This is a genomic window from Actinokineospora guangxiensis, assembly GCF_042657845.1.
Classification (GTDB): Bacteria; Actinomycetota; Actinomycetes; order Mycobacteriales; family Pseudonocardiaceae; genus Actinokineospora; species Actinokineospora guangxiensis.
Genome location: NZ_JBHSKF010000008.1, coordinates 1 through 56,175, shown reverse-complemented (window position 1 = coordinate 56,175; position 56,175 = coordinate 1). Strand labels below are relative to the sequence as shown.

Genomic DNA, 56,175 nt, shown 5'->3' with positions numbered 1-56,175 from the left:
CCTCGGGGTTGCGGTGTTGCAGCACCGACCCTCACGGGTCGGTGAGGATCTCAACTCCAGGGTGCCGGTCAGGTCGACCGTGAACCAGGGCAGCACCGACCCTCACGGGTCGGTGAGGATCTCAACACACCTGATCGACTTCGAGCTGGGTGTCATGGAGAAGGCAGCACCGACCCTCACGGGTCGGTGAGGATCTCAACACCACCGTCGGCATGACGCTCGACGTCCTCAATGGAGCTGCACCGACCCTCACGGGTCGGTGAGGATCTCAACCTGCAGGCGCTCGCCGACGCCGTGCGCGCCAACGCCATCACCGACCCTCACGGGTCGGTGAGGATCTCAACCCCTCTCTGGCCTGCGTCACAAGGTCGGCAAGAAGGCAGCACCGGCCCTCGCGGGTCGGTGAGGATTTCAACTGTCCACGGGGCGGCCCCAACAATTAGTGATCTTGCAGCACCGGCCCTCGCGGGTCGGTGAGGATCTCAACAGCACCTTGCGCAGGAACTCCACACCGGAGGCCCGGCAGCACCGGCCCTCGCGGGTCGGTGAGGATCTCAACCACCACAGGCCCATGCCCTTGGTGGCGTGCTCCATCGCAGCACCGGCCCTCGCGGGTCGGTGAGGATCTCAACGTCGTGGACGGCGCATCGACCACGGTCATGCGGCGCGGCAGCACCGGCCCTCGCGGGTCGGTGAGGATCTCAACTTCGGCCGCCCGCCCACCGTGCGCCCATACAGGGCGGTAGCACCGGCCCCCAAGGGTCGTTAAGGACCTCGATCGGACCGGTTAAGTCAGAGTCGCTCCCGCCGTCGGGCAGTATCGCCTTTCGCGGCTTGGTGAGGCCGAGATTGTGGATAACAAGAGTGCGATTCGGCGTGTTTCTGAGGAGCGGTGGCGTGCGTTCTGGCGGTCCGTTGTTCATTCGATGAATGAGTTGAACAGGTTTATGGCGACGAGCGCTGCGAGAAGGGTGGCGGTGGAAGCAGTGTGTGTCGAGTGTCCCGCTCCGGCGATGAGAGAGCCGGTCAGGCCGCCTGTCGACAGGCCAGCCAGTACGACGACCGCGGAGCGCAAGGTGATCAGTTCCGGTCGACGGCGATCGCCACCGTTCAGCGCATGTCTCCCTTCTCGCGCGTGAATGTTGCCTGGGTGGATGGGTGTGATCAAGACGGCTTCAGTGCCTTGCCAATAACTGAACCACCGCCATGGCCGCGAAGTGATAATGTTGTCACCTGTAGGAGTGAACATCCGTTGTGCTTCTCGTTGAGGATCAGGTGGTGTTGGTCTGGCCGCAGCGAGAGTTGCTAGCCTGCGGGGATAACAGGTTCCGGCCTCTTTGTTTGGGTGTTGCCTGGTTGGCGCAGGATAGAGTTACCTGCGGGGATCTCAACGGTTATTGGCATCTCGTGTCGACTGGTTCAGTGATGGTGATACAGCGCTCCGCTGGCGGGCTCGAACGGTTCGCTGGTGGAGCGAAAAATGATGGATGTTCGCGTTGGGGCTGTTCGGGTGAATCGGGTGTCTCGTCGGTGGTTGGGTTTCGGGTTCTGTCGGTCGGGGGGCTTAGGGTTTGCGGTGCTCGTCGGGGGAGACGGCGTTGGAAGGATCTTTCTGTGGAGTTGCGGGCGCATAGCCCTGGGGATGGCTCGGGTCGGTGGCATCCGTTGGGTGAGCATGTGCGTGAGACCGCGCGGTTGGCGGGGTTGTTCGCTGAGCCGTTTGGGGCGGGGGAGTTGGCGCATGCCGCTGGTCTTGTCCATGACGCGGGTAAAGCGACGGAGCGGTGGCAGGAGGGGTTGATTCGTGCTGCGGCGTCGGGGGGTCCTGTCGGGTTGGATCACAAGATGTTGGGGGCGTGGTTGTTGCTGCGGCGGGGGAAGGTGGCGGCGGCGACGGTGATGGGGCACCACGGCGGGCTGCAGTCCGCGGCAGCGCTTGCCGGTGTGGGGCCCGAGGGTGATCCGTGGGTGGAGATCGAGCGGTTCTTCGGTGTGGTGCCGGAGGCCCGAGCGTTGGTGGAGGGGCCGTCGTTGATGCCTGTGGGGTGGGGGGATCGCGCGGTGGCGGAGTTCGGTGTGCGGATGGTGTTCTCGGCGTTGGTGGACGCCGATCATCTGGACACGGCCGCTCATTTCGCTGGGGCGTCGGTGCGGTTGGCGCCCGCTTCTGACATGGAGGCGTTGGCTGCGCGGTTCGAGCGTGAGCGGCTCGCGGTGGTGGCGGGTCGTTCGCCTTCGCCTGTCGACGCGATCCGGGAGGCGGTGTTCGAGGAGGTGATGCGGCATGCGCCGGGGGAGCGTGGCGTGTTTCGGATGCCGGGGCCGACGGGGTCGGGCAAGACGTTGACGTTGGGGGCGTTCGCGTTGCGGCACGCGGCGTGTCACCGGATGTCGCGGGTGGTCGTGGCGGTGCCGTTCACGACGGTGACCGAGCAGACCGCCGCTGTGTATCGGCGGTTGCTCGGTCGTGATGTGGTGTTGGAGCATCATTCCAACACCGAGGTGGAGCATCACCGGCCGCACTGCGTGTTCGGGGGTCGTGATGCGTCGTTGGGGGCGGAGAATTGGGATGCGCCGTTTGTGGTGACCACGACGGTGCAGCTGTTCGATTCGTTGTTCGGGCGGATGCCCGCGCGGTCGCGCAAGCTGCATCGGCTGGCGAACGCTGTGATCGTGTTGGACGAGGTGCACGCGTTGCCTGCGGATCTGTTGGAGCACATTCTGGACGGGTTGCGGCTGCTGACCGAGCACTTCGGCGCCTCGGTGGTGTTGGCCTCGGCCACCCAGCCGGCTTTCGAGCACTTCCCGGCCGGTCGCCGCGCGGGTATCCGATCGCTGGTCGCCGATGCCGGTGTGTTGTACCGGTCGTTGAAGCGGGTGCGCTACGAGTGGCGGGTGCAGCCGCAACCGACGCTGCCGGAGATGGTGGCGGAGGCGGCGGCCGAGCCGCGGGCGTTGGTCGTGGTGAACACGGTGGATCACGCCCGGGTGTTCTTCCGGGACCTGCAGCGCGCGGCCCCGCACGCCGCGGTGTTCCACCTGTCGACCCGGATGGTTCCCGCGCACCGTCGGTGGGTGCTCGCCGAGGTGCAACGTCTTCTCGCTGAGGGTGCTGCGGTGACGGTGGTGTCCACGCAGCTGGTGGAGTGCGGGGTGGACATGGACTTCCCTGTCGTCTTCCGCGCGTTGGCGCCTGCGGAGTCCTTGCAGCAGGCCGCGGGCCGAGCCAACCGCGAGGGTGCACTGCCCGAGCATGGCAGGGTCGTGGTGTTCGACATCGCCGATCTGCCGGTTCCTCGCTTTTACCGGGCGGCGGTGGACAAGACTCGGACGTTCTTCGCCGATCCTCGGATCGACCCCGACGACCCTGTGGTCCTCGACGCCTACTTCCGCGCCCTCTATCAAAGCCAGAACGTGCAGGACGGCGGCCGGGCGTCTGCGATCACAGCTGCCCGACACGACTTGGACTTCGCCGCGGTGGCGGACGGCCCGCTCGTCCAACAAGGCTCTTCCGTCCGTGATCGGCGGCTGGCGTTCCGGATGATCGACGACGACGGGGTGCCGGTGGTCGTCTCCGACTACGGCGACACCGACCGCGTCCTGGACTTGGTGGAGCAGGTCAGGGCAGGGCAGGGGCCGTTGCGGGAGGTGTTCCGGGAGTTGCGTGGCCACATGGTGCGTCTGCCCCGCCACGTGATGGACCGCCCCGACGTGGGGGCGCTGTGCCGGCCGTTGGTCGCAGGCAGCCGCGCGATGTGGGAGTGGGTCGGCGCGTACGACCGGCAGGTCGGCATCGACATCGACGCGATCGACAAGGAGACGATCTTTTGATCCTGAAACTACCGACCTCGGCCGGGGCACCCCCGGTCTCGGTGCAGGTGCGAGGCGACGGCGCGTTGTTCACCCGCCCCGAGTTGAAAGCCGAACGGGTGACCTACCCGATCATGACACCGACCGCCGCGGCAGGGGTGCTCGAGGCCATCTTCTGGAAGCCGGAGTTCACGTGGCAGGTGGTGGCGATCGAGGTGCTCAACCCGATCGACTACTTCACCCAACGCCGCAACGAGACCAACGATCTGCCGTCGCTGGTCGACGCGGCGGCAGGACGACGCCGAGTGGACACGGTCGCCAACAGGGTCCAACGCAACTCGCTGTGCCTGCGCGAGGTCGCCTATCGCATCCACGCCCATGTGCGGCTCAAACCCGACGCGAAGAAGACCGAAGCCGCCTACCGCGATCAGTTCCGCCGCAGGGTCGCCCGCGGCAGCTGCTTCTCCCAGCCGTTCCTCGGCACCCGGGAGTTCACCGCGTACTTCGAGCCGGTCGACGACACTCCGCCGATCTCGCGCAGCGAGGATCTCGGGATCATGCTCCACAGCATCAACTACTCGACAACCCCGGCCACGTTCACCTGGTTCACCGCACGCCTCGACAGCGGTGTCCTGCACGTACCCGCAACCGGTATCCCCGGGAGCGTGACCGGCTGATGCTGCTGCAACGCCTGGCCGAGCACGCCCGCACCCAACCGCATACACGACCGTTCCACCGCGCGCTCGGGTTCCGCTGGGAACTACGCCTCAACCACGACGGAACACCCGCGGCCACATCGCTGGAATCGGTCACCACCACCGACGCCAAAGGCAAAGCGCGGCTGGCCGAACACATCGTCCCCGCCACCGTCCGCACCGTCGGTGTGGCCCCCAACCTGGCCGCCGACGATGTCCAGTACGTGCTCGGCTGGGCGGACCCCACCACCAGAACCGACCGAGTGGCCCGCTGCCACGCCGCTTTCGTCGACCTCACCCGCCGCTGGGCCCAGACACACCCCGACGACCCCGCAGCAGCGGCACTGATCGCCTTCTACGATCGCGGCGGACCCGACCTGATCGAACGCGCCGACGACATCGCCGCAAAGGACCGAGTCCTGGTCACCGTCGGCGGCCGGTTCGCCCACGACGCCACAACAGCGGCATCGTTCTGGTCCCACGAGGTCACGAACCGCAAAGGCAGTGCCAACTCAGGGCTGTGCCTGGTCTGCGGCACAACAGGATCGTTGCTCGACACCATCCCCAGCAAGGTCCCCGCCAAGCTCGTCCCGGGCGCCAGCAACGACACCGCGCTCATCAGCGTCAACGAACGGGCCTTCGGCTACGACCTCACCGAGCAACTGGCCTGCACCCCGATCTGCGTCGGCTGCGGCGAAGCCGTCTCCAACGGCCTGGTGAGCGTGCTGTCCTCACCGCACACCCTCAACTACAGCGGCGAGAACACCCGCCTGGCCTGGTGGACGGTCGACGCCGCCGAGTTCGACCCCGTCAACGTGGTCATCAACGGCACCCCCGCCGAGATCGACCAACTGCTCAACGCATTCCGCAAAGCTGACAAGAACCGCGCAAAGACCATCGGCGACGGGATAGACCCGGCACGGTTCTGCGCGCTGAGCATCGGTGGCAACGTCGCCCGCATCATGGTCCGCGACTGGATCGACATGCCACTCGATGACCTGCGCACCAACATCGGGCGCTGGTTCGCCGACCACGAGATCACCCCACGGTGGCCCGGGGAACCCACCTGCCACACCCTGTCCCGACTCGTCACGTGCACCGGACGATGGCTCCGCCAGGAACGCCGGTACGCCTTCCTCGGCGCCAAAGGCGCCCACCGTCCCGACGGCATCCAGAACGACCTGCTGCGCAGCGCACTGCGCGGCACCCCGGTGCCCCCGTCCGTCCTCACCCACCTGATCAACCGCATACGCACCGACGGCCATCTCGACAACCCCCGAGCAGCGCTCCTACGCCTGAGCCTCACCCGAGCCTGCACAGCCAGCACGGAGAAACCCTTGCCCTCCCTCAACACCACCAGCCGCGACCCCGCCTACGTCTCCGGACGCATCTTCGCCACCCTGGAGAACATCCAGATCACAGCACTCGGACGAGACCTCAACACCACCTACGGCGACCGCTACTTCGCCAGCGCCGCCGACCACCCCCAGATGGTGCTGATCAACGGCCGCAAGGAAGCCAAAGCGTGGCTGGGCAAACTCCGCCGCAACGACAAGACCCGCGGCGCCGCAGTCAAACTGTCCGACACACTCGACGAACTGTTCGACCTGATCGAACACAAGCCGGGCATTCCCCGGCGGACCACCGTCTCCCAGCAGGGCGCGTTCATGCTCGGCTACCACCATCAGCGCGCCTCCGACCAGCGCTCCCGCGCCCACGCCCAGACCAAGGCCAAGGCCAAGAACAACGTCGCCAACGACTCGGAGGACCCGACCCCGTGACCGCCCCGCACCTTGACCCCGCCGTCCGCCACGACATGGTGTTCCTCTTCGACATCACCGACGGCAACCCCAACGGCGACCCTGACGCAGGCAACCGCCCCCGCACCGACATGGAGACCGGCCACGGCCTGGTCACCGACGTCGCCCTCAAGCGCAAGATCCGCGACACCATCGCCCTCGCCGCCGAGGACGACCCCCGCTACAACGTGTTCGTCCAAGCAGGCCACGCCCTCAACACCCGCCTGGCCGAGTCCTACCAGGCCAACGGACTCCAACTCGACGACAAGAAGATCACCGCCGAGCAAGCCGAACCGGCCAAAGCCTGGCTGTGCGACCGCTACGTCGACATCCGCCTCTTCGGCGGCGTCCTCTCCGTCGGCAAGACCCGCGCCCTCGGCCAGATCCGCGGCCCCCTGCAAGTCGGCATCGCCCGCACCATCGACCCGATCTCACCGGCCGACCACGCCATCACCCGCGTCACCCAAACCAAACAGGAAGACATCGACAAGGGCGAGACCACCGAGATGGGCGGCAAATGGACCGTCCCCTACGGCCTCTACAAGACCGAGATCTACTACTCGGCCACCCGCGGCACCAAGACCGGTGTCACCAGCCGCGACCTCGAACTCTTCTACCGCTCTCTGCAGATGATGTTCGACCACGACCGCTCCGCCACCCGAGGTCGTCTCGCCCCCCGCGGCCTCTACATCTTCACCCACCACGACAAGTTCGGCGCCGCCCCCGCCCACACCCTCACCGAACGCATCCACATCCAGAGCCACAGCCACACCCAACCCGACTTCGCGCCACGACACTTCACCGACTACAAGATCACCGTCGACCAGGAGAACCTCCCCGACCAGATCACCCTCACCACCCTCTACACATGACCGCGCCGGATGAGCACGACCTGCCACACCAGGGCGACAGCATCCCGATCTCCGCGATCGAACACCACGCCTACTGCCCCCGGCAGGCCGTGCTCATCCACCGCGAAGGCTACTTCGACGCCAACACCGACACCGTCCGCGGCGACCTGGCACACCAAGCCGTCGACCGACGCGCCACCACGACCATCCGCGGTAACACCGTGTGGACATCGCTGCCGGTGTGGAGCAACTCCCTCGGAGTACACGGAGTATGCGACACCGTCCACCTCCGCGACGGACGACCCATACCCGTGGAACACAAGTCCGGCGGCTACCGGCCAGGCTCCGCGGCCGACCTCCAGGTAGCAGCTCAGGTCGTGTGCCTGCGCGAGATGTTCGCCACCGACATTTCCTACGGTGAGGTGTTCGCGGGGCGAACACGCCGCCGATACACCGTCACCGTCGACGACACCCTCCTGCAGCGCCTCACCGACACCGTCACAGCTCTCCGAGCCGCCCTCGCCGCCATCCGCGCACCCACACCGGTCAACGACCGCCGCTGCACCCGGTGCTCCCTCAAACCCGGCTGCCTTCCAGACATCCCCACCACCCCCACCAACCTATTCACCCCGCAGCCTCCAGCGGACTGGACCGACTGAAACCCCTTATGAACGAACTCCTGCGCACCCTCTACATCACCACCCCAGGCACCAGCCTGCACCTCGACAGCGACACCATCCGCGTCATCCACCCCGACAAGCCCGGACGCCACCTCCTGCCCCTGGTCAGAATCGACGACATCGTCGCCTTCAACGGAGTCACCGTCACCGACGACCTCCTCCACCGCTGCGCCGCCGACGCCCGACCCGTCACCTGGGTCACCCGCAACGGCCGCTTCCTCGCCCGAGCCCACGGACCCCACAACGGCAACGGCCTCCTACGCCTGGCCCAAGCCCGCGCCCACGACAACCCCGACCACCGCAACACCCTCTGCCGCGCATTCATCGCCGCGAAACTCCACAACTACCGACAACTCATCCTGCGCGCCGCCCGCGACGCCACAGGACAACGCCAAACTCACCTCAGAGCGATCGCCGAACGCCACGCCACCGCCATCACCGACCTCCCCGCCGCCGCCTCCACCGAAGCGATCCTGGGAATCGAAGGACGCGCCGCACGCGACTACTTCCAATCCCTACCCCACCTCGTGAAAGGAGCCACACCCGGCAGAACCCGACGACCACCCCAAGACCCCGTGAACTGCCTGCTCTCCTTCGGCTACGCCATGCTGCGCATCGCCGTCCACGGCGCCTGCGAACACGTCGGCCTCGACCCCCACATCGGATACCTCCACGGCATCCGCCCGGCCAAACCCGCCCTCGCCCTCGACCTCATGGAAGAACTCCGCCCACTCCTCGTCGACCGACTCGTCTTCACCCTCCTCAACCGAGGCCAAATCACCACCCGACACACCCAGACCGAACCAGGCGGAGCCGTCACCCTCACCGACGACGGCCGAAAAACCTTCCTCCACCACTGGTCAGAAGCCCGCGAACGCACCTGGCACCACGCCACCCTGAACCGCGACATCCCCGCCGGACTCCTACCACTCCTGCAAGCCAGACTCCTCGCCCGCCACCTCCGAGGAGACACACCCACCTACCACCCCTGGACCCTCACCTAGACATGGAACTCCTCATCACCTACGACATCGACACCACCACCCCCGAAGGAGAACGCCGCCTCCGCCGCGTCGCCACCACCTGCGAAGGACACGGACACCGAGTCCAGAAATCAGTCTTCGAGATCATCTGCACACCGGCCCAACGCCTCACCCTCGAAGACACCCTCACCACACTGATCAACCCACAAACTGACAGCATCCGCATCTACCAACTCGACCGCGGCACCTTCACCAACACCACCCACCTCGGCAACGCCACCACACCACCCCACCACGGCGCACTCATACTCTGAAACACGCCCCCACACCCGAGACCCAGACACGCAGCCAGCACGGACGGCGCCATCCGGAAGGGCACCGTCCCTGGTGAGATCGATGAGATGTGCACTTCACCTGCACTCGTCAAGTAGCGCACCGCCACACCGGGCAGCGAGCCCCGATACCTTCGCCTTCCGTGAGCATTCAGCCTTCTCCAGCTCGCTTCGGAACCCCAAGCGTCCAGCGAAACGCCGAGAGGCTCCGAACCAGAACGACGGCGTGTTGCCCTAATCCTGGCGTTGCCAGCTACATCAGGAAGCGAAACGACCAAGAACTCCCATCTCAAGCGGGGCAGCACCGGCCCCGCCAGGTCGGTGAGGATCTCAACTACCTCGTCGCCGCCGTCGCCCTGGGGGTCAGCGCAGAGCAGCACCGGCCCCGCCAGGTCGGTGAGGATCTCAACCTCTGCGTGGTTGAGGTAGTCGGCGGCGTCGATGAGGCAGCACCGGCCCCGCCAGGTCGGTGAAGATCTCAACTCCTGCTCGTCCTGCTCCACCTTGTCGAGGTGAGCCGCAGCACCGACCCCGCCAGGTCGGTGAGGATCTCAACTGCACGCCCTGCACGCGGCGGCGCACCGGCTCGGCCAGCAGCACCGACCCCGCCAGGTCGGTGAGGATCTCAACCGCCACGGGCAGACCCTTGACGGCTCGGTGGTAGGTGCAGCACCGACCCCGCCAGGTCGGTGAGGATCTCAACAAAGTGGACGATGGCTTTTGGCGACCCCGCAAGGTGGCAGCACCGATCCCACCAGGTCGGTGAGGATCTCAACCCCGCGTGGGCGACGTTGGCCACGCCCTCGTGGTGGCAGCACCGACTTCACTAGGTCTGTGAGGATCCCAACTTCGCCGCAAGCGCCGGCGACATGCAGGTCTGCGACGCAGTACCGACCCCGCCAAGTCGGTGGGGATCTCAAACGTCGCGTACAGCGACGGCAGGTCAACAGCACCGACCTGCCAGGTCGGTGAAGATCTCAACGCCGGCGTGTCTGGCATGCCGATGACGAGTCCGGGCAGCATCGACCCAGGTCGGCGAGGCACTTCTTACTCGTTGGATGGCCTGGCGAGCCTTCGTCACGCTACGGCGACAGCCATGAACACTCGGGTATGGCCGTTGACTTCCCTGCCTGGGTAGCCGTTGCAGCGGCCCTCCTGCCCAGTGTGTGCCCAAGTTGTCTCAGTACACAATGTTTCCGCAGATCAGGCTATATGCGCGCACCGCTCTCCGGAGGCGGGAGCCTCAGCGGGGCCACCTGTCGAACGTTTGAACTCATGGGCACGTCTCAACCGCATCTGTGGCCCAACTGCGGTCTAGGCGGTGGTGGCGTCCGCCGACGTTCCTGATCTTGGTCGAGCGCTACGGGCCGGGCTCGTAACGCCGGCTGAGAGGTCGGCGACGAGCTGTCTCGACGGTCGTGTGACGTACCGAGCGCGGGTGTCGGCAGGGCGTCTGCTGGCCACCCTCGGCTGTCGGGCTCGGGCAAACTCGGGCACGTATAGGGCACAGACACCCGTAGATGGCCGGATGCAGCACAGAACAGCCGGACTTGTCAAGATCAACTTATCGCGAAGTTTTTGCAGGTCAGACCGCGTTTTCGCTGGTGCCCCCGGTGCGATTCGAACGCACACTGGACGGGTTTTGAATCCGTTGCCTCTGCCGATTGGGCTACGGGGGCGTGGTGGGTAACTGTACGGGGTGGGGGTGGTTGGGGTGTTGGCGGGTTCACTCGTTATGTGACGACGGGGCGTAACACGGCGGCGGTAGGCTGCGGGTTCTTGTGGGGTCGAGGCTTGGAGGGTGTCGGTGACCGAGGTGGCTGGTGAGGCGCCTGTGCGGCGGGTGTTGGTTGCCGAGGACGAGGCGTTGATTCGGCTTGATCTCGTCGAGATGCTCCGTGAGGAGGGGTACGAGGTCGCCGGGGAGGCTGCTGATGGGGAGCAGGCCGTGCAGTTGGCGGGGGAGTTGCGGCCTGATCTGGTGATCATGGACGTGAAGATGCCCCGGATGGACGGCATCGATGCTGCCTCGGCGATCGCTCGGGAGCGGATCGCGCCGGTGGTGATGTTGACGGCGTTCAGTCAGCGGGAGTTGGTGGAGCGGGCTCGGGATGCTGGGGCGATGGCTTACCTGGTGAAGCCGTTCGCCAGGCATGACCTGGTGCCTGCGATCGAGTTGGCGGTCAGTCGGTTCGCCGAGTTGCACGCGTTGGAGAACGAGGTCGCGGGGCTTACCGAGCGGTTGGAGACGCGGAAGGTCATCGAGCGGGCCAAGGGGCTGCTGATGTCCAAGCAGGGGCTGAGTGAGCCGGAGGCGTTCCGGTGGATCCAGCGGACGGCGATGGATCGGCGGACGACCATGAAGGCTGTCGCGGAGGCCGTGTTGGAGCACATCACCTGAGGTGGTCGGCGGGCACGTGTGTCGACGGCGGCGAGTACGGGAGGCGGCGTAGGCGAGGGCACCGGGTGCTCGTCGCCTTCTCGGTGGCGCTCGTCCTGGGTGACTCGCGCCCGTGATGCGGTCGTGACGTGTTGGGCGGGTGGGTGATGGCCGTGGACGGGGAGCCGAGGTTGGGGATCGGTCTCGGGCGCTGAATGCCGCTGCCGTAACGGCAGGCGGCTGAGGGACGAAGCAGGGTGGCGGGGCACGGTCGGTGTCCGGCCAAACGTCACCCGGCAGTCCATCGAACGTGTGCAGATCCAAGCCAGGGAGACCGTCGGTGCCCACTGTTTCGCTTGTCTACGTGAAGTGCGTCAGCCCGTCGGGAGGCGTGAGCAACGGCGTGGTGATCGGTGTCGCCGCCGGAGCGGTGGTGCTCACCGCCGCCGCTGGTGTCGCTGCCACCGTGGTCACGGCCGGGGCCGCAGGCCCTGCCGCCGCGGGAGCGGTGGCCGTGGAGCTGACGGAGGCGGGTGCCCTCATCGGGGGAGCCGCCGTTGAGGGATCGGGTATCGCGGCGGCGGGCGGAGCGGGTGTCGCCGCCGCGGCGGGTGGGGCAGCGGCGGGTGGGGCGGCGGTCGGCGTGGTGGCCGGGGCGGCTGGGGCCGCGGCGGGTGTCATCTCGGGGATGACCGCGTCGACGGGGTGTCAGATCGCCGTTGTCGCGACGGCGGCGGTGGTGGAGTCGGCGAAGCTGGCCGACCATGTCGACAAGAGCCTGTTCAGCGCTGATGACTTCTACCTGAAGTACTGGGTGGAGGACTCCCGCGAGACGCGGTGGCCCGCGGACTCCACCAGGACCATGGACGCCGGGCAGACCATCGACATCGACGACGTGCGCATCGAGTTCTCGACCATGGCCGAGCTGAAGCTGTACGACGCGGACGACCTGAGCAGCGACGACGACATGGGCGGCATGAGATTCTACGCCGACGCCACCCCCGGTCGCTACACGGCGACCGTCACCAGCAACATCGGCAGCGTCTACGAACTCATGTACGTCGTGGAGTGAGACCCGGCCCCGCTTGGTGTCAACGGGGGATTGACCGATCGCATGATCGTCGTAAAGTGATCAACTAGGTGGACCGCCGTAACGGCACGACTGCACGGCGGCCAGGACCAGCAACGCCACCAGGCCCGGTCGACAACCCGTCCGCGACTGCTCGCGGCCGTAAGGGACGACCGGTGCCGCGCCGACCGCGGTGGCGTCAGGTTCCAGTCAGGACTGGACGCCGGACTCGTTCCGGCGTCCAGTCCCGCTTTCGTCGCCAAACCTAGGAGACCACGTGTCGCACTCGCCCGGACTGGCTGTTCACGACGATTCCGCGGTGGCGGAGGTGCGGCTGAGTCCGCCGGTCGAACTGCACACCGTGGACATCCCGGCGGGCACCGTCACCGTGGTGCGCGACGACCTGTTACCCGGCGGCACCAAGCAAAGGGCGCTCATCCCCTACCTGCAAGCGCGCCGCGGCCGTGGGACGTCGACATTCGTCTACGCCAGTCCCGCACCGGGTTTCGCCCAGGTGGCCCTCGCCCACGTGTGCGCTCTGCTTGGCACGCGGTGCGTGGTGTTCGCCGAGTTGCTGGACGGCGAACCGCACCCCCACTCGCTGCTGGCGCACGAGTACGGCGCCGAGATCATCGCCTGCCCGTCGTTGGCGGAGGCCACCACCGCGGCCGAGGCGTTCGCCGCCGAGGCGGCTGGCCGCTGGGCAGCGCCCCTGGGCTTCGGCGACGCGCAGTTCGGCAGCTGCCTGCGGGAGCAGATCGCCCGTGAGTGGCACTTCATCGGCGAGCGGGCCAATCCGGTCCCCACGAGGGTCTGGGCGCCGGTCGGCAGTGGAACGCTCGTCACCGCTCTGCGCCGAGCGCTGCCGGGAGAGGTGCACCTCGAATGCCTCGACGTCGGAGTGCTCGATCCCGCCGACCGCCGCCTCCGCGCTCTCGCCGCTCTGCCCGGCGTGTCCGTGCGCCGCTCCTCGCAGCCGTTCCTGCGCCCCTGCGACGACCCGCCGCCGATCCCGTCCAACAGCCATTACGACGCCAAGCTCTGGCCGCTCATCCGTGAGCACGCAGCGCACGGTGACCTGTGGTGGAACGTCGCCAAGTGACGTGCGCGGGGGATCACGTGCCCGCGGTCCGTTCGACCAGCTCGTCGCGGAAGGCCTTGGCGTCCCGCAGTTCCGGTTCGGAGCCGTCGGCCTGGTTGATCGCGCCTTCGAGGATCTTCAGGGCCTGGTGCTCGTCGCCCTTGGCGTCGGCCAGGCGGGCCGCGTTCTCCATGGCTCTGGCGAGCTTGGTGCTGGGCTCGGGCTCCTGGGTGGACTTGTTGACCCGGATCCAGTTGCCGCCGGGATCGATGACGGTGAAGCCGGTGTAGCGGTCGTTGCGCAGGCGGGGCCTGGTCATGCGCGGAATGCCGGAAACGAGCAACTTGCCGTGCACGGCGCGCATTCCCGCCGCGAACGCCTCGAACAGCGGTCCGGTGTCCTGCACGATGATCAGGCAGCTGCTGTGCGAGTGCTCGGGGACATGGCCGTCCATGCCGTAGAAGTGCAGGTTGATGTCCTCGCGCCGCAGGGCGATGTAGGGGTTCGGCCGGGTCTGGCGGTAGGTGGGGGCGAAGCCGAGCATCTCGTAGAAGGTCGCGATCTCGTCGATGTCCCGACAGGGCAGGAGCGGAATCGTCAGTTCGTTGGCCACCGCCCGAAGCTAGGACGGGAACCGCCGAAACGACACGGAGGTGTTTGCTCAAGCGAATGCGGATGCTCTTCAGGTGGTCCCGACGCGTGATCTGCGCTCGGCTGGAGCATCCGGGCAACCGTTGCGCGGCTGGGGCGTCTCTGTCGACATGACGTCGACTCAGGACGGTCTGGAGTTCGCGGATGGCTACGACAGCATCGCCGAGGCGTACTCAGCCGAGAACGAGACCAGTCTTATGAACGCCTACTACGAGCGGCCCGCGATGCTGGACCTCGCCGGAGACGTGGCGGGCCTGCGAATACTCGACGCCGGGTGCGGTTCGGGGCCGTTGTCCGCCGTGCTGCGTGACCGGGGTGCGGTGGTGACCGGGGTGGACGCGAGCGCGGGCATGGTGGAGTTGGCCCGGCGGCGGCTGGGGGCCTGCGCCGATGTGCGGGTCGCGGACCTGGCTGATCCGCTGCCGTTCGCCGACGGCGCGTTCGACGTCGTCGTCGCGTCCCTGGTGCTGCACTACCTGCGGGACTGGGGGCCTGTGCTGGGCGAACTGCGCCGGGTGCTGACGCCTGGCGGGCGGCTGATCGTCTCGGTGGAGCACCCGTTCGTCATCAACTTGATGCGGCGCGAGGCCGGGGAGAAGCCCGACTACTTCCAGACCTGCGAGCGGATAGAGGACTGGGCCCTGGGCGGGCAGAGCGCCCGGCTGAGGTTCTGGGACCGGCCGCTGCACGCCATGACGGACGCCTTCGTCGGGGCGGGCTTCCGCATCGACGTCATCAGCGAGCCCGCACCCGCGCCCGAGGCTCACGAGCTGTTCTCCGAGGAGCTGGAGCGGTACCCGGGGAAGCGTTTCCTGGGCTTCCTCTTCTTCGCCCTGACGGTGGGCTGACCGCCCCGGCGCGGAGGGCGGGCCGAGGGGATCGGCCCGCCCTCCGGGGTCAGGCGCTGTCCATCTGGGTGCGCAGGCTGCGGGGGCGCATGTCGGTCCAGACCTGGTCGACGTGGGCGCTGCACTCCTCGCGGGTGCCGGTGGTGCCCTCGTCGCGCCAGCCCGCGGGGATGTCGAGGTGGGCGGGCCAGAGGGAGTGCTGGTCCTCGTCGTTGACCAGCACGCGGTAGGTGGTGTCGTCGTCCATGGTTCTACTCCTAGTGGGTTGGGGCCGGTTCGGCTTGGTGGGGTGCGGGCAGGGTCCGCAGAGACGGGGCCAGGGTGGCGGCGGTGGCGCAGAGGGCCGTGCCCACCGCGCACAGCAGGATCGCGGTGGCGGGTGGGGTCAGGTCGGCCAGGACGCCGCCGACGGCCGGGCCCGCGACGGCGGCGGTGCCGACCGCGGTGCTGACGGCGGCGGCCATGCGGCCCCGCAGGTGTTCGGGGGTGTGCAGGAGCTGGTAGGTGGTGATGGCGGTGCTGGCCGTGGGGGTGAGGAAGGCGGCGCCGGCGAGCACCCCGCCGATGGCGAACGCGTTGCCCAGGACGGCGGCAAAGGGCATCAGCGCCGCGATCGCCCACATCGCGGCCAGGATCGCGGTGCGGGTCGGCAGCAGGCGGCACAGGCGGGGGGCGGCGAGGGCGCCGAGGATGCCGCCCACGCCGAACATCGATGCCATGAGCCCGACGTGCGCGGCGGGGGCGCCGTTCTGGACGACCACGGCGAGCACGACCAGGTAGAACGCCTGGAAGTGCAGGTTGAGACCCGCCGCGCACGCGGTGACCGCGCGCATCGCCCGGTTGCGCCAGAGCCACCGCAGACCCTCGGTCAGCTCGTGGCGGAAGCCCGCGCGGGCGGTCGGGGCGCGGGCGGGGACGCGCAGGAACAGCAGCAGGACGGTGGACACCGCGTGCGCGGCGGCCTGCATGCCGAAGGGCGCCCAGTGCCGCAGCGAGAACAGGGCCCCGCCGAGGGCGTTGCCGCCGAGAGACCCGATCGAGCCGCGCGCGGCGTTCATCGCGACCGCGGTCGAGACTTGGTCCGGGCGCACCAGGGCGGGCAGCGCCGCCGCCTCGGCGGGCTCGAACAGCGCCCGCGTCGTGCCCAGGACGACCGCCAGCGCCAGCAGCACGGGCAGCGTCGCCACCCCAGCCCACACGGCCGCGGCCACCGCCCCGATCGCGGCGGCCTGCACCGCCTCGCAGCCGATGAGCACCCGGCGCAGGTCCCACCGGTCGACCAGCACCCCGGCGGGGGCGGCGGCGGCGAGCTGGGCGGCGGCGTAGACGCCCAGCACGAGACCGGACGCCGCCGCCGAGCCGGTGACCGCCAGCACCAGCAGCGGCAGCGCCACCGCCGACGCGCCGATGCCCAGCTCCGCGAGCGCCTGCCCGGTCCAGAGCAGCCGGTAGTTCCGGTTGCGGCTGAGCGGGGCGCTGGTCATCGGCTGTCCTCGGCGATGCGGCGCAGACGGGCCAGGAACGCTTCGGCGACGGCGGTCACGGTGGCGGTGCTGATGTCCGCGCCGTGGTACCAGGAGAAGCTCATGACACCGTCCTGGACCGCGCCGACCACCTCCAGCAGGTGCGGCGACGGGGTGCCCGCGTCGGCGTCGGCGCCGAGGGTGCCGAGGGAGGCGCGGATCAGGCCGGTTCGGGGGGCGGCGCCGTCCCACTGACCGAGGTAGTTGAAGGCGATTTCCGGGTGTGCCGGCTCGGCGAGCCGGGATTGGGTTTCGGGGCGGCCGAGGCGGCGCAGGGCACCGAAGCCGAAGCCGTTGGCGGGGATGGCGCGCAGCTGCTTGCGCACCGCCCTGACCAGGTCGCGGCTGGTGTCGGTGGTGGGGACCCGCAGGGCGACCGGATAGGCGGTGGTGAACCAGCCGACCGTGCGGGAGAGGTCGACGTCGTCGAGGACGTCCTCGCGGCCGTGGCCTTCCAGGGTCACCGACACCACGTCGTGGCCGGTCCAGCTGCCGACCGCGGCGGCCAGGGCGGCGAGCAGCACGTCGTTGACGCGGGTGCGGTAGGCCGTTGGCGCGGAGCGCAGCAGCGCTTCGGTGTCGGCCGGGTCGAGGCCGACCACCACCGAGCCGGACGTGCCGCCGGGGTCGCGGGGCAGCGGTGGGGCTGAGGCCACCTCGGTCCAGTGCTCCAGCTCGTGGTCCAGGCCGCCGCCTGCGGCGAACTCGGCCAGGCGCAGCGACCAGTCGCGGAACGAGGTGGTCTTGCCGCCCAGGTCGATGCGGCCGTCGGCCTGCTCGTAGGCGCGTTCGAGGTCGTCGAGCAGAATGCGCCAGGACACGCCGTCCACCACCAGGTGGTGGGCGATGAGCAGCAGCACCGAGCTGTCGGCCAGCTCGAAGAGGACCGCGCGCAGCAGCAGGCCCGACGACAGGTCGAAGCTCGCGTGGGCGGCGTCGGCGATCTCGGTCATGCGCGGCTGGGGGTCGGACTCGTCGGTCAGGTCGTGCACCGAGAGCAGCGGGAAAGCGCTTGGCTCGGCACGGCCTTGCACGACAGGGCCGTAGTCGACCTGCCACGTGTCGCCGTCGCGCTCGAAGCGGGCGCGCAGCGCGTCGTGGTGGGCCACCAGCGCCGAGAGCGCGGCGGCCAGCTTCGCCTGGTCCGGGCGTCCGTCGAGTGCGACCAGCATGGCCTGGTTGAAGTGGTGCGGGTTCGGCGGGGCGGAGCTGAGGAAGTCGGCCTGGATGGGGGTCAGGACGCCCGCGCCGACGACGGCGGCCCGGTCCTCCTCGCCCGCGCCCGCCACCTCGACCACCTCGGCCAGTTCCTCGACGGTCTGGTGCAGGAACAGCTCCTTGGCGCTGATCCGGTAGCCCGCCCGGCGGATCTCGGTGACCAGCTGGATGCTGAGGATCGAGTCACCGCCGATGGCGAAGAAGTTGTCCCGCGCGCCGACCTTTGGCAGGCCGAGAACGCGCGCCCAGATCTCGGCCAGCTCGCGGGCGACCGGGCCGTCCGGCTCGACGTGGCCCGCGGTGCCCGACAGGTCGGGGGCGGGCAGCGCGGCGCGGTCGAGCTTGCCGGTCGGGCCGAGCGGCAGGCGGTCGAGCACGACGACCGCGGCGGGCACCATGTGCTCGGGCAGCCGCTCCCGCGCGGTCTTCACCGCGACCTCGGGATCGCCGTCGCCGACGAGGTAGGCGACCAGCCGCGCGTGCGCGCCCCCGTCGGCGCGGGCGACGACGGCGGCGTCGGTGAAGCCCGCGCAGCCGCGCAGCACCGCCGCCACCTCGCCGGGCTCGATGCGAAACCCGCGGATCTTGACCTGCTCGTCGGCCCGCCCCAGGTAGCGCAGCGCCCCGTCGGCGCTCCAGCCCGCCCGGTCGCCGGTGCGGTACATGCGGGAGCCGGGCGCGCCGAACGGGTCGGCGATGAAGCGCTGCGCGGTCAGGCCCGGCAGCCCGAGGTAGCCGCGCGCCAGCTGCGGACCAGCCAGGTACAGCTCGCCGGGCACTCCCGGCGGGACCGGGGCGAGCCGCGCGTCCAGCAGGTAGGCGCGCGTGTTCGGCAGCGGGAAGCCGATGTCCGGCGTCCCCGGGCCGATGACCCGCGCCGTGGCGTCCACCGTCGTCTCGGTGGGGCCGTAGAGGTTCAGGCCGGTGACGTGCGGGCTCTCGGCGATGGCCCGCCAGAGGTCCGCGGGGACCGCCTCGCCGCCGAGCAGCAGGTGCGCCGGGCGACCCGCCGAGCCGTCGAGCAGGCCGTCGGCGACCAGGTGCGTGGCGAAGCTCGGCGTGCAGTTGACCAGGTCGATGCGGTGCTCTGCGGCGTAGTCCAGCAGCGCTCGCGGGTCGTGGCGCTCGTCCTCGCCCATGAGGTGGGTTTCATGTCCGGCGACGAGCATCAGCAGCAGCTCCCACGAGGCGTCGAAGGAGAAGCTGGCCATCAGCGCGGTGCGCAGCTGCCCGAGCCCGTCCCACCGCTGCCGCTGGGCGGCGGCCAGGGTGGCGAGCGCGCCGTGCTCCACCACGACGCCCTTCGGGGTCCCGGTCGACCCGGAGGTGTGGATGACGTAGGCCGGGTGGGCGGCGTTCGGCGCGTCGGGCAGCGGCGCTGTGTCGAAGCCGCCGTCCGCCACCGGGGAGTCGATGACGACCGCGGGCGCGGTGTCCTCCAGCAGCGCCGTGATCCGTGCGGCGGGCAGCTTCGGGTCGATCCACACGTGCGCCGCGCCCGCCTTCAGCACGGCGAGCAGGGTGATCACGCTTTCCACCGAGCGCGGCAGCAGCACCGCCACCACCCGCTCGGGTCCGGCGCCGCGGGCGCGCAGGGCGCGGGCGAGCCGGTTGGTGCGCGCCTCCAGCTCCGCGAAGGTCATCCGGGTCGAGCCGCTGACCAGTGCTGTCGCCCCGGGGGTCCGGGCGGCCGTGGCGCTGAGCTGCTGGGGCACCAGCACCGGCCCGACGGGCAGGGCGGCGCCCCGACCGGCGTCGAGCAGCGCGCGCTGCTCGCGCTCGGGCACCAGCGCGACCTCGGCCAGCGGGCGGCGGGGGTCGGCCACCACGCCTGCGAGCAGCGTGCGCAGGTGCGCGGCCATCCGCTCGGCGGTCGCCGGGTCGAACAGGTCGGCGGCGTACTCCAGCGCGCAGTGCAGGCCGCCGTCGCGCTCCTGGAACTCGAACACCAGGTCGCACGTGGTCGTGCCCGCGGGCGGGGCGATCTCCGCCACCCGCAGGCCCGGCAGCTCCAGCTCGCCGTCGCCGCCGGTGTTCTGCAGCACCACCATCGCGTCGAAGAGGGCGTTGCGGCTGGGGTCGCGCTCGGCGGCGACCTCGTCCACCACGCGCTCGAACGGCACGTCCTGGTGCTCGAAGGCGGCCAGCACGCCGTCGCGGACCTGCTCCAGCAGCGAGCCGAAGCCCGCAGTGCCGTCCACAGTGGAGCGCAGTACGAGCGTGTTGACGAAGAACCCGACCACGTCCTCCAGGTCGCCGCGGTCGCGGCCGGAGGTGACGGTGCCGACGGCGATGTCGTCGCTGCCCGCGTAGACCGACAGCAGCGCCTGGCACAGCGCGACGAGTCCCGTGAACAAGGTGCCGCCGCGCTCGCCGACCAGCCGTCGCAGCGCGGACACCTGCTCGACGTCCAGCGCGAAGCGGGCCACCCCGCCGCGGGTGGGGCGCACCGCGGGCCTCGGGTGGTCCAGCGGCAGGTCCAGCGGGGTGATGCCGGCGAGCCGCTCGCGCCAGTACGCCAGCTGTCCGGCCAGGTCGCCGGACACGCGGTCGCGCTGCCACGCCGCGAAGTCGACGTAGCGCACCGACGGGGACGACGGGGCCGATCCGGCGTACAGGGCGGCGAGATCGCGCAGCAGCACGCCGTTGGACCAGCCGTCGGTGACGATGTGGTGCAGCACCAGGCTCAGCACATGGTCTTCATCGCCACTGTCTTCGCCGCCGACGCGCAGCAGCGCCGCGCGCAGCAGCGGACCGGTGGCCAGGTCGAACGGCGCGTCGCGCTCGTCGGCCAGGGCGGCGTCGATGCCGTCCTCGGCGACCTCGCGGACCGGCAGGTCCACCTCGGCGGCGGGCAGGATGACCTGGACGCCGCGCCCGTCCACGGTGGGGAACGCGGTCCGCAGCGACTCGTGCCGCTCGGCGAGCCCGGTCAGGGCGTCGCGCAGGGCCTCGACGTCGAGCGGGCCGCGCAGGCGCAGCGCCATCGGCGAGACATGCTCGCCGCCGCCGGGGGTGAACTGGTGCAGGAACCACAGCCGCTGCTGGGCGTAGGACAGCGGCAGCGGCCCGTCCCCGGACACCGCCGGGATCACCTCGACGGCCGTGCCCGCCCCGGCCAGTGCGGCGGCGAGCGCGGCGACGGTGCGGTGGGTGAACACGGTGCGCGGTGAGACGTCCGCGCCGCAGGCCCGGCGCAGCGCGGTGGCGGCGCGGATGCTGAGGATCGAGTCGCCGCCGATGGCGAAGAAGTCGTCCTCGGCGGCCACATCACCGCGACCCAGCACCTCGGCGAACACCGCGGCCACGGTCCGCTCCGCGGCGGTGCGCGGGGCGGTGCGGGTGCCGGTCGTCGTGCTGGGGGCGGGCAGGGCGGCCCGGTCGAGCTTGCCGTTCGCGGTCAGCGGGAGCGCGGCGAGCACGACGAAGGCGTCCGGGACGAGGTAGTCCGGCAGCCGCTCGGCCAGCCACGCCCGCACCGCGGCCGTGTCGACCGGTGCGGCCGAGACCAGGTAGGCCACCAGGCGCGGCCTGCCGTCGTCGGTGCGCACGACGACCGCCGCGTCGGGGATCGCGCCGCCGGTGCGCAGCGGGTGCTCGGCCAGCGCGGCGTCGACCTCGCCGGGCTCGACCCGGAAGCCGCGCAGCTTGACCTGGTCGTCGGCGCGGCCGAGGAACCGCAGCGTGCCGTCGGGGTTCCAGCGCACGATGTCGCCGGTGCGGTACATCCGCGCGCCCGGGTGGAACGGGTCGGCGAGGAAGCGCTGCGCGGTCAGCCCCGGCCTGCCGAGGTAGCCGCGCGCGACGCCCGCGCCCGCGATGTGCAGCTCGCCCGGCGCACCCGGCGGCACCGGCCGCAGGTCCGCGTCCAGGACGTGCACGCGCATGCCGTCCAGCGGCGAGCCGATGGGGACCGAGTCCGGCGCCGCGTCGGTCATCCGGTGCGCGGTGGCGAAGGTGGTGGTCTCGGTCGGGCCGTAGCCGTCGACGACGGCGGTGCCGGGGCAGTGCGCGAGCACGCGACGCACCGCCGCGGCGGGCACGACGTCACCGCCGGTCCACACCTCGCGCAGCCCGCCCAGCGCGGCCGGGTCGTCCTGGGCGATGAGCCGGAACAGCCCGGCCGTCAGCCACACCGACGTCAGCGCGTGCCGCCCGATCATGTCGCGCAGCGCTTCCGGGCCCAGGTCGCCGTCGGGGGCCACGACGACGGTCCCGCCGGAGAGCAGGGGCGCCCACAGCTCGTAGGTCGTGGCGTCGAAGGCGTGCGGGGAGTGCAGCAGCACCCGCTCGTGCCCGGCGAAGCGCCGGTCGGCGGCGAGGGCGACGATGTCGCGGTGGCGCACCGCGACACCCTTGGGGACGCCGGTGGAGCCGGAGGTGTGCATGACGTAGGCCAGCGACTCCGGCCACACGGACACCGCGGGGGCCTCGTCGGACTCGTCGACCGCGTCGCCCACCAGCACGGTATGTCCACTGTGGATCAATCGGGACCCGTCGTCGGTGATGAGCACCGCGACGCCGGTCTCGGTCAGGATGCGGGCAAGGCGCGCGTCCGGGGCGCGGCCGTCGAGCGGGACGTACGCCCCGCCCGCCTTGAGCACCGCCAGTTCGGCGACCACGACCTCGGGGGAGCGGCCCAGCAGCAGCGCGACCGGCTGCTCGGCGCGCACGCCGAGCGCCAGCAGCCGCCGGGCGAGCCGGTTGGCGCGCGCGTCCAGTTCGGCGTAACTCCAGGTGGTCTCGCCCGCGACGACGGCCGGGTGCCCGGGGGTACGGGCGACCTGCGCGGCGAAGCGCTCGGTCACCGTGCCCGCCGGGGCCTCGCCGGTCGCGTTCCAGGCCGCCAGCACGCCCGCGTCCGCCTCGGTGAGCACCGGCAGTGCGGCCAGCGTCGCGTCCAGGCCGTCGGCCAGCGCGGCGAGGGTGGTCCGCAGGTGCTCGGCGAGCCGTTCGGCGCTCGCCCGCTCGAACAGGCGCTCGTCGTAGGCCAGGCGCAGACCGAGGACGTCGCCGAGGAACGCGCTGAGCATCAGCGGGAAGTTGGTCGTGTCGGTCGCCCTGATCTCGCCGATGCGCAGCCCGCTGTCGGCCGCGCCCTCCTCGATCGGGTAGTTCTCGAACACGACCGCGCTGTCGAACAGCGAGGAGGCCCCGGTCCAGGCCTGCAGGTCGGTCAGCGCGACGTGCTCGAAGGCGCGGGACTCGCTCTGCTGGTCCTGCAGTTCGCGCAGCCAGTCGGCCACGACCGCGCCCGCCCGCACCCGCGCCCGGGTCGGGACGGTGTTGATGAACATGCCGACCATCGACTCCACGCCGGGCAGCTCGGCGGGCCTGCCGGAGGCGGTGGTGCCGAACACCACGTCATCGGCGCCGCCGAAGCGGGCCAGCAGCAGCGCCCACGCGCCCTGCACCAGCGTGTTCACCGTCAGCCCGTGCGCCCGCGCCGCGCCGCGCAGCCGGGCGGAGACCTCGGCCTGAAGCTCCACGGCGATGGTGCGGGCGGATTCGGTGCGGTGCGCCTCGGCGGGCGCGCGGTCCAGCGGCAGCGGTGTCGGGGCGGTGACCCCGTCCAGCAGGGCCGTCCAGTGCGCCCGCGCCGCGGCCGGGTCCTGCTCGGCCAGCCACGCGAGGTAATCGCGCATCGGCGCGCGGCGCTGGGCCACCGGCTCCCGGCCCGCCGCCAGGTCGGCGTAGACCGCGCAGGCCTCGGCGAACACCTGGCCAGTGCTCCACCCGTCGAGCAGCACGTGGTGCGAGGTCCACACCAGCAGCACCTCGTCGTCGGCCAGGGTCGCCACCGTCACCCGCATCAGCGGCGCGCGGTCCAGCGCCAGGCCCGCGGCGGCGTCCTCGGCCAGCAGCCGCTCGACCCCGCCGACCTCGCCACGCAGATCCACATAGGACACGGGCAGGGTGACGCGCTCGTGCACCACCTGGAGCGGGCGCTCGACGTCCTCCCACACCACGTGCGAGCGCAGCGCCGGGGTGCGGTCGACGACCTCCTGCCAGGCCCGGCCCAGCGCCTGGGGGTCGCCGACACCGGACAGCGGCACGGCGAGCTGGTTGAAGTAGGCGCCGGAGTCGCTGTCGACCAGGCTGTGGAACACCATGCCCGCCTGCAGCGGGGTCAGCGGCAGCACGTCGGCCACGCCGCGGCCGTCGCCGACGACCCGGTCCAGCCGCGCCTGGTCCAGCCCGGCCAGCGGGAAGTCCGACGGGGTGCGCCCGCCCGCTGCGGGGTCGGCGCAGTGCGCCACGATCTCGCCCAGCGCCCCGGCGACCCGCTCGGCGAGCCCGCGCACGGTCTCCTCCGCGTAGCGCCCCGCCGAGTAGGTCCAGCCCAGCTCCAGGCGGCCGTCCTGCACGATCCCGGTGATGTCCAGCTCGTACTGGCGCTCGGCGTCGGGGTCGACGTCGGAGCCGAGACCGGTGTGCGTGCCGCGCACGAGCCCGTCCCCGGCCGCGGCGGTGTCCCACTGGCCGTGGTAGTTCACGCTGACCCTGGGGTCCGGGCGCGGGGCCAGCCGCTCGCGCAGCACCCCGTAGGACAGGCCGCGGTGGGGGACCGCGCGGACCTGCTCCTTGACCGCCTTGAGCACAGTGCCCCAGCCGCCCTCGGGGATGTCGAGGACCAGCGGGTACTCCGCGGTGAACCAGCCGACCGCCCGGGACAGGTCGAGGCCGTCGGCGATCTCCTCGCGGCCGTGGCCCTCCATGCCGATGGCCACCGCCGGGCGCCCGGTCCAGTCGGCCAGCACCCGGCCCACGGCGCTGAGCAGCACATCGTTGACCTGCGTGCGGTAGACCGCGGGCACGGCGTGCAGCAGGGCGTCGGTGTCCTCGCGGCTCAGCCGCACCGACACCGTCCGCGCGCTCGCCCCGGTGTTGCGGCCATCCCGGTCGACGGGCAGGTCCACCTCGCACGCCGCCGCGTCCCAGTAGGCGGCGTCCGCGGAGAAGTCGGTCTCGGCCAGCAGCACCGCCCAGTCGCGCAGACCGGTGCCGCGCTCGCCGAGCACGACCGGCCCGCCGTCGCGGAGCTGCCGGTAGGCGGTCTCCAGGTCGTCCAGCAGCACCCGCCACGACACGCCGTCGATGACCAGGTGGTGCACGACGAGCAGCAGCTGCCCGCCGCCGATCGCGCTGCCCACCAGCGGACCCCGGGTGACGCTCAGCCGCGCGCGCAGCCCGTCGCCGACCTCGGCGTCCACCCGCTCGACGCGCACGCCGACGCGGTGCGGACCCTCCGCGCTGATGTCCTGGGTGTCACCGCGGAACCGCGTGCGCAGCGCCTCGTGCTGCTCGACCAGCGCGTCCAGCGCGGCCTCCACCAGGTCGGCGTCGGCGTCGGGGGCCAGGTCCAGCAGCATCGACATGGTGAACCGGTCGAGATCCGGGGCGGTGCTGGTGAACCAGCGCTGGATCGGGGTGAGCGGCGCGGGGCCGCTCACCGCCGCCCGCCGCGCCGGGGCCGTGGCCGCGGTGCAGCGGGGCGCCAGCTCGGCGATCGTCTGGTGCAGGAACAGGTCCTTGGCGCTGGTGCGCAGGCCGCGCTCGCGCAGCCGGGAGACCACCTGGATGCTCAGGATGGAGTCGCCGCCGAGGCTGAAGAAGTTGTCCTCGACGCCGACCCGCTCCACACCCAGGACCTGGGCCCACACCTGCGCGAGCGCGCGCTCCTCGGCCGAGCGCGGCGCGACGTAGGCGGTGTCGAGCAGCGCGCCGAAGTCCGGGGCGGGCAGAGCGCGGCGGTCGACCTTGCCCGCGGTCGACATCGGCAGCGCCGCCAGCGGCACGAACACCGACGGCACCATGTAGTCGGGCAGCCGGTCGCGCAGCCACACCCGCAGCGCCGCGGTGTCGCGGGCCGGGGTCACGTAGGCGACCAGGCGGGTGTGCCCGTTGTGCTCGGCGGCCACGACCGCGGCGTCGGCGACGTCCGGGTGCTCGCGCAGCGCGGCCTCGACCTCGCCGGGCTCGATGCGGAACCCGCGCACCTTCACCTGCTCGTCGGCGCGGCCCAGGTACTCGACCTGGCCGCCCGCGGTCCACCGCGCGCGGTCCCCGGTGCGGTAGAGGCGCTCGCCCGGAGCGCCGAAGGGGTCGGCGACGAAGCGCTGCGCGGTCAGGCCCGGCCTGCGCAGGTAGCCGCGGGCCACCTGCCCGCCGCCCAGGTACAGCTCGCCGACCGCGCCGATGGGCACCGGGCGCAGCGACTCGTCCAGCAGGTAGCCGCGCACGCCGCGGGTCGGCCTGCCGATCAGCGGGGCGGGGCCGGTGACCTCGGCGACGAACGCGTCCACCGTGGCCTCGGTGGGCCCGTAGTAGTTGACCGCGCGGGTGTCCGGCGCGGCGGCGAACTGCCGCCACAGCGCCGCGCCCACCGCCTCGCCGCCCAGCATGACCAGCGCGGGCCGGTGCCTGCGGTCGGTGAGCAGCCCGGCGGCGACGATCTGCTGGGCGTAGGTCGGGGTCAGGTCGAGCACCTCGACGCGCTCGCGGGCGATGTAGTCGACCAGCTCGGCGGGGTCCAGGCGCACGTCGTCGTCGAGGACGTGCAGCTCGTGGCCCGCGGCGAGGAACAGTGGGCCCTCCCACGAGGTGTCGAAGGTGAACGCCGCGGTGAGCGCGAAGCGGGTGCGCCCGCCCGCCGCGACCGGGTCGATGAGGTCGAGGCGGTGGTCGGCGTGGAAGCGGGCCAGGTGCCGGTGCTCGACCAGCACGCCCTTGGGCTTGCCGGTCGACCCGGAGGTGTAGATCAGGTAGGCGGCGTGCGCCGGGTCCGGGGCGGGCAGCGGCACGTCCCCAGGGTCCGACTCGGTGGCCGGACGGGTGTCCAGGCCTGCCAGGTCCACCCCGTCGGCTCCGAGCAGCAGCGCGGCGCCGGCGTCGGCGAGCAGGAACCGCAGCCGGTCGGCGGGCAGCGCCGGGTCGACCGGCAGGTACACCGCGCCCGCCTTCAGCACAGCCAGCATGGCGGGCACCATCTCCGCACGGGGCAGCCGCACGGCCACCACCTGCTCGGGGCCCGCGCCCTGCGCGCGCAGCGAGCGGGCCAGGCGGGTGGCCCGCGCGTCCAGCTCGGCGAAGGTCAGCGCCCCGGCCGAGGTGACCAGCGCGGTCGCCCCGGGGGTGCGCGCGGCCTGGGCGGCGAAGGTCTCCGGGAAGGTGGCGTCGGGCTCGGGCAGCTCGCGGCCCTGCCACTGCCGCAGGACCAGGTCCTGCTCGGCGGCGGGCAGCACGGGCAGCGCGTCGACCTCGGTGGCCGGTGCCGCCGCGATCCCGGCGAGCAGCGTCTTGAGGTGCGTGGTGAGCCGCTCGGCGGTGGCCGCGTCGAACAGGTCGGTGTTGTACTCCAGCGACCCCAGCAGCGCGCCGCCGTGCTCGGCGAACTCGAAGGTGAGGTCGCAGGTCGCCGACACCGCGGTCAGGCCGACCTCGCCGACGCGCACGCCGGGCAGCTCGAAGGGCTCGGCGGCGGTGTTCTGCAGCAGCACCATCACGTCGAAGAGCGGGTTGCGGCTGGTGTCGCGCTCCGGGCGCAGCTCGTCGACGATCCGCTCGAACGGGATGTCCTGCTGGGCCATGCCCTCCAGCGCGGCGCGCCGGACGCGGTCGACCAGCGCGGTGAACTCGCCCTCCACAGTGGACCGCAGGACGACGGTGTTGACGAAGAACCCGACCACCCTCGCCAGGTCGGGGTGCTCGCGACCGGCGACGACGGTGCCGACGGCGACGTCGCGCTGTCCGGTCCAGCGGTGCAGCAGCGCCTGCGCGGCGGCCACCAGCACCACGAACAGCGTGGCGTCGCGCTCGGCGGCCAGCCGCCGCAGCCCGTCGGCGACCGGGCGGGGCACCTCGAAGGCGCGCACCGCGCCGTTGGCGGTGCGCACGGCGGGCCGCGGCCGGTCGGTGGGCAGCTCCAGCACGGGCAGCTCGGCCAGCCGGCCGCGCCAGTACTCCAGGCCGCGGGCCATCTCCGCGCCGTCGAGGCGCGCGCGCTGCCAGAGCGCGTAGTCGGCGTACTGCACCGGCAGCGGCGGCAGTTCCTCGCCGCTGTAGAGGGCGCGCAGGTCCTCCAGCAGCACGCCCATGGACCAGCCGTCGGTGACCGCATGGTGCAGCGTCAGCAGCAGCACGTGCTCTTCGGCCGACAGCCGCAGCAGGCGTGCCCGGATCAGCGGGCCCTCGGCCAGGTCGAACGGGGTCGCGCCGTCCTCGGCGAAGACCGTGTCCACCTCGGCGGGGTCGGTGTCGATGACGGGGAGGTCGAACTCCCACGGGTCGGCGATGACCTGCACGCCGCGCCCGTCGACCGAGCGCAGCGTGGTCCGCAGCGCCTCGTGGCGGGCCAGCAGGCCGGTGAACGCCGCGCGCAGGGCGTCGGTGTCGAGGTCGCCGGTCAGCCGGATGGCGAAGCGGGTCAGGTACTCGGTGCTGCCCGGCTCGAACTCGTCCAGGAACCACAGGCGCTGCTGGTTGAACGTCTGCGGCACGGTGTCGCGCGCGGCGACCGGGATCGCGGCCCGAGCGGTGTGCGCTCCGGCCAGCGCGGCGGCCAGGCCGGACACCGTCGGGGTGTCGAACACCGCGCGCGGGGAGACCTCGACGCCGAACTCCGCGCCGAGCAGCGCGGCCACCCGGATGCTGAGGATGGAGTCGCCGCCGAGGTGGAAGAAGTTGTCCTCGGCGCCCACCGGCACGCCGAGCACCCGCGACCACGCGGCCGCGACCGCGCGCTCGGCGTCGGTGGCGGGCTCGGCGCGGTCCCCGGCACTCGCGGCCGGGTCCGCGCCGGGCGCGGGCAGGGTGCGGCGGTCGAGCTTGCCGTTGGGGGTCAGCGGCAGCGCGTCGACGGCGATGAACGCCGAGGGCACCATGTGCGCGGGCAGCGTCGCCGACAGCCGTTCGCGCAGGGCGAGGGTGTCCACCGCGCGCTCGGCGTCGACCAGGTAGGCGACGAGCCTGCGGTGCCCCGGCTCGTCCTCGCGGTCGATGACCGCCGCTTCGCGCACGGCGGCGTCGGCCAGCAGCGCGGCCTCCACCTCGCCCAGCTCGATGCGGAAGCCGCGGATCTTGACCTGCTGGTCGCCACGGCCGCGGTACTCCAGGGTGCCGTCGGAGCGCAGACGGGCGAGGTCGCCGGAGCGGTACATGCGCGTCCCGGCGGCGCCGAACGGGTCGGCGAGGAAGCGCTGCGCGGTCAGCCCGGGGCGGCGCAGGTAGCCGCGCGCCAGGCCGGGGCCCGCCACGTACAGCTCGCCGGTGACCCCCGGTGGGACCGGGCGCAGGTCGGCGTCGAGCAGGTACACCCGCAGGTCCGGAATGGGCACGCCGATGGCGCTGCCGCGGGTGGAGCCGTCGATCGGGGTGTGGGTGACGTGCACGGTGGTCTCGGTGATGCCGTACATGTTCACCAGCTGCGGGGCGTGCGCGCGGTGCCGCCGGTACCAGCCGGCGAGCCGGGCGGGTTCGAGCGCTTCGCCGCCGAAGACCACCTGGCGCAGCGCCAGCCGCGCGCCCGTCTCCGGGTCGGCCTCGTCGGCGGCGATGAGCTGGTAGAACGCCGACGGGGTCTGGTTGAGGACGGTGACGCCCTCGTCGGCGAGCAGCCGCAGGAAGTCCCTGGGCGAGCGCGACACCTCGTGCGGGACGACGACGAGCCTGCCGCCGTGCAGCAGTGGGCCCCACAGCTCCCACACCGAGAAGTCGAAGGCGGAGGAGTGGAACAGCGTCCACACAGCGCGGTCGTCGGTCGGGGCGAAGTCGAACCAGTGCGCCGTGGCGCTCATCAGCCGGGTGACGTTGGCGTGGGAGACCACCACGCCCTTGGGCGTGCCGGTCGAGCCCGAGGTGTAGATGACGTAGGCCGGGTTCTCCGGCCGCAGCGCGGTTTCCGGCGCGGTGGCCGGGTAGCCGCTGAGGTCGGCGGTGTCCAGGCGGATCGAGTCCACAGGGGACTCATAGTCACCCGTGGTGAGCACCAGGACCGGCTGGGCGTCGGCGAGGGTGCCGCTGATGCGCTCGGCGGGGTACGACGGGTCCAGCGGGAGGTAGCCCGCGCCGGACTTGAGCACCGCCAGCACGGCGACGACCAGGTCGGCGGTGCGCGGCAGCAGCAGCCCGACGAGGCGCTCCGGGCCCGCGCCGCGCTCGGTGAGCAGGTGGGCGAGGCGGTTGGCGCGCTCGTCCAGCTCGGCGTAGGTGGTGTGCGCGCCGCGGTCGGTGACCGCGACGGCGTCCGGGGTGGCGGCGGCCCGCGCGGCGAACAGCGCGGTGATGGCGGGCGGCGCCGGGTCGGGGTCGGCCTGGCCGTTCCACTCCACCAGCACGCGCCGCCGGTCGGCGGCCGAGAGCGTGGGCAGCTCGGCCACACGCTGGTCGAGGTCGGTGAAGGCGTCCAGCAGCTGGACGCAGTGCGCGGCGATGCGGCGCACGGTGCTCGCGTCGAAGAGGTCGGGGTCGTAGGCGAGGTCGACGTGCAGCAGTTCGGCGAGGTGGGCGCGGACGCTGATCGGGAAGGTGGTGGTGTCGGTCGCGCGCACCTCGGCGATGCCGATGCCGCCGGTCGCCGACTCGTCGAACGGGTAGTTCTCGAACACCACCGAGCTGTCGAAGAGCCCGCCGGGGACCTCGCTCCACGCGCCCAGCTGGGCCAGCGAGACGGTGTCGTGGCGGCGCGACTCGGCCTGCTGGGCCTGCAGCTCCAGCAGCCACCCGGCGAGGTCGCGCGCGCCGTCGACGCGCGCGCGGGTGGGCACGGTGTTGATGAACAGGCCGACCATGTCCTCGACGCCGCGCAGCTCGTCGGGCCTGCCGGAGACGGTCGTGCCGAACACGACGTCGCGACTGGCGCTGTGGCAGGCCAGCGCCAGTGCCCACGCGCCCTGGACCGCGGTGTTGAGCGTGAGCCCCTTGGCCCGCAGGGCGGCGCGCAGCGCGTCGGTGCGCTCCACGGTCACCGCGACCGAGCGGGAGGACTCGGCGCGGTGCGCCTCGGCGGGCGGGCGGTCGAAGGGCAGCGGGGTGCGCTCGGCGAACCCGGCGAGCACGCCCCGCCAGTGCCGCTCGGCGGCGTCGGTGTCGCGCGCGGCCAGCCAGCGCAGGTAGTCCCGGTAGGGCGGCCGGGCGGGCACCGCGGCCGGGCGGTGCTCGGTGGCGGCGGCGTAGCGCTCGCACACCTCGGTCAGCACCTGCCCGAGGCTCCACCCGTCGAGCAGGATGTGGTGGAACGTCCACACCAGGAACACCTCGTCGCCGGGCAGCGCGACGACGGCCAGCCGCATCAGCGGCGGCGCGGTGAGGTCGATGCCCGCCGCCAGCTCGGCGCGGGCCACGGCGTCGAGGTCGCGGCCGGGGGCGCTCCGCCAGTCGTGGCGGGTGATCGGCAGCTCGACGTCGCGGTGGGCGATCAGCACCGGCTCGGAGAGGCCGCGCCAGGCGACGCTGCCGCGCAACACCGTGTTGTTGGCGACGGTGTCGCGCCAGGCGGCGGCGAGCGCATCGGGGTCGGCGACGCCGGTCAGCCGCAGCCGGGCCTGGTCGTGGTAGGCGCCGGAGGCGGCGTCGACCAGGCTGTGGAAGAGCATGCCCGCCTGCAGCGGGGTCAGCGCGAAGATGTCCTCCACCGCGCGCCCGTCGCCCGCGAGCCGGTCGACCTGCGGCTGGGTGAGGCCGCGGGCGGTGAAGTCCGACGGGGTGCGCCCGCCCGCGCTCGGGTCCGCGCAGTGCGCGACGATCTCCCGCAGCGCGGCGATCATCGCCTCGGCGAGGCCGCGCACGGTCGCCTCGGTGTGCACTCCCGGGGAGTAGAGCCAGGTCAGTTCCAGGTCGCCGCCGTCGACCACGCCCGCGATGTCGATGAGGTGGTCGCGGTGGCGCTGCGGCGCGATGTCGGCGCCGATGGGCGCGCAGCGCCCGCGCACCAGCCCGGAACCGGCGGTGGTGTCCCACTGCCCGTGGTAGTTGAAGCTCACCTGGGGGTGGGTGGCGAGGTCGTCGTGCCCGGCCAGGTAGCGCAGCGCGCCGTAGGACACCCCGCGCCGGGGGATGGCGCGCAGCTGCTCCTTCACCGCCTTGACGACCGCGCCCCAGCCGCCGTCCGGCACGTGCAGGCGCAGCGGGAACTGGCTGGTGAACCAGCCGACGGTCCGGGTGAGGTCCAAGGCGGCGGGCAGCACGTCCTCACGGCCGTGCCCCTCCATCTCCACGACGGTGTCCGCTCGGCCCGTCCACGCGGCCAGGACGCGCCCGAGCGCGCTGAGCAGGATGTCGTTGATCTGCGTGCGGTAGGCGGCGGGCACCTGCCGCAGCAGGGCGGCGGTGTCCTCGCGTCCCAACCGGACGGTGACGGCCCGCGCGTCCACGGGGTCGCCGGGCAGGTCCACCGGGATGGCGGTGTCCCCGGCCTGCGCGCGCCAGTGCGCCACGTCCTCGGCGAACCCGCCGTCGGCGAGGTGGTGGGACAGCCAGTGCGCCCACTCGGCGAACTCCGTGCCCACGGGCTCCAGGGCGATGGGCAGCCCGGCGGCGGCCTGGGCGTAAGCGGTCTCCAGGTCGCCGAGCAGCACCCGCCAGGACACGCCGTCGACCACCAGGTGGTGCGCGGTGAGCAGCAGCCTGGCCGGGGTTCCGGGGAACAGCACGGCGCGCAGCAGCGGCCCGCGCGCCAGGTCGAAGCCGGTCTGCGCGGCGAGGGCCTCCTCGTCCAGGCGGGCGGGATCGCCGACGGTGACGGGGCACCCGCCGTCGGCGGCGGGCTCGTGGGTCCAGGTGTCGCCGTCACGGGTGAAGCGGGTGCGCAGCGCGGCGTGGTGGCGCACGAGCGCGTCGAGCGCGGCGCGCAGCGCGGGCTCGTCCAGGTCCTCGGCCAGCTCCACGAACACCGACATGGCGAAGTGGTGCGCGGCGGCGGGGTCGGGGTCGAGGAACCAGCGCTGGATCGGGGTGAGCGGCGCGGGCCCGGTGGGAGCCACGTCGGCGGGGGCGGATTCGGCGGGCGCGGCGGCCAGGTGCGTGGCCAGACCGGCGATCGTCTGGTGCAGGAACAGGTCCTTGGACGTCACCGCGATCCCGGCCGCCCGCGCGCGGGCCGCCAGCTGGATGCTGAGGATGGAATCCCCGCCCAGCTCGAAGAAGTTGTCCTCCACACCGACCTCGGCCACACCGAGCACGTCGCGCCACAGCGCGGCCAGCGCCTCCTCGGCCGGGGTGCGCGGGGCCACGGCCGCGCGGGCCGGGGCCGGGTCGGGGGCGGGCAGAGCGCGGCGGTCGACCTTGCCGTTGGCGGTGATCGGCAGCGCGTCGAGGCGCACGAACGCCGACGGCACCAGGTAGTCCGGCAGCGTGCGCCGCATCCAGGCGCGCAGCTCGTCGGTCTCCGGCGGCGTGCCGTCGGGAACCAGATAGGCGACCAGGCGGGCGCTGCCGGTGTCGCGGCGGGCCACCACGACCGCCTCGGCGACGGCCGGGTGCGCCGCCAGCGCGGCCTCGGCCTCACCGGGCTCGATGCGGAAGCCGCGGATCTTGACCTGGTCGTCGGCGCGGCCGAGGAACACCAGCGTCCCGTCCGCGCCCCACCGCACGACGTCGCCGGTGCGGTACATGCGCCCGCCGGGCGGGCCAAACGGGTCGGCCGGGAACGCCGCCGCGGTGCGGCCGGGCAGGTCGAGGTAGCCGCGCGCCAGGCCCGCGCCCGCCAGGTACAGCTCGCCCGGCACGCCGGGCGGGACCGGGTCCAGGGAGCCGTCCAGCACGTAGGCGGCCATCCCGTCCAGCGGAGTGCCGATCGGGATCGGGTCGGCGACCGGGGCGGTGACGGTGTGCGTGGTGGCGAACGTGGTGGTCTCGGTCGGGCCGTAGCCGTCGACCACCGCCACCCCGGGGCAGGCGTCCAGGACGCGGCGCACCGCGGCGGGGGGAACGACGTCGCCGCCGGTCAGCACCGCGCGCAGACCGGTGAACGCGGTCGGGTCCTCCTGGGCGAGCACCCGGAACAGGCCCGCGGTGATCCACGCCGAGGTGACCGCGTGCTCGGCGACGACGGCGCGCAGCAGCGCCGCGTCCAGGTCGCCGGGCGGGGCGATGACGCAGGCGCCGCCGGTCAGCAGCGGCACCCACATCTCGTAGGTGCTCGCGTCGAAGGCCTGCGTGGAGTGCACCAGCACCCGGGAGTGCGCGCCGCCGGCGAAGCGGGAGTCCGCGGCGAGGGCGGCGATGTCGCGGTGGCGCACGGCGACCCCCTTGGGGGTGCCGGTGGAGCCGGAGGTGTACATGACGTAGGCGAGGCTGTCCGGCCGCACCCGCCGGGCGGGCGCGGGTCCGTCCACACCGGAGTCGGGCGCGAGGACCAGCCCGGACCACTCCGCGGGCGCGGGCCGGTCGGTGATGAGCAGGCGCGCGCCCGCCGAGTCCAAGACCTGCCGCAGGCGCTGCTCGGGGGCGTGCGCGTCCAGCGGCAGGTAGGCGGCCCCGGCCTTGAGCGCGGCCAGCGGCGCCACGATCGCCTCGACGCCGCGCCGCAGCAGCACCGCGACCCGCTCCTCGGCGCGCACCCCGGCCGCCACCAGCATCCGGGCCAGCCGGTCGGCGCGGGCCTGGAGGTCGGCGTAGGTCAGGACGGTGTCCCCGCTGAGCACAGCGGTCGCCGACGGCGTCGCCGCCACCTGTGCGGCGAACGCCTCCAGCACGGTCGCCGGGGCGCTGGCCGCCGCGGTGCGGTCGCCGAGGCGCAGCACGTCGGCACGCTCGGCCTCCGACAGCATGGCCAGGCGGCCGACGGGCCGCTCGGGGTCGGCCGCCGCCGACTCCAGCAGGGCGACCAGGTGCGCGGCCATGCGCTCGGCGGTGGCCGCGTCGAACAGGTCCGTCGCGTACTCCAGGGAACCGGCGATCAGCCCGTCGGCCTCCTGGAACTCCCAGGTCAGGTCGAAGTTCGCGGTGTGGCGGCCGATGCCGACCGATTCCGCGGCCAGACCGGCGAACCCGCCGCCGGGGGCGGGGGTGTTCTGCAGCAGGACCATCACGTCGAAGAGCGGGTTGCGGCCCGCGTCCCGCGCGCCGCCCGCGGCGACCAGGCGGTCGAAGGGGACCTCGTCGTGGGCGAACGCCTCCAGCGCGGTCGCGCTGACCCGGTCGAGGTAGGCCGACCAGGGCAGCTCGGGGTCCACGTCGCAGCGCAGCACGACGGTGTTGACGAAGAACCCGACGACCCGCTCCAGCTCGGGCCTGCCGCGCCCGGTGGTGACGGTGCCGAGGGCGACGTCGCGCTGGCGGGCGTAGCGCGAGAGCAGCACCTGGCACGCCCCGGTGAGCACCGCGTAGAGGGTGACCTGCCGTTCCCTGGCCATCCGGGTGAGGGCGGCGCTGAGCGTCGGGGAGAGGTGGAACTCGTGCGCCGCGCCCGCGCCGGAGGGGGTGGCGGGCCGGGGCCGGTCGGTGGGCAGCTCCAGCGGGGTCAGCCCGGACAACCGCTCGGACCAGTGCGCGAACTGCGTGGCCAGGCCGTCCCCGGCCAGGCGGTCGCGCTGCCACACGGCGAAGTCGCCGTAGGCCACCGCCGGGGCGGGCAGGTCCTGATCCCCGGCGTACAGCGCGCCGAGTTCGCCGACGAGCACACCCATCGACCAGCCGTCGGTGGCGATGTGGTGGGCGAGCAGCAGCAGCACGTGCGAGGTGGGGCTCTCCACGAGCAGGACCGCCCGGGCCACCGGCCCCTCGCGCAGGTCGAACGGCTCGGCGTACGCGCGCTCCAGCGCACCGTCCACATCGGAGGACTCCAGCACGGAGAGCGGCATCCCCGCGGGCGGGTGCACCAGCTGCGCCGGACCGTCGGGGGTCGTGGTGTAGGTGGTGCGCAGCGACTCGTGGCGGGCGATCAGCCCGTCCAGAGCGCCCGCCAGCCGGGTGCGGTCGAGCTCGCCGGTCAGGCGCAGCGCGACGGCGCTGGTGTAGCCGTTGTGGTCGGGCTGGTGCTCGGCGAGGAACCACAGCCGCCGCTGCGCGCTGGACAGCGGCAGCGGGCCGCCGCGGTCGGCGGCGGGGATCACGTCGGCGCGGGTGGTCCGCCCAGCGAGCCGCTGGGCGAGCTTCTCCCGCAGGTGGGCGGGCAGCTTCGCGGCCCGGTCCTGGCGCGAGGACGTCATCGGTGGCTCCCTCAGGCTTGCTGGTCGGTGGCGGCGGCGAGTTCGAGGTCGGCGAGGACGAGGTCCTCCACGACGTCGGCGAGCGCCGCGATGGTGCGGGCGGTGAGCACGTCCCTGGGGGTCAGGGCCACGTCGAAGGCCTCCCGGGCGCGCGATCCCACCCGCAGGGCGCGGACGGAGTCGCCGCCCAGGTCGACGAAGCTGTCGGTCACCCCGACGTCGGGCAGCTCCAGCACCTCGGCCCAGATCAGCGCCAGCACCTCCTCGGTGTCGGTGCGCGGGGCGACCCGCTCGGCCCCGGTGTCCGGGAGCACGGGCTCGGGCAGGGCGGCGCGGTCGAGCTTGCCGTTGGGGGACAGCGGCAGCGCCGCCAGCGGCACGACGACCGCGGGCACCAGGTAGTCCGGCAGCGTGCGGGCCAGCGCGGCGCGCGCGCCGTCGGGGTCGGGGTCCGGGCCGGTGGCGTAGGCGATGAGGCGCTGGTCGCTGACCACGACCACGGCGTCGTCGATGCCGGGCAGCTCGCGCAGCCTGGCCTCCACCTCGCCGGGCTCCACCCGGAACCCGCGCACCTTCACCTGGTGGTCGGTGCGGCCCAGGAACTCCAGCACCCCGTCGGCCGACCAGCGGACCCGGTCGCCGGTGCGGTACATACGCGACCCGGCCGGTCCGTCCGGGTCGGGCACGAAGCGGTCCGCGGTCAGCCCCGGCCGGTTCAGGTAGCCGCGGGCCAGCCCGATCCCGGCGACGAACAGCTCGCCGGGCACGCCGACGGGCACCGGGCGCAGGGCGGCGTCCAGGACGTGCACCCGCGTCCCGGGCAGCGGCCTGCCGATCGGGGTGCCGCCGTCGAGGCGCAGCGGCGCGCTCCACGAGGTGACCACTGTGGACTCTGTTGGGCCGTAGGCGTTGACCATCCGCCGGTTCGGCGCCCAGCGCCGCACCAGCTCCGGCGTGCACGCCTCACCGCCGGAGACCAGCGTGCGCAGGTCCGGCAGCGCGGTCTCGGCGGGCAGTGTGGCCAGGGCGACCGGGGGGATCAGCGCGTGCGTGACGCGCCAGCGGGTCAGCACCTCGGCCAGGTGCTCACCGAGCAGCGGTCCGGCGGGCGGCACCACCAGCGCGGCGCCGGAGGGCAGCGCCAGGCACAGCTCCAGCACCGAGGCGTCGAAGCTGGGCGAGGAGAACTGCAGCACCCGGTCACCAGGCCCGGCGCGCAGGTGCGCGCGCTCGGCGGCGGCGAACGCGGGCAGACCGCGGTGGGTGACGGTGACGCCCTTGGGCCGCCCGGTCGAGCCGGAGGTGTAGATGACGTAGGCCGGGTCGTCCGGCCGCGGCTCGACCCGCGGCGCGTGGTCGGGCTGCTCGGCCGCGGTGTCCCCGGCGAGGACCAGCACCGGCACACCCGCCTGGGCGGCCACCGGCGCGGTGTCGGCGTCGGTGAGCACGAGCAGGGGCGCGGCGTCGGTGAGCATCGCGGTGATGCGCTCGGCCGGGTAGGCGGGGTCGACGGGCAGGTACGCCGCGCCCGCCTTCCACGCCGCCAGCTGGGCGACGACGATGTCCACCGAGCGCGGCAGGGCGAGGGCGACGATGCGCTCCGGTCCCGCCCCGCGCGCCGCGAGCAGGTGGGCGAGCCGGTTGGCGCGCGTGTCGAGGTCGCGGTAGGTGAGCTCGCCCTGGTCGCCCAGCAGCGCCAGCGCGTCCGGGGTGCGGGCGGCCTGCTCGGCGATCAGCTCGGGCAGCAGCGGTGGGGCCTGCTCGCCCGCCACGGCCGCGCCGCTCCAGTCGGCCAGCCGCGCCCTGTCCCCGCTCGGCCGAAGGTCCAGCGAGCCCAGTGGCGCGTTCGGGTGCGCGGCGATCTCCTCCAGCAGGGTCAGCACGTGCCCGCACAGCCTGCGGGCCGTCCCCTCGGAGACGAGGTCGGGGTCGAACCCGAGTTGTACGCCCAGCCGCTCGCCAGGAGCCGCGACCAGCGTCAGCGGGTAGTTGGTGGTTTCCCTGGCGTCCAGGTCGCGCACGACGGGCCCGGCCTCGGACTCGGCGTCCACCGGGTAGTTCTCGAAGACGACGATGCTGTCGAAGGCGGCCGCCCCGGGAGCGAGGTCGCTGCCAGCCTGGGCGACGGCGAGCGGCACGTGCTGGGCCGAGCGGGCCGCGGCCTGCTCGGTCTGCAACGTCCGCAGCCAGCGCGCCACCGGGACCGCGGCCGGGACGCGCACGCGCACCGGGGTGGTGGTGATGAAGATGCCGGTGATCCGGTCCACCCCGGGCAGCTCCGGGGGCCTGCCCGCGGCCGTCGCGCCGAAGCACACGTCGCTGTGGCCGCTGTGCGCCGAGAGCAGCAGCGCCCACGCGCCCTGGACCAGGGCGTTGAGGGTGAGGCCGTGGTCGCGGGCGAACGCGGTCAGCGCCGCGGTCCGCTCGACGCCCATCTCCTCGGTGGTCCAGGAGCTGGAGCGGGGCGCGTGCCCGGGGCCCGGTCGGCGGTCCAGCGGCAGCGGGGTCGGCTCGGCGAAGCCCGCCATCACCGCCGCCCAGTGCGCGGCGGCGCGCTCGTCGTCCTGCTCGGCCAGCCACCGCACGTGGTCGCGGAACGGCGGGCGCTCCGCGGGGACGGGGGGTGTGCCCGCGCGCAGCGAGCGGTAGGCGTCGAGGACGTCGCCGAGGACGTGGAAGACGCTCCAGCCGTCCAGCAGCACGTGGTGGAAGGTCCACAGCACCCGCACCTCGGTGGCGGACACCCGGGCGAGGGTGACCCGCAGCAGCGGCGGCGCGGTGAGGTCGATGCCCCGGGCCTTGTCCTCGGCGAGCAGCGCCCGCAGGTTCTCCTCCTGCGGTTGCCCGGTCCAGTCCAGGACCGCGACCGGCAGCTCGGCGCGGCGGTGCACGACCTGCACCGGCTCGGGCAGCCCGTGCCAGGCGATCGCGGTGCGCAGCACCGGGGTGTGGGCGACGGTGTGCCGCCACGCGTCGGCCAGCGCGGCCAGGCCCGCCGCGCCGCCGTCGACCCCGTCCAGCACGAACGTGACCTGCTCCAGGTAGACGCCCTGCTCGGCCTGGGAGAGCCCGTGCACGACCATGCCCGCCTGCATCGGGGTCAGCGGGTAGACGTCGAGCACGGCGCGCCCGCGGGTGAGGGCGTCCACCTGGGACTGGTCGAGGCGGGCGAGCGGGAAGTCCGACGGGGTGTGCCCGCCGCCGCCCGCGGCGCAGTGCGCGATGATCCGCCGCAGCGCCTCGGCGAGGCCGCGGGCCAGCCGCCGAACCGTGTCGATGTGGTGGACGTTGTCGGAGTACAGCCAGGTGATGCCCATCCGGTCGCCGTCGACGCGGGCCACGACGTCGAGCAGGTGCGGGCGCTCGGCGTCCGGGCTGACGTCGGACTCCAGCCCGCCGACCCCGGTGATCAGCCCGCCCAGCACGCCCGACCAGTCGAACTGGCCGAGGTAGTTGAACCCGACGGCCTGCTCCGGCACGGCGGCGAGGTCGCCGGTGAGGTGGCGCAGGACCCCGTAGCCGACGCCGTTGCGCGGCATGGCCCGCAGGTCCTCCTTCGTCGTGCGCAGCGCGGTCGCGATGTCCCCGTGGGCGCTCAGCGCGACCGGGAACATGGACGTGAACCAGCCGACGGTGCGGGAGAGGTCGACCGGCGCGGGGACGGCGTCCTCCTCGCGGCCGTGGCCCTCCACCTCCACCAGGACCCGCTCGTGCCCGGACCAGTCGGTGAGCGTCATGCCGAGCGCGGTGAGCAGCACGTCGTTGACCCGCGTGTGGTAGGCGCGCGGGACCTCGCGCAGCAGCGCGCGGGTCTCGTCGGTGTCCAGCCAGACGGTGTGCTCGCGGGTCGAAGCGGAGGTGTTGCGGCCGTCGGCGTCGCGGGGCAGCGCCGGGTCCGCGCCGTCGATGACCGAGCGCCAGTAGGGCAGCTCGGCGGTGAACGCCCGCGCGTGCTCGCTGAGCAGGCGCGCCCAGTCGCGGAAGGAGGTGGTGCGGGGGCCGAGGTCGATCGGCTTGCCCGCGGCGGCCTGCCGGTAGGCGGTGTCGAGGTCCTCCAGCAGCACCCGCCACGAGACGCCGTCGGTGACCAGGTGGTGCACGGCCAACCGCAGCGTGGAGTCCTCTTCGGACAGCTCGGCGGTGAGCAGGGGGCCGTCGGCGAGGTCGACCCCGGTCTCCCCGAGCGCGATGTCCCCGCCGGGGGCGGCGTTGTGCTGACGCCAGCCGTCGGCGGTGCGGGTGTAGCGCATGCGCAGCGCGTCGTGGTGGCAGGCGAGGGCGTTCAGCGCCCGCCGCAGCGCGGCGGTGTCCACGCCGGGGGCGAGGGTGAGCGCCATCGACTGGTCGAAGCGCGTCGGGTCCGGCCCGATGGTGGCGAAGAACCAGCGCTGCACCGGGGTCAGCGGCGCGTCGCCGCTGACCGGCCCGCGCTCGGCCTCGGCGGCCAGCGGCTGCGCGACGGCGGCCAGACCGGCGACGGTCGGGTGGTCGAACACCTGGCGCGGGGTGATCCGCAGGCCCTGCGCGCGTGCTCGGGACACGACCTGGATGCTCAGGATCGAGTCGCCGCCGAGGGCGAAGAAGTCCTCCTCCACCCCGACCTGCTCGACGCCGAGCACCCCGGCCCACACCTGGGCCAGCGTGGTCTCCGCCCGGGTCCGCGGCGCGGTGCGCGCGGCCCTGGCCTCGGCGGCGGGCTCCGGCAGCGCCTTGCGGTCCACCTTGCCGTTGGGCGTCAGCGGGAACTCCGCCAGCGGCACGACGACCGAGGGCACCATGTAGTCCGGCAGCTGCTCGGCCAGGTGCGCCTTCAGCGCGGCACCGTCCACCCCTTCGGCGACGGCGTAGGCGACGAGCCGCTTGCTCCGGCCCTCGGCGCGCACGATGACCACGGCGTGGGTCACCGCGGGGTGCGCGGCCAGCGCGGCTTCCACCTCGCCGGGCTCGATGCGGAACCCGCGGATCTTCACCTGGTCGTCCACCCGGCCCAGGAACCGCAGCTCGCCGGAGCCGGTCCAGGCGACGACGTCGCCGGTGCGGTACAGCCGCTCGCCGGGTGCGCCGGAGGGGTCGGGCACGAACCGCTCGGCGGTCAGCCCCGGCCTGCCCAGGTAGCCGCGCGCCAGCCCGGCCCCGCCCAGGCACAGCTCGCCCGGCGCGCCGACGGGCACCGGCCGCAGCTCGGCGTCGCGGACGCTGGCGCGCACGCCGTCGAGGGGCGAGCCGATCGGGATGGAGTCCGGCACCTCGCGGGGAATCCGGTACGCGGTGGCGAAGGTGGTGGTCTCGGTGGGGCCGTAGCCGTCGACGACGGTGATGCCGGGGCAGGCGTCCAGGACGGCGCGGACGGCGGCGGCGGGGACGACGTCGCCGCCGGTCCACACCTCGCCCAGCCCGGCCAGGCACGCGGGGTCGTCGTCGGCGATCACGCGGAAGAGCCCGGCGGTCAGCCACATCCCGGTGACCCCGTGCGCGGTGATCGCCTGGCGCAGCGCGCTCGGGTCGAGGTCGCCCGCCGGGGCGACGGCGACCCGGCCGCCGCGCAGCAGCGGCGCCCACAGCTCGTAGGTCGTCGCGTCGAAGGCCAAGGGCGAGTGCAGCAGCACGCACTCGTGGGCCGGGCCCGCGAAGCGGCTGTCGTCGGCGAGGGCGGTGATGTCGCGGTGGCGCACGGCCACGCCCTTGGGAACCCCGGTGGAGCCGGAGGTGTACATGACGTACGCCAGGCTGTCCGGGGCCACCCGCACCGGCTCGGCGGGCTCGTCGTCCACGTCGTGGAGGAGCTGGACGTGTCCGCTGTGCACGGCGGCGGAGACACCCGCCCACGTGGTGTCGGTCAGCAGAACCCGGGTCCCGGACTGCTCCAGCACCTCCCGCAACCGTGATCGCGGGGCGCGCAGGTCCAGCGGCAGGTACGCCCCGCCTGCCTTCAGGATGGCCAGCTCGGCCACGACCAGCCACGGCGAGCGCTCGGCCAGCAGCGCGACCGGCTGCTCGGCGCTCACCCCGAGGGCGAGCAGCCTGCTCGCCAGGCGACCGGACAGCTGGTCCAGCTCGGCCCGGGTCCAGGCCACGCCGGCGGCGGTGACCGCGGGAGCGGCCGGGTCGGCGGCGAGCACGGCCGCCCACCGCGCGGTGACGGTGTCCGGCGGCGGCACAGCGTTGTCCAGGCCGCCGAGGGCGCTGAGCATCCGCGCCTGGGCGTCGGTGAACACCGGGAGCGCGCCGACCGGGGTCGTCGGGTCGTCGGTGACGGCGGTGAGCAGCAGTTCCAGGTGCTCGGCCAGCCCGCGGGCGGTGCTCTCGTCGAACAGGTCCGGGTCGTGATCGATGTCGATCACCATGCCGTCGCCGCCGGGGCGCACGACGACGCTGATCGGGTAGTTCGTGGGTTCGGTGTCGGTGCTGCCCACCAGGCGCACGCCGGTCGCGGCGAGGGCTTCGGGGTCGAACGGGTAGTTCTCGAACACCACGATGCTGTCGAAGAGGTTCGCGCCTCCGCCGACGCCGCCCCAGGCGCGCAGCTGGTTGAGCGCGGCGTGGTCGTGGCGGCGGGCCTCGGCCTGGCGGGCCTGCACCTCGGCCAGCCACGCCGCCGTGCCCATCCCGCGGCGCACCCGCAGGCGGGTGGGCACGGTGTTGATGAACAGCCCGACCATCGACTCCACGCCGGGCAGGTCGGCGGGGCGGCCGGAGACGGTGGTGCCGAACACCACGTCCTCGGTGCCCGCGAAGCGGGCCAGCAGCAGACCCCACGCGCCCTGCACCACGGTGCTCGCGGTCAGGCCGTGGCGCTGGGCCTGCGCGCGCAGCCGCTCGGCGGTGGCGGCCGGGAGCACCAGCCTGCACGTGCGGCCGGAGGAGGCGCGGTGGGCCTCGACCGGGCGCCGGTCGTAGGGCAGCGGCGTCGGGCTGAGCCCGGCCAGCTCGGCGCGCCAGAACCGCTCGGCCTGCGCGTGGTCGCGGCCCGCGAGCCAGGACAGGTAGTCGCGGAACGGCCTGCGCGCGGCGACGGCGTGCCCGGCGTAGCGGGCGCACACCTCGGCGAAGACCTCCGCGGCGCTCCAGCCGTCGAGCAGCACGTGGTGGAACGTCCACACCACCGTCGCCCGCCCGCCGTCGCCGGGGGCGATCGCCACGCGCATCAGCGGCGGCGCGGTCAGGTCCACGCCGAGCGCGCGGTCCTCGGCGAGGTGGCGCTCCAGCGCGGCGGCGTGGTCCTGGCCGGAGAAGTCGAGCAGCGCCACCGGGAGCACGGCGTCGCCGCGCACCACCTGCACCGGCTCGGCGACCCCCTCCCACACCATCCTGCTGCGCAGCACCGGGTTCGCCGCGACGACCGCCCGCCACGCCTCGGCGAGGGCCTCGGGGTCCCCGATGCCGTCGAGGGTGAGCACGACCTGGTTGAAGTAGGCCTCGCCCGCGCCGTCCACCAGGCTGTGGAAGACCATGCCCGCCTGCATGGGGGTGAGCGGGTAGACGTCCTCGACCGCGCCCGCCCCGCCGACCAGGCCATCCACTTCGGACTGGGTCAGGCGGGCCAGCGGGAAGTCCGACGGGGTGCGCCCGCCCGCGCCCGGCTCGGCGCAGTGCGCCACGATCCCGCGCAGCGCCGCCAGCACCGCCTCCGCCAGCCCGCCCACCGTCTCCGCGCGGTGGATGCCGCGGTCGTGGTACCAGGTGAACTCCAGTTCCCCGTCGAGCACGTGGCAGACGAGGTCGAGCTGGTGGGCGCGGGGCATCCCGGGGTGGGCGTGCCCGCCGATGCCGCCGCGCACCCCGGTGATGAGCCCGGCGCCCGACCAGTCGAACTGGCCGAGGTAGTTGAAGCTGATCCGCGGCGCGGGCTCGGGCAGCGCGCCCGCGAGGTGGCGCAGCGCGCCGTGGCCGACGCCGCGGCGCGGGATCGCGCGCAGCGCCTCCTTGGTGGACTTGAGCGCGCTCGCCCAGTCGGCGTGGGCGTGCAGCGCGACCGGGTAGATCGAGGTGAACCAGCCGACGGTGCGCGAGAGGTCGACGGCGCCGGGGACGGCGTCCTCCTCCCGGCCGTGGCCCTCGACGTCGATGAGCACGCGGTCGCGGCCGGACCAGTCGGTCAGCGCCCGGCCGAGCGCGGCGAGCAGGACCTCGTCCACCCTGGTGCGGTAGGCGGCGGGGACGGCGCTCAGCAGCGCGGCGGTGTGCTCGGCGTCCAAGCGGACCGTGACCTGGCCCATCGCCTCGACCGTGCCCGCGCCGGGCCCGTCGGCGGGCAGGGCGGGGTCGGTGTCGAGACCGCGCCAGCGGGGGAGTTCGTCGGCGAAGCCGCCCGCGCGGGCGTGGCCCTCCAGCGCGCGGGCCCAGTCGCGGAACGAGGTCGTCTTGGCGGGCAGGGTCTCCTGCCGGTAGGCGGTGGCGAGGTCTTCGAGCAGGACGCGCCAGGACACCCCGTCGACCACGAGGTGGTGGACGACCAGCACGAGCACCGGGCCGGGCAGCAGCGCGGCCAGGACGAGCGGGCCGCTGGCCAGGTCCAGGCGTTCGGCGAGGCGCACGGCCACCTCGTCGGGAGTGCCGTCGGCGGTCTCCAGGACGATCTCGGCGGCGGCGGTCCCGGTCTGCCGCCAGCGGTCGCCGTCGCGGGTGAAGCGGGTCCGCAGGGCGTCGTGGTGCCCGATGAGGACGGTCAGGGCGCGGCCGAGGGCGACGGGGTCGACGTCGGCGGCGAGGTCGAGCGCCACCGACTGGGTGAACACGGCGTGGTCGGGGTTGTCGGCGTCGAGGAACCAGTGCTGGATGGGGGTCAGCGGCGCCGGGCCGCTCACCCTGCCCTGCTCGGCGCGCGGCCCGTCGTGGCCGACGGGGGTCGCGGCGGCGGCCAGGTCGGCCAGCGCGGGGTGGGCGAACACGTCGCGGGCGGTCAGCGCCCAGCCCGCGGCGCGGGCCCGGGACACCATCTGGATGCCCAGGATGGAGTCGCCGCCGATCTCGAAGAAGTTGTCCAGCGCCCCGATCCGCTCCAGGCCGAGCAGCCCGGCCCAGATGCCCGCCAGCACGCGTTCGGCGTCGCTGCTGGGCGCCACGTGCGCCGCCGTCGCCGTCGCCGTCCAGTCCGGCTCCGGCAGGGCACGCCGGTCGACCTTGGCGTTGGCGGTCAGCGGCAGGGCCGCCAGCGGGACGATCGCGGCGGGGACGAGGTAGTCCGGCAGCGCCGCGGTGAGGAACCCGCGCAGCGCGGCCGGGTCGGCGGTGGCGGGCACGACGTACCCGGCCAGGCGGGTGCGGCCGTCGCGGCGGTGCGCCACGACGACGGCCTGGGTCACCTCGGGGTGGCGCAGCAGCGCCGCCTCCACCTCGCCGGGCTCGATGCGGAACCCGCGGACCTTCACCTGGTCGTCGGCGCGGCCGAGGAACCGCAGGACGCCGTCCTCGCCCCAGCGGACCACGTCGCCGGTGCGGTAGGCCCGCTCGCCCGGGGTGAACGGGTCGGGCGTGAACCGCTCGGCGGTGAGACCGGGCTGGCCCAGGTATCCCCGGGCCAGCCCGGTTCCGGCGAGGTAGAGCTCCCCGGGCGCGCCGATCGGCGCCAGACGCCGGTCGGCGTCGAGCACGTAGGCGCGCATGCCGTTCAGCGGTCGGCCGATCGGCACGTTCTCGGGGACCTCGCCCGTCATGGGGTGGCAGGTGGCGAAGGTGGTGGTCTCGGTGGGGCCGTAGCCGTCGACGACGGTGATGCCGGGGCAGGCGTCCAGGACGGCGCGGACGGCGGCGGCGGGGACGACGTCGCCGCCGGTCCACACCTCGCCCAGCCCGGCCAGGCACCCGGGGTCGTCCTCGGCGACGACCCGGAACAGCCCGGCGGTCAGCCACAGGGCGGTGACGCCCAGCGCCGGGATCACCGAGCGCAGCAGCGCGGGCTCCACATCGCCCGGCGGGGCGACGGCGATCCGGCCGCCGCGCAGCAGCGGCACCCACGCCTCGTAGGTGGTGGCGTCGAAGGCGAGCGCGGAGTGCAGCAGCGTGCACTGGTGGGCGTCCCCGGCGAACCTGTCGTCGCGGGCCAGGGCGACGATGTCGCGGTGGCGCACGGCGACACCCTTGGGGGTGCCGGTGGAGCCGGAGGTGTACATGACGTAGGCGAGGCTGTCCGGCGTGATCGGCACGTCGGGGGCGCCGGCGGGCTCCTCGGCCAGCGTCGGGTCGTCCACGAGCACGATTGGTCCGGTGTGGACACGGCGCGCGGTGTCGGCGCCCTCGGCGTCGGTGATGACGACGCGCACGCCCGCGGCCCGCGCCAGGTCGCGGGTGCGGGGGACGGGGGCCGTCGCGTCCAGCGGCAGGTAGGCCCCGCCCGCGGTGAGCACGGCCAGCTCGGCGAGCACCACGGCGGGCGAGCGGCGCAGCAGCAGCGCGACCCGGTCCTCCGGCCGCACACCCAGCGCGAGGAGGCGGTGCGCGAGCCGGTTGGCGTCCTCGGCGAGCGCCGCGGAGCTGATCACCACGCCGTCGGCGACGACCGCGGCGGCGTCCGGGGCGCGGCGCACCCGCTCGGCGAACGCCCCCGTGACCGTCTCGGCGGGAGTGCCGGTCTCCTCGCCGTGCCAGCGGGCGAGGGTCGCGGCCTCGGCGTCGTCCAGGACGGGGATGTCCAGGGCGGCGCGGTCGGGGCCGGCGGCGATGCCGCGCAGCAGCGCCAGCATCCGCCCGGCCAGCCGGGCGATGGTGGCCGCGTCGAAGAGCGCCGGGTCGTAGCCGAAGGACAGGCCCAGCTCGGCGTCGGGGTAGGCGACCAGGGCCAGCGGGAAGTTGGTGCTCTCCACCCCGGTCAGCTCGCGCAGGTCGTGGTCGGTGACCGGGTAGTTCTCGACCACCAGGATGCTGTGGAACAGCGGGTCCGGCAGGTCCGTGCCCGCCCGCACGCGGGCCAGCGGGAGGTGCTCGTGGGGCTGGGCCTCGTTCTGCTCGTGCTGTAGCGCGCGCAGCCACGGCAGCAGCGGCTCGTCGGGGGAGATCCGCACGCGGGTGGGGACGGTGGTGATGAACATGCCCGCCATCGACTCCACGCCGGGCAGCTCGGCGGGCCGCCCGGACACCGTCGTGCCGAACACGACGTCGCGGTCGCGGCCGGGGCGCGGGCCCTCGTGGTGGGCCAGCAGCAGCGCCCACGCGCCGCGCAGCACCGTGCCCAGGGTCAGGCCGCCGCGCTGCGCGAGCCCGGTGAGCGCGGCGGTGGTGTCGCGGTCCAGGCGCACGTCGGCGCGGGCGCTGGACTGCGCGGGGTGGTCGGGGGCGGGCGGGCGGTCGAAGGGCAGCGCGGTCGGCTCGGCGATCCCGGCCAGCGCGGCGCGCCAGTGCGCCTCGGCCGCGGCGATGTCCTGCCGGGCCAGCCAGGCGATGTGGTCGCCGAACGGCGGGCGCGGCGGCGGTGTGCCGCCGCGCAGCGCGGTGAGCAGGTCGGACAGGACGAGGAACAGGCTCCAGCCGTCCAGCACCACGTGGTGGAAGGTCCACAGCACCCGCGTCCGCTCCGGGGACAGCCGGGCGAGGACCACCCGCGACAGCGGACCGGCGGCCAGATCGATGCCCGTCGCGCGGTCCTCGGCGCGCAGCGCGGCCCGTTCGGCCTCGACGTCTGCGTCGGTGGCGCCGGTCCAGTCGAGGACGCGCACGGGCAGCCGCGCGTCGCGGCGCACGAGCTGAAGCGGTTCGGCGACGCCGTCCCACACCAGTTCGGTGCGCAGAGCCGGGGTGGCGCGGGCGACCGCGCGCCACGCCTCGGCGAGCCGCTCGGCGTCGGCGTCCACGACGAACTCGATCTGCTGCAGGTAGGCGTCCGCGTCGGCGCTGCCCCGGTGGAAGACCATGCCCGCCTGGGTGGGCGAGAGCGGGAAGAGGTCCTCGACGTCGCGGCCGTCGCCGACCAGCGAGTCCACTTGGGACTGGCTGAGGCGGGCGAGCGGGAAGTCCGACGGGGTGCGCCCGCCCGCGGTGGCGCAGTGCGCCACGATCTCGGCGAGCGCGGCCACGAGGCCGCGGGCGAGCCCGGCGACGGTCGACTCGTCGTGCACGCCGGGGGAGTAGAACCAGGTGGCCTCCAGCTCACCGGCGTCCACCCTGGCGACGACGTCGATCAGGTGCGGGCGCACGGCGTCGGGGTGCGTGCGCAGCTCCAGCGGGCTGAGCACCCCGGTGACGAGGCCGCCGGTGTCGGGCAGGTCGGCGTCGCCGAGGTAGTTGAAGCTGATCCGCGGCGCGGCGCCGCAGGGGACCTCGGCGATGTGGCGCAGCGCCGCGTGCCCGATGCCGTGGCGGGGCACAGCCCGCAGGGCCTCCTTGGTGCTCGTGATCGCCTCGGCCCAGTTCTCGTGCCCGCGCACCACGAACGGGTGCATGGCGGTGAACCAGCCGACGGTGCGCGAGAGGTCGACGCCGGGCAGCAGGTCGTCCTCGCGGCCGTGGCCCTCCAGCATGACCGGGACGCCGTCGCGGCCGGTCCAGTCGGCGAGGACCCGGCCGAGCCCGGCCAGCAGCACGTCGTTGACGCGGGTGCGGTAGGCCTCGGGGACGCGCTGGAGCAGCGCGGTCGTCTCCTCCCGGCCCAGGCGGGCGGTGACCGAGGCCTGCCCGAGCGCCGCGCCGGGCCGGTCCACGGGCAGGGCCGGGTCGGCGGTGCGCGCCCAGTGCGCCTGCTCGCCCGCGAACCCGCCGGAGCGGGTGAAGGCGTCCAGGGCCCGCGCCCAGTCGCGGAACGGGGTGGTCTTGGCGGGCAGGCGGACCGGCTCACCGCGGTGAATCTGCGCGTAGGCGGTGCCGAGGTCCTCCAGCAGCAGCCGCCAGGAGACGGTGTCCACCACGAGGTGGTGCACGGCGAGGGTGAGCCGCTCGCCGTCGAGGACCGCGCGCACCAGCGGGCCGTCCTCGATGTCGAACGCCGCGCCCGCGTCGTCGGTGCCGTCGGAGGGGGCGGGGGTCTCCCGCGGATCGGCGGTGCGCTGGCTCCAGCGGCCGTCCGCGCGGGTGAACCGGGTGCGCAGGGCGTCGTGGTGCTCCAGCAGCGCCGCCAGCGCGCCGCGCAGCGCGTCCGGGTCGGTGCCGGGGGCGACGGCGAGGTCGATGGACTGCGCGAAGTGGCCGGGGTGCTCGCCGGTGGTCGCGAACATCCAGTGCTGCACCGGGGTCAGCGGCGCGTCGCCGGTGACCGGGCCCTGCTCGGCGCGCACCTCGTCGGCGGAGGCGGTGTGCGGGGCCAGCGCGGCGATGGTCTGGTGCAGGAACAGGTCGCGGGCGATCACCCGCAGTCCGGCCTCGCGGGCGCGGGCCGCGACCCGCAGGCCGAGGATGGAGTCGCCGCCGAGCAGGAAGAAGTTGTCGTGCACCCCGACGCGGGGCAGGCCCAGCACCTCGGCCCACACGCGGGCCAACACGCGCTCGGTCTCGGTGCGCGGCGCGACGTGGTCGTCGCCGCCGGTGAAGTCCGGGGCGGGCAGGGCGCGGCGGTCGAGCTTGCCGTTCGGGTTCAGCGGCAGCGCGTCCAGGCCCACGATGGCGGCCGGGACCATGTACTCCGGCAGCCGCCGCGCCAGGTGCGCGCGCAGCTCGTCGGCGTCGGCCGAGCCGACCACATAGGACACCAGGCGGCGGTGCCCGCCGTCCTCGCGGGCGACGGTGGCCGCCTCGGTCACCGCGTCGTGGGCGACCAGGGCGGCGTCGATCTCGCCCAGCTCCACCCGGAAGCCGCGGATCTTGACCTGGTGGTCGGCGCGCCCGAGGTAGCGCAGGTCGCCGTCGGCGGTCCAGCGCACGACGTCGCCGGTGCGGTACATCCGGTCGCCGGGCTCGCCGTGCGGGTCGGCGATGAACCGCTCGGCCGTGAGCCCGGCCTGGTCCAGGTACCCGCGGGCCAGGCCGCGGCCACCGAGGTGCAGCTCGCCCGGTACCCCGACCGGCACGGGGCGCAGGTCGGCGTCGAGGACGTAGGCGCGGGTCCCGGTGATCGGCTTGCCAATGGGCACCGCGTCGGGCGTCGGGCCGTCGGGGGCGTACCAGGCGGTGGCGTAGACGGTGGCCTCGGTGGGGCCGTAGATGTTGGCGACCCGGGTGCCGGGGAGGCTGTCGGCGACCTGGCGGGCGACGTGCGGCGGCAGGGCTTCGCCCGCGAGCACGGTGACGGCGGGCCGGGCGGCGAGGCCGTCGCCTGCCAGCATCTGGGTGAACGCCGAGGGCACGCCGCTGACCAGGGTCGCCTCGGCCGCGGCGCCCTCGCCGAGGGCGAGCACGTCGCGCACCAGCTCGATGCGCCCGCCTGCCAGCAGCGGGGTGAAGACCTCGAACACCGAGACGTCGAAGTTCAGCGACGTGGACGCCGCCACCCTGGCCAGCGCGGGGCCGAGGTCGGCGGCGGCCCACCTGGCCAGGTCGGCGACCGAGGCGTGGGTGACGACGACGCCCTTCGGGCGGCCGGTGGAGCCGGAGGTGTGGATGACGTAGGCGGGGTGCGCGGGCAGCAGCCGCGCCCGGCGCTCGACGTCGGTCAGCGGGGCGGGGGAGTAGCCGGGGGCGTGCGGGCCGAGCGTGTCGCCGGGCAGCCGCTCGGCGGTGATGGTCAGCAGCGGCCGGGTGTCCGCCAGCAGGGCGGCGACGCGCTCCGGCGGATGGGACAGGTCGATCGGCTGGTAGGCGGCACCTGCCTTGAGCACGGCGAACAGGGCAACGATCAGCTCCGGCGTGCGGGGCAGCGCCACGGCGACGAACCGCTCCGGTCCCGCGCCGCGCTCGATGAGCAGGCGGGCCAGCTGGTTGGACCGCTCGTCCAGCTCGCGGTAGGTCAGGACGGTCCCGTCGCAGCCGACGGCGGGCGCCTCCGGCGTCGCGGCGGCCTGGGCGGCGAACAGCTCGGGGATGGTCGCCTCGGCCACCGGCACCGGCGGGTTCCAGCCGGTGACGATCCGGTCGCGCTCGTCGTCGGCGAGCAGTGACAGCTCGCCGAGCCGGTGCCTCGGGGCGGCGGCGAACGCGGCGAGCAGGCGGGTCAGGTGCTCGGCGACGCGCTCGGCGGTGGCGGGCTCGAACAGCGCGGTGTCGTACTCGAGCACCAGCTCCAGCGCCTCGGCGCTCGGGGTGAACTCGAAGACCACGTCGAAGCGCGACGCGGGGCGCGGCAGCGGGTGCGGGCGCACCCGCAGCCCGGCGACCTCGTGCGGGGCGGGCTCGGGCTGCTGGAGCAGGACCAGCGCCTGGACCAGCGGGGTGCGGCCGGGGTCGCGCTCCGGGCGCAGCTCGTCCACCAGCCGGTCGAAGGGGACCTCGGCGTGCTCGAACACGCCGAGGACGGCCTCGCGCACCTGGGCGAGGAAGTCCGCGACGGTCAGGTCGTTGTCCACATCGGAGCGCAGGACGGCGGTGTTGACGAAGAAGCCCAGCAGGTCCTGCACCTCGGGGCGGTCGCGGCCCGCGGTGATCGTGCCGACGGCCACGTCGCGCTGTCCGCTGTAGCGGGCCAGCAGCACCTGCACGGCCGCGGCGAGCACCGTGAACAGCGAGGCGTCGTGGTTCCTGGCCAGGCGGGCGAGCGCGTCGGTCAGGGCGGCGCCGACCGTCGTGCGGTGGGCCGCGCCCGCCTTGGAGCGCACGCGGGGGCGGGGGCGGTCGGTGGGCAGGTCCAGGACAGGAAGGCCGGCGAGGGTGCCGCGCAGGCGGTCCAGGTGCGGGCGCAGCGCCTCGTCGGTCAGGCGGGCGCGCTGCCACTGGCTGAAGTCGCGGTAGGACACCGGGAGCGCGGGGACCTCGGGGCGCTCGCCCGAGAGGAGGGCGCGGTAGTGCTCCAGCACCTCGGCGATGAGCAGCCGCACCGACCAGCCGTCGGTGACGATGTGGTGCTGGGCGATCAGGAGGACGTGCTCGCCTTCGTGGTCGAGCAGGACGGCGCGGGTCAGCGGACCCCGGCTGAGGTCGAACGGCACGCGCAGTTCCTCGGCGAGGTCCCGGTCCAGGTCGGTGGAAGCGGCGGTGCGCAGCGGGATCTCGGCGGCGTCGGCGACGACCTGCGCGCCGTCGCCGAAGGTGGTGCGCAGCGCGTCGTGCCGCGCGGCGACGGCGTTGAGCGCCCGCTGGAGGACCTGGGTGTCGAGCGGGCCTGCCAGGCCGACGGCGATGCCGGTGTTGTACTCCGGGTCGCCGGGGTCGGCCTGGTCGAGCAGCCACAGCCTGCGCTGCGAGGCCGACAGCGCGACGGTGCCTTCCCCGGCACCCGGGGTGATCGCGGCGCCCGCGTCCTGGTCGTCGATCAGCGCGGCCAGCGCGGCCGGGGTCCTGGCGGTGAAGACCGAGCGCAGGTCGAGGTCGACACCGAGGTCGGCGGTGAGCCGGGCGAGCAGGCGGGTGGCCAGGATGGAGTCGCCGCCGAGGGCGAGGAAGTCCTCGTCCACCCCCACGGCCGCGACACCGAGGACCTCCGACCAGGCCCGCAGCACGGCGGCCTCGGTGGCCGTCCGCGCGGCGTCGTGCCCCCCGCCGCCCCAGACGGGGGCGGGCAGCGCGTCGCGGTTGAGCTTGCCGTTGGCCGAGAGCGGGAACGCGGCCAGTTCCACCACCGCGGCGGGAACCAGGTGTGCGGGCAGCCGGTCGGCCACGTGCGCGCGGAGGTCGCCGGGGTCGCCGTCGGCGGTGATGTAGGCGACCAGGCGCTTGAGGCCGGAGTCGTCGGCGCGGGCCACGACCACCGCGTCGCGCACCCCGGGCCGGGCGCGCAGCGCGGCCTCCACCTCGCCGGGCTCGATCCGGAAGCCCCGGATCTTCACCTGATGGTCGACGCGGCCCAGGAACCGCAGCTGTCCGTCGGAGCCGCGCCGCACCTGGTCGCCGGTCCGGTACATCCGCGCGCCGGGCGCGCCGTGCGGGTCGGGGAGGAAGCGCTGGGCGGTCAGGCCGGGCGCGCCGAGGTAGCCGCGGGCGAGACCCGCGCCCGCGACGTACAGCTCGCCGGACTCGGCCGGGCGCAGGTCCGCGTCGAGGACGTAGGCGCGCGTGCCGGGGATCGCCGTGCCGATCGGCACATCGGCGTCCTCGGCCAGCGCGCCGCTCCACGTGCTGACGACGGTGGACTCCGTCGGGCCGTAGGCGTTGACCATGCGGCGGCCCGGCGCCCACCGCCGGACCAGCTCCGGCGGGCAGGTGTCGGCGCCGACGACGAGCGTGCTCAGCTCCGGCAGGTCCGGGACCGGGTCGACGGTGGCCAGCGCCACCGGCGGGATCAGGGTGTGGGTGACGCGCTCGGCGGCCAGCAGCGCGCCGAGCGCCGAGCCGAGCAGCGGGCCCGGCGGCGGCACGACCATCGTCGCGCCCGCCGCCAGGGCCAGCGCCAGCTCCAGCACCGAGGCGTCGAAGCTGGGCGAGGAGAACAGCAATACCCGGTCGCCCGGCCCGGCCCGGAAGTGCTCGGCCTCGGCCGCGGCGAAGGCGGCCAGGCCCGTGTGGGTCACCACCACGCCCTTCGGCCTGCCCGTGGACCCCGAGGTGTAGATGACGTACGCCGGGTGCGCCGCCGCGGTGGCGGCGGTGTGGACACCGGGCGTGCGCGCGCCGTCGAGCAGCACCAGCTCCGTCGGGACCTCCGGCAGCCGCCGCGCCACCGCCGCCGAGGTGACCAGCACGGCGGGCCCGGCGTCGTCGAGCATGTGCCGCACCCGCTCGGCCGGGTAGTCCGGGTCCACCGGCAGGAAAGCGCCGCCCGCCTTCAGCACACCCAGCTGCGCGACCACCATCTCCGCCGACCGCGGCAGCGCCACCGCCACCACGCTCTCCGGCCCCACCCCGAGCGAGCGCAGCCGCAGCGCCACCGCGCCCGCCTCGGCGTCGAGGTCGGCGTAGGACAAGGCGCCCCCGGGGTGGCGCACGGCGACGGCGTCCGGCGTCGTGCCCGCCCAGTGCTCAAGGAAGTCGGTGAGCCGGGCAGCCGGGTCGGCGCCGTCGTTCCGCGGGCGCGACGGAGCGTCCTGAGTGGTCATCAGGGGGCCTTTCGGAGAGCAGGGGGCAGTGACCGCGCGGCCTGACGGCGACCGGCAGTAAGGAGACCTTCGGGGGAAGAGCGCCGCTACGAGACCTTCCGGGCCACCCGGCCCGCGATCTGGAGCCCGGCGACGGAGTTGTCGGCACCCGCCAGGAACAGTCCTGTCTGGACGCTCTTTCCGGAGTGCGGGTCGCACAGCGCGAACACGCCGTCCTCGGCGAGCACCAGGCGCGCGGAGGGCTCGTCGTCGACCACCAGCACGAGGTCGCGGCCGCGGGCCACGATGCGATAGTCGGTGTCACCGTTGCGGTAGTCCCCGGCGTAGCCGTCCACCGCGCGCAGCGCCGCCTTGGTCGGGGTCGGCGGGTGGTGCTCCCCGACGACGATCCCCTGGTCCTCCAGCACGGGCAGCAGCGCGCGCCACATCTCGTGCCCGGAGGTCGCGTTCGCCGTGAAGGCGACCACGACATCCTCGCTCGGGTGGATGCGCAGGTGGCACGAGGTGCCGGTGGCCATGCCGTCGTGGCCCCACCAGGATGTCTCGGCGATGTCGTAGCGGGCCAGGCTCAGGCCCCACGCGTCAGCCAGGCCGACGGGCTTCGCACTGGGCTCGGGGACGAGCATGGCGGCGAAGTCGACCTCGTCCAGGGCGGTCTGCCGCCCTCCCTCCAGCAGCGCGCGACCCAGCTTGACCAGGTCGTCGGCGGAGCAGGCCAGTCCGCCCGCGGCCGCCTGCGCGAGTCCGACGCCCTGGTCGACGGGGCGGACGCGGCCGGTGGCGGCGTTCACCGCGTGTCCGCACGCGTGGGCGCGCTTGCCGCCGGTGACGAAGCGGGGCGTGATGCCCAGCGGCGCGAGCACGATCGCGTCGACCGCCTCCTGCCAGGACATGCCCGTGACCTCGGCGGCGACCGCGCCGAGGATGCTCGATCCCGCGTTGGCGTAGGAGAACGCCGAGCCGGGTTCGTGCAGCGTCCCGCACGCGGCGACGGCCTGCAGGTAGCGGGGCACCGAGTGCGCCACCGCCTCCGCGCCGGGGGGTTCGTTGACCACGCCCGAGGTGTGGGTGAGCAACTGGCGCACGCTCACCCCGCCGATCGGGGTTCCGCGCAGCGCCCTGAGGTACCGCCGGATCGGCGCGTCCAGTTCGACCTCGTCGTCGGCGACCAGCGCCAACACCAGGACGGCCGTGAAGACCTTGGTGATCGATCCGATGGGGACGGCCGAGTCGGCCGTCATGACGCGGTCGGTGCCGTGCTCCTCAAGGCCCCCTGCCCAGGAACGGACGGCACTCCCGCGGCTGATGGTCAGCTGCGTGCCCGGCGTCTTGGTCTGGTGCCGTAATCGGTCGTAGCGCGAGCTCTGGTCGTCGAGCATGACTTTCCCACCTTCATCCGAAATCCTTCCCATTGGGCACCCTGTGGAACGGGAGCGGACAGACTTCGATCAGGCAAAAGCCTGTCACTTTCTGGGCAGCCTCAGCGACTATACGTACCGAAGTGGAAGTCAGCACGGCTTGACCGGATGGCTGAATGTCCATTACGGACAATCAATGGCTCTCGGTCCGGCACCTGGGTGGACGGAGCGTGAGAGATCGGACCGAGTCCGGTGCCGACTTCACTCGTATGGCCTGGTTTAGACCTGAACCGCAGCGGTTAGACGACTCGCGAGTAATGCTCATGGCCGCAGGGGATGATGCGGCCTGAGCAGGACGGGGAACGTCAGTACATCGAGAATGACTAACACTCACCTGTGTGCGGTGTTGGTCCATTCGTGTGATCATTCTCGACGTTCGAGCCAGTGTTTCTACTGAGCGGTGAGTGCACCCGAAGGGCGTGTGTCCGATGCCCTTGAGCAGGAGTTAAGGGCGGAAACTCGTTTGTGACTTTAGTCACCAGGTGGACAATGGTGAGCCTTGCCCGCGTTTGCCGGTGATTCGTTCGGCGTTCAGGTGGGTGGAACGCGTTACGCCGAACGCGAGTCGGCAGGGCGTGAAGAGAGCGAGTTCAGGCGGTCGTAGCATGTGATCTTGGTGTTCGGTGGGGAAGGATTCCCTGTCGTGCGCAGGATGTTGACGTTGGCTGATCGGGAGGAGATCTCCCGTGGGCTGGCGGAGTCGTTGGAGT

The 56,175-nt window shown here is 73.4% G+C and carries 18 protein-coding genes, 1 tRNA gene and 1 CRISPR repeat array; of the genes, 11 read left to right on the top strand and 8 right to left on the bottom strand.

All coding sequences use genetic code 11. The features are described 5' to 3' along the window. Nucleotides 1-18: 18 nt before the first annotated feature. A CRISPR array of direct repeats spans nucleotides 19-706; the repeat unit is 37 nt; unit sequence GCAGCACCGGCCCTCGCGGGTCGGTGAGGATCTCAAC. Nucleotides 707-919: 213 nt separating this feature from the next. Next, on the bottom strand, nucleotides 920-1,168 hold the full coding sequence (locus ACFPM7_RS17480) for a hypothetical protein (protein ID WP_378248700.1): 249 nt from the start codon (nucleotides 1,166-1,168) through the stop codon (nucleotides 920-922). 509 nt (nucleotides 1,169-1,677) lie between these two features. Here ACFPM7_RS17480 and cas3 point away from each other — a divergent pair. From cas3 to cas2, 7 genes are read left to right on the top strand one after another with little or no spacing between them, the layout of a single operon-like run. After that, nucleotides 1,678-3,831 (top strand): CRISPR-associated helicase Cas3', encoded by a 2,154-nt coding sequence (cas3, locus tag ACFPM7_RS17475; protein ID WP_378248699.1) that lies wholly within the window; start codon nucleotides 1,678-1,680, stop codon nucleotides 3,829-3,831. Between the two features lie 47 nt (nucleotides 3,832-3,878). Continuing rightward, nucleotides 3,879-4,487 carry a type I-C CRISPR-associated protein Cas5c gene (gene cas5c / locus ACFPM7_RS17470; RefSeq protein WP_378248698.1) on the top strand — a complete coding sequence of 203 codons (609 nt, stop codon included), beginning with the start codon at nucleotides 3,879-3,881 and terminating at the stop codon, nucleotides 4,485-4,487. Next, entirely contained in the window at nucleotides 4,487-6,286 is a 1,800-nt protein-coding gene (cas8c, locus tag ACFPM7_RS17465; RefSeq protein ID WP_378248697.1) for a type I-C CRISPR-associated protein Cas8c/Csd1, read from the top strand. Before cas5c ends, cas8c begins: the two co-directional genes overlap by 1 nt. Beyond that, nucleotides 6,283-7,176 carry a type I-C CRISPR-associated protein Cas7/Csd2 gene (gene cas7c, locus ACFPM7_RS17460; protein WP_378248696.1) on the top strand — a complete coding sequence of 298 codons (894 nt, stop codon included), beginning with the start codon at nucleotides 6,283-6,285 and terminating at the stop codon, nucleotides 7,174-7,176. Before cas8c ends, cas7c begins: the two co-directional genes overlap by 4 nt. Continuing rightward, nucleotides 7,173-7,814, top strand: coding sequence for a CRISPR-associated protein Cas4 (cas4, locus tag ACFPM7_RS17455; protein WP_378248695.1), 642 nt, complete (start codon nucleotides 7,173-7,175; stop codon nucleotides 7,812-7,814). The genes cas7c and cas4 overlap by 4 nt, the downstream gene beginning before the upstream one ends. Before the next feature lie 8 nt (nucleotides 7,815-7,822). Then, nucleotides 7,823-8,839 (top strand): type I-C CRISPR-associated endonuclease Cas1c, encoded by a 1,017-nt coding sequence (gene cas1c / locus ACFPM7_RS17450; protein WP_378248694.1) that lies wholly within the window; start codon nucleotides 7,823-7,825, stop codon nucleotides 8,837-8,839. Nucleotides 8,840-8,841: 2 nt separating this feature from the next. After that, nucleotides 8,842-9,132 carry a CRISPR-associated endonuclease Cas2 gene (gene cas2 / locus ACFPM7_RS17445; protein ID WP_378248693.1) on the top strand — a complete coding sequence of 97 codons (291 nt, stop codon included), beginning with the start codon at nucleotides 8,842-8,844 and terminating at the stop codon, nucleotides 9,130-9,132. A 1,620-nt stretch (nucleotides 9,133-10,752) separates the two neighbouring features. Here cas2 and ACFPM7_RS17440 read toward each other — a convergent pair. Further along, a tRNA-Leu gene (locus tag ACFPM7_RS17440) sits at nucleotides 10,753-10,829 on the bottom strand. Between the two features lie 128 nt (nucleotides 10,830-10,957). Between ACFPM7_RS17440 and ACFPM7_RS17435 the strand changes: the two genes are divergently transcribed. From ACFPM7_RS17435 to ACFPM7_RS17425, 3 genes are all read left to right on the top strand, one after another. Further along, on the top strand, nucleotides 10,958-11,551 hold the full coding sequence (locus tag ACFPM7_RS17435; RefSeq protein ID WP_378248701.1) for an ANTAR domain-containing response regulator: 594 nt from the start codon (nucleotides 10,958-10,960) through the stop codon (nucleotides 11,549-11,551). A gap of 319 nt (nucleotides 11,552-11,870) precedes the next feature. Next, nucleotides 11,871-12,602: a hypothetical protein gene (locus ACFPM7_RS17430; RefSeq protein ID WP_378248692.1), complete on the top strand. Its 732-nt coding sequence runs from the start codon at nucleotides 11,871-11,873 to the stop codon at nucleotides 12,600-12,602. Between the two features lie 316 nt (nucleotides 12,603-12,918). After that, complete coding sequence (locus tag ACFPM7_RS17425) at nucleotides 12,919-13,701, top strand: pyridoxal-phosphate dependent enzyme (RefSeq protein WP_378248691.1); 783 nt, start codon at nucleotides 12,919-12,921, stop codon at nucleotides 13,699-13,701. 13 nt (nucleotides 13,702-13,714) lie between these two features. Here ACFPM7_RS17425 and ACFPM7_RS17420 read toward each other — a convergent pair whose 3' ends face one another. Beyond that, the gene (locus tag ACFPM7_RS17420) at nucleotides 13,715-14,293 is read right to left on the bottom strand and encodes a VOC family protein (RefSeq protein WP_378248690.1); all 579 of its coding nucleotides are present in this window, start codon (nucleotides 14,291-14,293) and stop codon (nucleotides 13,715-13,717) included. A gap of 148 nt (nucleotides 14,294-14,441) precedes the next feature. Between ACFPM7_RS17420 and ACFPM7_RS17415 the strand changes: the two genes are divergently transcribed. Continuing rightward, nucleotides 14,442-15,179, top strand: coding sequence for a class I SAM-dependent methyltransferase (locus tag ACFPM7_RS17415; RefSeq protein WP_378248689.1), 738 nt, complete (start codon nucleotides 14,442-14,444; stop codon nucleotides 15,177-15,179). Nucleotides 15,180-15,228: 49 nt separating this feature from the next. Here the strand turns inward: ACFPM7_RS17415 and ACFPM7_RS17410 are convergent, their stop codons facing one another. From ACFPM7_RS17410 to ACFPM7_RS17390, 5 genes are all read right to left on the bottom strand, one after another. After that, nucleotides 15,229-15,426 (bottom strand): MbtH family protein, encoded by a 198-nt coding sequence (locus ACFPM7_RS17410; protein WP_378248688.1) that lies wholly within the window; start codon nucleotides 15,424-15,426, stop codon nucleotides 15,229-15,231. A 10-nt stretch (nucleotides 15,427-15,436) separates the two neighbouring features. Then, entirely contained in the window at nucleotides 15,437-16,663 is a 1,227-nt protein-coding gene (locus tag ACFPM7_RS17405; RefSeq protein WP_378248687.1) for an MFS transporter, read from the bottom strand. After that, nucleotides 16,660-36,066, bottom strand: coding sequence for a non-ribosomal peptide synthase/polyketide synthase (locus ACFPM7_RS17400; protein ID WP_378248686.1), 19,407 nt, complete (start codon nucleotides 36,064-36,066; stop codon nucleotides 16,660-16,662). The genes ACFPM7_RS17405 and ACFPM7_RS17400 overlap by 4 nt, the downstream gene beginning before the upstream one ends. Nucleotides 36,067-36,077: 11 nt before the next feature. Further along, nucleotides 36,078-54,047 carry a non-ribosomal peptide synthetase gene (locus ACFPM7_RS17395; protein ID WP_378248685.1) on the bottom strand — a complete coding sequence of 5,990 codons (17,970 nt, stop codon included), beginning with the start codon at nucleotides 54,045-54,047 and terminating at the stop codon, nucleotides 36,078-36,080. Between the two features lie 86 nt (nucleotides 54,048-54,133). Next, the gene (locus ACFPM7_RS17390) at nucleotides 54,134-55,426 is read right to left on the bottom strand and encodes a serine hydrolase domain-containing protein (RefSeq protein ID WP_378248684.1); all 1,293 of its coding nucleotides are present in this window, start codon (nucleotides 55,424-55,426) and stop codon (nucleotides 54,134-54,136) included. Between the last annotated feature and the right edge of the window lie 749 nt (nucleotides 55,427-56,175).

Excerpts from the sequence above, each read along its gene's own strand:
- ACFPM7_RS17410 (WP_378248688.1), bottom strand. The coding sequence starts at position 15,426 with ATGGACGACGACACCACCTACCGCGTGCTGGTCAACGACGAGGACCAG.
- ACFPM7_RS17415 (WP_378248689.1), top strand. The coding sequence starts at position 14,442 with ATGACGTCGACTCAGGACGGTCTGGAGTTCGCGGATGGCTACGACAGC.
- ACFPM7_RS17400 (WP_378248686.1), bottom strand. The coding sequence starts at position 36,066 with ATGACGTCCTCGCGCCAGGACCGGGCCGCGAAGCTGCCCGCCCACCTG.
- cas4 (WP_378248695.1), top strand. The coding sequence starts at position 7,173 with ATGACCGCGCCGGATGAGCACGACCTGCCACACCAGGGCGACAGCATC.
- ACFPM7_RS17395 (WP_378248685.1), bottom strand. The coding sequence starts at position 54,047 with ATGACCACTCAGGACGCTCCGTCGCGCCCGCGGAACGACGGCGCCGAC.
- ACFPM7_RS17405 (WP_378248687.1), bottom strand. The coding sequence starts at position 16,663 with ATGACCAGCGCCCCGCTCAGCCGCAACCGGAACTACCGGCTGCTCTGG.
- ACFPM7_RS17390 (WP_378248684.1), bottom strand. The coding sequence starts at position 55,426 with ATGCTCGACGACCAGAGCTCGCGCTACGACCGATTACGGCACCAGACC.
- cas1c (WP_378248694.1), top strand. The coding sequence starts at position 7,823 with ATGAACGAACTCCTGCGCACCCTCTACATCACCACCCCAGGCACCAGC.
- cas8c (WP_378248697.1), top strand. The coding sequence starts at position 4,487 with ATGCTGCTGCAACGCCTGGCCGAGCACGCCCGCACCCAACCGCATACA.
- cas2 (WP_378248693.1), top strand. The coding sequence starts at position 8,842 with ATGGAACTCCTCATCACCTACGACATCGACACCACCACCCCCGAAGGA.